The organism is Streptomyces sp. NPDC055099 (genome assembly GCF_053607685.1).
The window spans coordinates 337,084-392,928 of record NZ_JBSGUA010000006.1 but is presented as its reverse complement, the minus strand read 5'-3'; the positions used below and the strand labels follow the sequence as shown (position 1 = coordinate 392,928).

Here is a 55,845-nt window from a genome sequence, read left to right as displayed (position 1 = left end):
CCGCCGCGGTCTCGGCCGCGGCCCAGCACAGGGCCGCGTACGCGTCCTCGGTGGCCGCGGGGAAGCGGTGCTCGGGGGCGAGGCGGTAGGCGACGGAGACCACGACGGCGCCGGACTCCGCGCAGAGGGTACGGACCGTGGCGTCGTGGGTGTCCAGGTCGCAGAGGGTGTAGCCACCGCCGTGGAAGAAGACGACGGTGGGCCGCGGGTGGGCCCGCCCCGGCGGGCGGTAGACGCGTACGGGCAGGTCAGGAGCTCCCGCCGGGCCGGGGATGCTCCGGTCCCCGAGGGCACCCACCCTCGGCGCGGCCTTCCCGGCGGAAGGCGTCGCGGCAAGGACGCGGCGGGCCTCGGTCGCGTCGGTGACGGCGCCGCCGAGGTCGGGGAAGGCGGCGCTCAGCGCGTCGACGAGGGGCCGTGCGGCCGGGGCGAGGCGATCACCGTCCGTGCTCGCGGGGTATGGACGCGCGGAGTGCGGACGCGCGGGGACCGGACGCGAGCCGGGTGCGAGGGGGTCGCCGTCCGTGCTCGCCGCCATCACCCGGCCTCCTGGGCACGGAAGTAGGGGATGACCTTCTCGCCCCACTGCCGCAGGGTCTCCATGCAGGCCTCCTGCGGGACGGTGCCCATCTGGATGAGGCACATGATCTCGTCGGCGCCCGCGTCACGGAGCCGCTCCACGTACGCGATGGCGTCGTCGGCGGTTCCATAGGCGTGGTCGGCGTTGAAGGTGGCCGTGGAGGTGGGCCGTACCGGGATGTCGTGCTCGTGCAGCCGCGCGACGACCTGCTCGGCGGCCTCCCGCATCGCCGCCGCCTCGTCGGCCCCCTCGACCACGGCTTCGTCGGGGATGCCGGCGCCGCCGTACCAGTGCCCGATGGACTGCGCGAAGAACCGCTGACCGCGGATGCCGACTCGCCGGGCGGTCTCGCGGTCGTCGAGCACGATGGTCGGACAGAGCACGGAGAAGTGGTCGTTGACGACGCGGGACACGAAACGCGCGTCGCCGCGGTTCGCGATCGCCGTGTCGTACGCCGCCCGCATCTCGGCGATCGACTCGGGTCCGGCGAAGCCCATCACCAGTGCGCCGATGCCGAGTTCGGCGGCCTGCGTCAAGGTCTCGGTCCTGCTGCAGGCGAGGAAGAGCGGAGGGTGCGGGGTCTGTCGCGGCCGGGGCAGGATGGGGTGCGGATCGATGTCGAGCAGCGCGCCGTGGTGCTCGAGCTCCTCGCTCTCCCAGGCCTTGCCGATGATCTGCAGCGCCTCCTCGACCTCCTGGGTCGTGCGTTCCTTGTCGACGCCGCACAGCGAGGTCTCCTGGAGCGTTCCGCCGCGCCCCGCCCCGAGGTCGAGCCGCCCGCCGGACAGCAGGTCGAGCATGGCGGCGCGTTCGGCCACCCGCGCCGGGTGGTTGAAGGCGAACGGCATGCAGACCACGCCGTGGCCGATGCGGATGGTGCTGGTGCGCGCGGCGACCCAGGTCAGGAAGATCTCCGGGGCGCTCATGTGGGCGTACCACTTGAGGGAGTGGTGCTCGACGGCCCAGACGCGGTCGAACCCCATCTCCTCCGCCAGGACGGCCTGTTCGACGCTGTCGTGAAGGAGTTGATTCTCTCGCTCGACGGTGGGGTCGGCGAGCTGCGCTTCGAAGATGACGGAGAACTTCACGTGCCCTCCAAGGAGTTGAGCCGCTCCATGCCGCTGTGAGCCGCCATGAGCCGCCACGTGTGGACACCCTTGCTTCAAGTAGTCATATGACTAGTCGTCAGGTGTCGAACTTGCAAGAGAGCGGCGGCACTACTTGGCCCCCCGGTCGGCGGCGGTCGGCGGCAGCGCACAGAAATCCCCGGGAGAGCCGTGACGGCTCTCCCGGGGATGCGTGATCCTCAGGCGCGGGAGATCAGGGGAGTCAGTTCGTGTTGAGCGTCAGGCCGTAGTACCGCAGCGTGTCGTCCAGCGGCTGGAAGTACGAGGAACCCTGGTCGTTCACCCCGCCGCACGACTGGTTCGTCGGGCCGCCCGAGGTCATGCCCTGGGCCTGGTTGCCCGCGATGTACGCGCCGCCGCTGTCGCCGCCCTCCACGCACACCGTGGACCGGCCGAGCCCGCTGACCACGGTGTCCGGACCGCCGTTGCGATCGGTGTAGGTGACGCTCACGTTGTACGCACCGACCCGCCCGCACGTCCAGCCCGTCGTCGAGCCCGACTTGCACAGGGACGCGCCGACCGCCGCGCGCTGGCTGCCGCGCACCGGGACCGAGGCGCCGTTGCCCCAGGTGCCGACCGCCGTGGTGATCGAGGAGCCCGACTGGATCGTCGCCAGGCCCATGTCGACGCTGTTCTGGCCGAGCGCGAAGCGCGTCGTGGAGCCGGTCGCGAACTTCGAGCCGTTGAAGTAGAGCCCCGGGTTGCCGACCACACAGTGGCCCGCCGTGACGAGGTACTGCCGGCCCGCGGCGTTGCGCGCGCCGAAGCCGACCGAACACCACGAACCGGGCTGGTTGTTGATGTTCATCCGGCTGCCCGGGGCGACGGCCGCCTTCGGCTCCAGCTCCTGCCCGCCCTTGACCACCCGGACGGCGTCCCCGAACTCGCGGGCCTCCTTGAGGAAGGCGCGCGCCGCCGGGGTGGAGGAGTCGGCCACGGTGACCTTGACCGTGTCGGAGGCCAGGTCCGCCTCCCAGGAGGTGATGCCGCTCGGGACCCGCTCGGCCGCCGCGTCGTCGAGGGCGGAGGTGACGCGTCTCAGCTCCGCCTCCCCCCGGCTCGGTATGCGGGCGGTCAGGCCGGTGGCCTTCACCTGCGCGGCCGCGCGGGACGCGCCGACGTTCACGGTCAGTTCGCCCTTCGCGTCGAAGAACGCGCCGTCCGTCCGGACGCCGTCCCGGTGCAGCCGGTCCAGTCTGCGCTGCTGGTCCGCCTGTTCGTCGAGGCGTCGTACGGCGGCGGCCTCGCTGACACCGAGCGTGTCCGCCAGGGCCTCGATCATCTGCGGCTCGTAGCGCGGCGTCGGGGTGGGGGTCGCGTCGGCGTGCGCGCCGGTGGCACCGGTCGTGACCACCAGGGCCCCGGCTGCCGCGGCAGCGAGGAGGTAATGCCGGACATGCGCCATGGGAATGCCTTCCAAGGGTAAGTGGGGGGTGGCAAATGGACGTTCGGCGCACCGGGGTGGGGTCAATTGGTGCACCGAACATCCATCGGCGCCGTTCGCGGGATTTCCCGGTCAGCGCCGTTGGGCGAAACCATCCCGTCACTTCGGGTGGCCGCACAAGGCATGGCGGGGCACCGGCCCTTAAGGCGAAAGGGGTAAACACTTAATGCGTGCCCGCGGGGGTGGAGCGGGGGAAGAGGAACCCTCTCCGCGGGCGCAGTAGGGCGCCGGGAGGCGGGAGTTGACCGCGTCTGAGCTGCCGATCGCCCCGAGGTCGATACGTGACGACGCCGATACGTGACGTCGAATCGGCGTGACGGATATTGACGTACGCGGTCCGGCGGGGTTTGGTAGGCGAGGCGTCAGGCCGGGAATTCTTTTGTCCGTCGCCGCCCGTGTCCGGTCATGCCCAGGGGTGACGCACAACGGCATTCATCGGGCAGGTGCATCTGCTCCGGGGGTGCGGCTCGTCATCTTTCATGCCGGGAGGCGAAATTCGTGACGGTCTCATCCGGGCTGACGTCGGACGACTCGGAATCCGGTACGGGGGCGGCCTTTTCGACGGATTCCCCCGCTCCGTTCGCCGTGGCCCTGCGCGAGGCGGTGCGCCGCCGCGGACTCCCCCTGGACCGGATCTGCGAGCGGCTCACCGCCCGCGGCATCCGGCTCACGCCCGCGACCCTCAGCTACTGGCAGCGCGACCGCACCCGCCCCGAGCGCTCGGACTCACTGCGCGCCGTGGTCGCGCTGGAGAGCATCCTCGACCTGGCGCCCGGAGAACTCTCCGGTCTGCTGCGATCCCAGCGTCCGCGCGGGCGCCGTCCGGCCGTACGCGTCGACGAGCACGCGACGCGCCGTCTCTACGGTCGCGCGTCCCGGCAGGAACAGGCACTCGGTGACGCCTTCCCCCGCTTCAACCAGGGGGTCGCCATACTCTTCACCCGCGAGGTCCTGCACCTGGACCGGCGGGGCTGCGTCAGCCGACTGACCATCAACCACCTGGTCCGCGCCGTCTGCGACGGTCCCGACCGGCTGATCAATCTGCACTTTCTGGACGATCCCGATGCCGGGCCGCCGGAAGCGACCGTCCACTGCGGGCAGTTGGAATCGATGCGGCAGGACACGGTCTCGGGCGGAGTGATGCTCCAGATCGGCTTCGGCCGTCCGCTGTCGTTCGGCGAGACCACGACCGTCGACTACGAGATCCGCACCGCGCCGCAGGGCCACCCGACGACACATCACGAGCGGGGCATACGCGGAAACCAGGACGCTTACCTTCTCCAGGTGCACTTCCCGCACGAGCGGCTGCCGGCGATCTGCCACTCCTACTACCGGGAGAACGCCTCCGCCCAGCAGCGCAAGGTACGCCCGCTGACCGTGGACTCCTCCGGCGCGGCTCATCTGTACGCGGCGCAGTGCCGGCAAGGCATCTACGGCATGAGCTGGCAGTGGCCGGACGAGGACTCCTAGGGCCTCTCGCAGGGCGCGCGGGGTCCGCACCGCGGGTGGGTGCGGACCCCGGATCACGTCACGACCGGGCGTGCGCTCTGGCGTATGCCCTGGCGTGTGCCCCGCGGATCAGAGACCGAACTCCTGCGGGGAGAGGCCGAGGGCCGCGCACGCCTCGCGCAGGACCTGCTCCTCGGCCGGGGCGATGTACCCGTCGGCGCCCGCGACGACGAAGCCGGTCTGTACGACCGCCTTGGCCTCCGTCGGCTTCTTCGCCGCCTTGGCGATCTCCTGCATGACCTCCGTCTTGCCCTGCTGGAAGTTGAACGACAGCTGGTCGACGTGCTTGTTGAACCGCTGCTGGAGCTGCTCCGGCGGGAAGTTCTTCAAGACGTCGTTCTGCAGGATCAGCGACTCCACGTGCCGGCGCTCGGCCGGGTCGACCGAGCCGTCAGCGGCGGCGACCAGGGCGCACATGGCCATGCTCGCGTCGCGGTAGGAACCGCTCTTGAGCTCCGTCTTGAGGGAGGCCAGCTGGGACTTGAGCACGCCCACGAGCTGCGCCTTGGACCCGCCCGACCCCGACCCCGAACCCGGTCGTCCGTGACCGCCGGAGCTGCTGCGTCCCCCCTGCGACTGCTGCTGCAGACCCTTGGCCTGGTCCTTGATCCGGTCCCACATCGCCATCCGTGCCACCTCGGCTACCTGTTAGCTCGTCCGCGCGCATTCCACGCGTCACCCTGCCAACGCCTCCTCAGCCCACGAAGTTCCGTTACGCCTGGACTCCGAGTTCGAAGCCGCGTCCGGCGACTTCAAGCCGGCGCTGTACCGGCGCCGCGCCCTGGCCAAGGACCTCGGCGTCGACCCGGACGGGTTCACCTGGGAAGCCGCGGCGCGCCACGCATGACAAAGGCAAGGAGTGTCCGAACTCCTTGCCATGCTCAACATATAGCGCATGGGGGGCCTTGCGGCAAGGCCCCGGTGGTGGCGCAGAATCATCGGCCTCAGCCGGAAACCCAGCGAAATGAGAACGATGATTGACGTGATCGTGGTCGGCGGCGGACCGACCGGTTTGATGCTGGCGAGCGAGCTTCGGCTGCACGGTGTGCACACCGTCGTCCTGGAGAAGACGGCGGAGCCCACCCAGCAGTCCCGCGGGCAGGGCCTGCACGCGCGCAGTGTCGAGGTCATGGACCAGCGTGGCCTCCTTGACCGGTTCCTCGCGGTCAACGAGAAGTTCCAGGTCGGTGGATTGTTCGGCGGCATCATCAAGCCGTGGCCGGAGAAGCTGGACACGGCGCACCCGTACGGGGTGGCCACCCCGCAGCCCGTCACCGAGCGGCTGCTCCATGAGCGCGCGGTGGAACTCGGCACGGACATCCGGCGCGGCTGTGAGGTCGTAGGGCTCACTCAGGACGAGGACGGGGTGAGTGCCGAACTCGCGGACGGCACCCGCCTGCGCTCGCGCTACCTCGTCGGGTGCGACGGCGGCCGAAGCGCCGTGCGCAAGCTGCTCGGCGTCGATTTCCCCGGCGTGCCCGCGTCGGTCGAGACCCTCCTCGGCGAGATGGAGGTGACCGCGGATCAGGCGACCATCGACGCCGCCGTCGCCGAAGTCCACAAGACCCAGCTGCGGTTCGGTCTCAGCCCCGGCGAGAACGGCGTGTACCGCGTCGTCGTCCCGGCCGACGGGGTGACCGAGGACCGCTCGGCCGAGCCGACCCTCGACGACTTCAAGCAGCAGCTGCGGGCCCACGCGGGCACCGACTTCGGTGTGCACTCGCCGCGTTGGCTCTCCCGGTTCGGCGACGCCACCCGGCAGGCCGAGCGCTACCGCGTCGGCCGGGTGCTGCTGGCGGGCGACGCGGCACACATCCACCCGCCGACCGGCGGGCAAGGGCTCAACCTCGGCGTGCAGGACGCGTTCAACCTCGGCTGGAAGCTGGCCGCGGCGGTCGACGGCTGGGCGCCGGAGGGACTCCTCGACACCTACCACGAGGAACGGCACCCGGTGGGCGCACGCGTCCTGGACAACACCCGCGCGCAGATCGCGATGCTCGGGTCCGACCCGGGTGCGACGGCGCTGCGGGAGCTGTTCGCCAAGCTGATGGACTTCGAGGAGGTGAACCGGTACGTGACCGGGATGATCACCGCGGTCGACGTCAGCTACGACTTCGGGGAGGGCCATGAACTCCTCGGACGGCGCCTGCGTGACGTGGAGTTGAAGCAGGGGCATCTCTACGGGCTGATGCACGAAGGCCGGGGGCTGCTGCTCGACCAGACCGGCCGGCTCTCGGTCGCCGGGTGGGCCGACCGGGTCGACCACGTCGTCGACGTCACCGAGGAACTGGACGTGCCCGCCGTGCTGTTGCGGCCCGACGGCCATGTGGCGTGGGTCGGTGAGGACCAGCAGGAACTGCTCGACCTGCTCCCCAAGTGGTTTGGCGCCCCGAGCGAGGACGCCTCGGCCACCGGCACGAGGGCGCCCGCCACGTCGGCGTAGCAGACCGTGGCGTGCGTGCGGTCCCGGCTCGTGCGCTGACGTGCCGGGACCGGTTCGACCGCTGACGCGGTGAACCGGTCCGGCCCTCAGCCGACCTGCGTGTGGAACTGCACGAGGCGTTGCTGGACGAGGTTCACCGTGCCGCGCTGACGGCCCGGCACGCGGCGCCGCAACGCGACCAGGGCCGGGCCGAGTTCGCGGACGGTTTCCGGGTCGCGGATCTGCTCCCACTGGTGGTGGGCCAGGTCCGCGGCGGCCTCGACATCGGGGGCGTCGGGGGCCTGGCCCGCGGTGAGCCGGGCGGTGACCACGGCGAGCCAGATCTCGCAGCTGCGGCCCGGGTCCTTGGCGAAGATCGCCAGATGTCCGCGGACCTCCATCCAGTGCACCACCTCGGGCGAGGAGGGCCCGTACGTACGCAGGGCCTCCTGCTCCCAGGCGGCGGCCATGGCCGCCGCCTCGCCGTGCCGTCCCGCCTCCACGGCCTTGGTGATCGCCGCGTGCGGGTCCGCACCGGGCGCCCGCGGCGCGTCAGAGGTCTCGGAGGTGGGCGCCTGCTGCTGGGCGGGCACCGGCGCACGGTCGCGCATGCCGACGGGGCCACCGGCGGGGAAGGCCACGAGGGCGGGGTCGGCACTGAGCAGCATGACGTCGGCCGGGCCCTCCTCCGCCGTCTGGGCCGCGACGTGCTGATGCAGGTCCGGCAGCGGCGGCCGGTGCCCACTGCGCAGGACCGTCGCCAGCGCCTTCATGTACGAGGGCACCGCGACGGCACGCCGGCCCGGCGGCGGGGCGACGCGCCCGTACAGCGCCACGCCAGGACCCACCTCCAGGGGGCGCTGCGCCAATTGCTGCCAACTGTCGGCGTCGGCATGCAGATCGGCGACCACAGTCGTGCTGCCGGGCGGGCGCAGCCGCAGCTCCTGGGCGATCCAGTGCCAGGGGAACCCGGTGTAGCGCACCGTCGCCGCCGTGGTCCGCGCCAGGGCGACATGCTGCTGTCGCTGCCGGCGATCGAGATGCAGTTGCCCGACCAGGTACACCGTCAAAGGCCCCGGCGCCATCGCGGCCGCACGCAGCCGAGTCAGCACGGTCTGCGGATCAAGCGGGTCCGCCAGCTCCACCACGCTCGCGGTCGCGGTACCGGCGAGCACCGCCGGAGACACCGCGGCGAGCACGGGCAGCACGGAAGCCGCGTCCACCATACGGGCCTTGCCGACCGGCGCCGCCGCAATCAGCAGCGCGGTCCCGGGCACCGTCCCCTCCCCATCAGTCACCAGAGCACCGTATCCGCTGCTCATCTCGGGGGCGGCAGCGGTGTTCACCATTTCACCCCGCCCACTCCCCCAAAACGGGCGCGCACTTGTCCCCGCGATGTGCGGCCGTGGGGGTGTCGGCCCATGTGAGGCGGGTATGGAGCGTGTGCTCCGGGCAGCGGGTGGTGCTGCCGGAGCCTGCGGCCGCCGCCGGTTTCGGCGGCGGCGGCCGCGGCGCTCCTGGGGGCAGGCTCCCCCTGGTACCCCAGGAGCGGGTGTCCGCACCGACCGGCGCCCGGGGACCGCGGGAGTGGCCCCCTGACGCGACAGCCGGCGGGACGAGCCGGTGTCCATGCGTCCGCTGCAAGGAAGTACGGACCCGGCAGCCTGAGTTGCCGACGTGCCTGCCGCTCGGCGGCAGAGCCTGAGCCGAGCGGTCGGGCCGGTCCGGGGGCTGGGGGCTGGCCTCGGCGACAGGGTAGAACGAGCAGGCAGAGGCGGACAACGCCTTTCCGCCCTCCGGAATGACCTTGCCCTGCCCTTGCCCTGGGCGCGGACTCGGACGCGTGGGAGGCCCGTCGGCCCGGGTTCCGGAGGGCGACCGATTACTTTTCGCGAGCGCCGCGGTCAGTACCCCCGTAACCGCGATGATGAAGCGGCGACCACGACCGGACTTCCAGGAGAACCTCAGATGCGTACGTTGATCAGCACCGCTTTCGTCTCGCTCGACGGCGTCGTGGAGGCGCCGGGCGGGGAGCCCGGATACCGGAACTCCGGGTGGACCTTCAAGGACGTGGAGTTCCTCCCCGAGGCGTACGAGATCAAGGGCCGGGAGCAGCAGGAGGCCACGGCGATGCTGTTCGGCCGGGTCAGCTATGAGGCGTTCAGCCCCGTGTGGCCGGGCATGGAGGAGTTCGCCGACTACAAGGAGATGCCGAAGTACGTCGTCTCCACCAGCCTCGCCGAGAGTGACCTGGTGTCGGGCTGGGGCGAGACCACGATCCTGCGCTCGCTGGACGAGGTGGCCGCCCTGAAGAAGACCGAGGGTGGCCCGATCATCATGCACGGCAGCGCCACCCTGAACCGGAACCTCTCCGACGCCGGTCTGATCGACCGCTACCACCTGCTCGTCTTCCCGCTGCTGCTCGGCGCGGGCAAGCGCCTGTTCAGCGACTCGGACAAGGACACCCAGAAGCTGCGGCTCGTGGAGCACGAGGCCTACGCCAACGGGCTGCAGAAGAACGTCTTCGACGTCGTCCGCTGAGGCCGCGACCACGCCTCACTTGGACACGACGCGGCCGATCGGCTCGGGGTCGGCCGCCAGCGCCTCGCTGGCCTTCTGCCAGGCGGAGTCTCCGGGGCGGAGCTCGCTGCGGAGATAGGCGCAGGTGAGGCGTTGGACCGCGGTCACGCGTGCGGGGTTCTCGTCCGTCGTCTCGGCGACGTCGTATCCGGAGATCCCGCCGAATCCGTGCTCCGCCCCGAACAGGGTGAGCAGGGCCTTGGGTCCCGGCGCGAGGGTGTAGGGATCGGCGTGCCAGTCCGCGCCCGCGACCGTCAGGTGGGCGGACTCGTCCTTGTCACCCGCGACCACGAGCGTCGGCGTCGCCATGCGGGAGAAGTCCGTGGTCGAGAAGAAGGGGTAGCTCTTGGCCACCTCGTCGGTGAGGGCGTCACCACCCCTGCCGGGCGCGCCGAGCAGGACGCCGGCCTTGATGCGCGGGTCTGCCAGGTCCACCTCCGACCCGTCCTCCGGGTCGGTGAGCCGGGCGCCGAGGAGCAGGCTCGCGGTGTGCCCGCCCATCGAGTGCCCGGCCACGGCGACCTTGTCGCGGTTGATGCGGCCTTGGAGCTGCGGGACGGCGGACTCGATGACGTCGAGCTGGTCGAGTACGCGCTTCATGTCCTCGGCACGCGAGCGCCAGAACAGGGGCGCACCCGGGGTGTCGGGGTCCAGGTTCAGCGTCCGCGAGCTCAGATGGGTGGGCTGGATGACGACGAAGCCGTGCGCCGCCCAGAAGTTGGCGAGCGGGGCGTAGCCGTTCAGCGAGGAGAGGTGGTTCGAGAAGCCCTGGCCGTGCGAGATGAGGACGACCGGCAGGTCGCTCCCGGTCACCGGAGCGGACACCCGGACCTCCAGGTCCACGGCCCGGTCGGGGGCCGGAAGGACCACGGGGCTGACGGACAGGACGGGGCTGGGCGAGCCGAGGATGTCGGCGGTGCCATCAGTAGCGGCTGTGGCGGTGGTGGCGGTGGTGGAATTCGATGCACTCATGGTGCGGGTTTCCCTTCGGTGGCCTCCGTGGCGGCCCATACGGGTCGGCGGTCAGGGAGGCGGGCAGGCGGGGAGGCAGACGGCCAGAAGCGCCCGCCGTCGGATATGCTGCAATCGGAACGCCGTTCCGCTTACAGCTCGAACGATACGGAACAGCGTTCCGCTTTGTCAACGATCCCCGGACCACGGGAAGGAGAGTGTGATGCCCGCCGCAAGCAACTCCGGTGAGGTGCCGGCCCGGAGCGCGCCCCGGAGCAAGCGGGCCGACGCGCAGCGCAACGAACAGACGCTGCTCGCCGCTGCGGCGGCCGTCTTCGTGACCTCCGGCGTCGACGCGCCGATCCGCGAGATCGCGGCCAGGGCGGGCGTCGGGGTGGGGACGATCTACCGCCACTTCCCGGCCCGGTCCGATCTCGTCGTCGCCGTCTACCGCCACCAGGTCGAGGCGTGCGCCGAGGCGGGCCCGGCCCTCCTTGCGGATGCCGATTCCCCGCTGGCCGCTCTCCACCAATGGGTGGACCTCTTCGTCGACTTCCTGGTCACCAAGCACGGGCTCGCCAACGCGCTGCAGTCGGACAGCAGCGGCTTCGAGGCGCTGCACACGTACTTCCTCGACCGCCTGGTGCCCGTCTGCGAGCAACTGCTCCAGGCCGCGGCCGACGCCGACGAGATCGAGCCGGGCACCCGCGCCTACGAACTCATGCGCGGCATCGGCAACCTCTGCATCGGGCACGACAGCGACCCCGACCGCTACGACCCCCGGCGCATGATCGCGCTGCTCCTGCAGGGACTTCGGCAACCGCGGCCGTCCTGACTCCCGCGCCCCACGGGTGGTGCTGGCACCACCCCGCGACCGGTGGCTGTCCGGCTGCTCGCCGCGTTCCCAAATCCATACGCTCGTCTACATGTTGAAGCGAACAGCACACGCAGCGATCACCGGCACTCTCGCCATCGGCGCCGTGGCCGCCCTGACCTGCACGGCGACCGCCGACTCCGGCAACAGCACAGAGCATTCGGTGGTGCGGACCGACAAGGGCGCCGTACGCGGCATCGTCACCGCCGAGGCGCGCACCTTCCAGGGCATCCCCTACGCCGCCCCGCCCACCGGTGAGCGACGCTGGGCGCCCACCGCGCCCGCGAGGAAGTGGCAGGGCGTCAAGGACGCGACCGAGCCGGGCTCCGGCTGCCCGCAGACCGGCCTCGTCCCGCCGGCGGGGCCCAAGTCCGACAACGAGGACTGCCTCTTCCTCAACGTCACCACCCCGCGCGCCGAACCGATCCGCCCCCGCCCGGTGATGGTCTATCTGCACGGCGGTGACCACACGGACGGCGAGGGTGCCATGCACGGGGCCGAACGGCTGGCCGCGCAGGGGGACGTGATCGTCGTGACCGTCAACTACCGCCTCGGGGCGCTGGGTTACCTGGCCCATCCCGGTCTGGAGAAGGGCCCCCGGCGCGGCGAGTCCGGCAACTACGGCTTCCTCGACCAGCAGGCGGCCCTGCGCTGGGTGCGGCACAACGCCTCCGCCTTCGGCGGCGATCCCGGCAACGTCACCCTCTTCGGGGAGTCCGCCGGGTCGCACAGCACCTGCGCCCATCTGGTCGCCCCCTCCTCGGCCGGCCTCTTCGACCGGGTCGTCTCACAGAGCGGCCCCTGCACGGGCCCCGACGGCAAGACCGACCGCGAGGACGCGTTGCGGCAGGGCGAGAAGACAACCGCCGCCATCGAGAAGAAGCCCGGCGTGAAGGACTGGCGCAAGGCGCCCGTCGAGCACCTGATCCACCCCTTCGGCCAAGGCCCGCGCTACTCCCCCGTCTACGGGGGCGAGTTGCTGCCGCTGACGCCCAAGGAGGCGTTCGCCACAGGCCGGTTCAACAAGGTCCCGGTCCTCCAGGGCACCAACCGCGACGAGATGCGATCGATGGTCTACGGCATGGAGCTCGCCAAGAAGCAGGCCACCGGCGACCCGGACGCGACGATCGACGCGGCCGACTACCGGGCGCGCCTGGAGGAGGAGTTCGGCGAGGAGAAGGCCGCGACCGTCGCCGAGCGCTACCCCGCCCACGCCTACGACGACTCCCCCGCCCTGGCGCTCGCCGCCGCCCTCACCGACGCCCTCTACGCCAAGCCCGCCGTCGAGACCGGTCGTGCGCTCGCCCGCCATGTCCCCACGTACTCCTACGAGTTCGCGGAGAAGGAGACCCCCTGGTACGCGGACCCGATGTATCCCAAGCCCGGCTTCCCGGCCGGTGCCGGGCATCTCTTCGAGCTGCCCTACCTCTTCGAGCTGGACGACTACGAAGAGCTCGATGCGGCCCAGCACGGCCTGTCCGACGCGATGATCCGTATCTGGACGGACTTCGCCCGCACCGGCGAGGCCCCCTGGAAACCCACCACTCCCACCGCTGCGAACACACAGTCCCTGGCCTCGGGCCCCGGCGGCATCCACCCGGTGGACTTCGCCAAGGACCATCAGTACGACTTCTGGAAGTCGCTTGGCTGAGCGTCAGACGTTCCGGCCGTGCTCGCCCACCGCGACCCTGGCCAGCTTCGTCAGCATCATGCCGTTGCGGATGCCGATCACGTAGTCCACGGGGAGCCCGTGCATCCGGGTGCCCGGGCCCCGGAGAGGGTGCCAGTCGAGGATCATGAGGGTGTGTTCGCCCCAGGGGACCAGGTTCATGGCGATGCGGGCCGCGCCGAAGGGGCCCGCCTTCGCCTCCAGCTGCAGGCGGCTCTCCGGTTCGCTGATGCGGACGACGCAGGTGTCGTCGAGGACCAGCGGGCCGACGCCGACCCGGACCTTCAGGCGGGCGCCCACCGCGGGCCAGTGCGGGTCCACGGCGAGCACCTCCTGGGTTCCGGTCACCCATTCCCCGTACCGGCGGCCGTCGGACAGCAGACTCCAGACCTCGGCCGGTGAGGCCAGGATCAGGCGGCGGTTCCGGGACACGCTGACCACACTCCTATCGGGGGTATAGGCAGATTTTTGCACTATGCACTCTGCCGCACCTTCCGGAGCGACCGCTGCCAGGCGCCGCGCCCTGTGCGAGGGTGACCGAAAGGGTGATCCCGTCCCTCGAATGCGTCGGTCGCTTCGATCACCTCGACCGCTTCGAACGCAAGGAGCCGCATGCCCACCGCAGCCGCCGCAGCGAGTCTGGCCCTGGACCTCACCTCAGGGCTGAAGGCGCCGGATCTGGAGAAGCTGTACCAGGACCTGCATCGCCATCCCGAGCTCTCCTTCCAGGAGCACCGCACGGCCGGGATCCTCGCCGGACGACTGGCCGCCGCCGGGTACGCGGTGACCACCGGGGTCGGCGGCACCGGCGTCGTGGGCGTCCTGGAGAACGGCGACGGCCCCGTGGTGTGGCTGCGCGGCGACATGGACGCGCTGCCGGTCACCGAGACCACGGGACTCGCGTACGCCTCCACCGTCGACGGAGTGATGCACGCCTGCGGCCACGACATGCACGTCACCTGGCTGACGTTCGCCGCCGAAGCACTCGCGGCCGCACGGGACACCTGGTCGGGCACCCTCGTGGTGATCGGGCAGCCCGCCGAGGAGGCGGGCGGCGGAGCGCGGGCCATGGTCGCCGACGGACTCCAGGAACGCTTCCCCCGCCCCGACGCCGTCTTCGGCCAGCATGTCGCCCCCGGGCCCGCTGGGTTCGTCTCGCACACACCCGGGCTGATCATGTCGGCCGCCGACGACCTGCACATCGTGGTGCCGGGGGTCGGCGGCCACGGCTCGCGGCCCGAGGCGAGCGTCGATCCGGTGGTGACGGCCGCGTACATCGTCACCCGGCTGCAGACCGTCGTGTCCCGTGAGGTCTCGGCGGCGGACTCGGTGGTGCTGACCACGGGGCAGTTCCACGCGGGACAGCGGCCCAACATCATCCCCGCGGAGGCCCGGCTCGGCCTGAACCTCCGTACGCAGGACGTGAAGGTCCGCGAGCGGGTGCTCGCCGCCGTCCGCCGCATCGTCGAAGGGGAATGCCAGGCCGCGGGGTGCCCGACGCCGCCCGAGGTGAACCTGGGCGCCGGTTTCCCGGCCACCGTCAATGACGCGGCACTGGACGCGGAGATCACGGCCGTGCACCGCGAACTGCTCGGCGCGCAGAGCGTGTTCGACTTCGGGCCCGCGATGGGCAGCGAGGACTTCTCGCTCCTCGTGCCCACCGGGGTGCCCTACGACTTCTGGTTCGTGTCCTCGACACCGCGGGCCGCCTGGCACGCCGCCCCGGGCGACGAACTCGGCGAGAAGATCACCGCGGTGCCGGGCAACCACAGTCCCCTGTTCGCCCCGGACCTCTCGGTGCTGCTGCCGGGCGTACAGACGCTGGTGGGCGCCGCGCTGCACAAGCTCAACGGCTGAGGCGGTCGATCTCCGCCTCGTCGTACCCGAGTTCGGCGAGCACTTCTCTGGTGTGCGCGCCGAGCGTGGGCGGTGCGGTGCGTACGGCGGGACGCTCGCCGCGGAAGCTGACCGGGAAGGCGACCTGCTGGAGCGGGCCCACGTCGGGATGGTCGACCTTCTGGACCATGCCGAGCGCCTCGGTCTGCGGGCAGTCGTAGACCTCGTCGAGGGTGCGGATGGGGGCCACGGGAACGCCGCGCTGCTTGAGCAGGCCGCACCAGTGGGACACCGTGTCGTCGACGAGGACGGCCTCCAGCTTGGCGTTGAGCGCCGTGCGGTGGGTGACGCGGGCGCGGTTGGTGGCGAAGCGCGGGTCGTCGGCCCACTCCGGGTGGCCGAGTGTCTCGCTCAGGCGGCGGAAGAGTCCGTCGCTGCCGACGGCGATCACGAAGTAGCCGTCGGAGGCGGCGTAGGCCTGGTACGGGACGAGGCTCGGGTGGCCCGAGCCCAGGCGGGTGGGCCGTTCCCCGGTGGCGAAGTAGCCGGTGGCCCAGTTGATGTGCAGGGCGAGCTGCGACTCGTACAGGGACGTCGTGACGTACTGGCCGCGTCCCGTGCGCTCGCGCTCGACGAGGGCCGAGGTGACGCCGATGAGGCCGAAGAGCGCGGCGCCGAGATCGCCCATCGCGTACCCGGCCTTGACGGGCGGGCCTTCGGGCTCCCCGGTGAGTGACATCAGTCCGGCGCTCGCCTGGGCGACCATGTCGTAGCCGGGCTCGTCGCGCAGCGGTCCGGTGTCGCCGAACGCCGAGATGTGGAGCACCACCAGGCGGGGGTAGCGCTCGCTGAGCGCGCGGTGGTCGAAGACGTCGGCCAGGGAGCTGCCGGGGCGGAAGTTCTCCACCATCACGTCCGCGTCGGCGAGCATCCGGTGCACGGCCTCCTGTCCCTCGGGAGACTTGAGGTCCAGGGTCACCGAGCGCTTGTTGCGGTTGGCCGCCAGGTAGTAGGTGGCGTCGGGGCCGTTGAAGGGCGGGCCCCAGGCGCGGGTCGGGTCGCCGCCCCGGGGGTGCTCGACCTTGATGACGTCCGCGCCCAGGTCGGCGAGGGACATGGTGACGTACGGGCCGGCGAGGATCTTGGACAGGTCCACGACCCTCGTTCCGGCCAGGGGGGAAGCGGGGGGCTCGTCGGGCATGTGCGGGGGCCTCCTTGGCCGTGGCGGGCGGGACCTGACCACCCTCGGTCAGTTCGGCCCGGCGGTCCAGGGCGGTCCGGTGCGGGGTGCCGGTGACCTTACGGTGCCGGTCAGCGGCTCGAGACCGCGCCGCCACCGGCAATTCGTCTGATCGTCTTCCGTTGGCCGCGCCAGTATGGGAGAACGCTCTGATGTGCGATGACGAACTGATGCCGCCCCGCGCGGACTTGACCGAGCAGCAGTGGCTGCGGGACGACGCGCCGCTCGCCCGGAACCTCACCGACAAGTGGGGTCCAGGGGCCCTCACCCTGCACCGGCGCGCCCTGCTCGGCGGGGCCGCCGCCGGGGCCGCCCTCGCCGTGCTGCCCTTCGGCGCGGGGCAGGCCGCTGCGACGCCGGGCGCGGCCACCCGGGGCGCGGCGAAATTCCCTCTCCCCGAAGCGCCGAACCACAAGGGCGAGTTCGCCGTCCTGGTGACCGGGGACGCGGGAACCGGTGGCGAGGAGCAGCTCGCCGTGACGGAGGCCGCCCGGCGGGTGTGCCGCGAGGAGGAGGTCTCCCTCGCCGTGGGCCTGGGCGACAACATCTACGAGAACGGGCCCGAGTCCGACCACGACTCCGAGTTCCGGGACAAGTTCGAGACGCCCAACACGGGCATCGACGTCCCCTGGCTCATGGTCCTCGGCAACCACGACTGCTCGGGCCTGATCCCCGGCAGCGGCGGTGACCCCTCGCGCGGGGACCGCGAGGTCTCCTACGCGGCCACTTCCCCGCGCTGGTACATGCCGAGCCGCTACTACAACGTCGCCCTGCCGTCGTCCGAGGCTCCGGGGGACGGCGACCCGGTGGTGGAGTTCTTCGCCCTCGACACCAACCCCGTCGCCTCGACCGTCGCCCAGACCTCGCGCCACTACCAGTGGGACGGCCCCTACATGCGCGCCCAGCGCCAGTGGCTGGACTCCGCCCTCGCCGCGTCCCGGGCCCGCTGGAAGGTGGTGCTCGGCCACCACCCCTACCTGAACAACGGCAAGCACGGCAGCGCCGGTTCGTACGACGGCTTCCTCATCGGCCACTACACGCGGGGCATCCACCTCAAGGAGCTGTACGAGCAGGTGGTGTGCGGCCGCGCCGACCTGATCCTGTCCGGGCACGACCACACCCTGCAGATCCTGGAGCCCACGACCCGCACGGCGGGCACCCGGCAGATCGTCTGCGGCGCCGCGGCCAAGTCCGGTGACGGCCGCGCCCACTTCGACCACCCCGCCGCCTGGCAGAACTTCTCCGACGTGGGATTCATGGTCCTGAAGGTCTCCGGCCGGGCGATGACCGTGGACACCTACACGGTCGACGTCCCCACCCGGACCGCGCGCCTGGCCCACACCACGACGACCTCGACCGCGGTCGCGGGCCGCTCCAGCGTGGGCTAGGCGAGCGTGGGCAGGCGTGCGGCCTCACAGCAGCCGGGCGCCCCGCCGCGCGAGATATTTGACCGGATTGACGTCCGTTCCGTAGCCGCGCCTGGCCCGGATCTCCAGGTGGAGGTGCGGGCCGGTGGCCCGGCCCGTGGACCCGCTGCTGCCGATGCGGTCGCCGGTGCCGATGCGGGACCCCTGGCGCACGGAGATGCGCGACAGGTGCGCGTACACGGCGTAGTGCCCGTCCCGCAGCCGCACGGTGACCGCTTTGCCGTACGCGCCCGACCAGCGGGCCAGGACCACCGTGCCGCCGCCGACGGCGTGCACCGGGGTTCCCGTGGGGACCGCGAGGTCGATGCCGGTGTGGTGTCCGGCGAGCCAGTTGCCGCGCACCCCGTAGCGGGCGGAGACGCGGAAGCGCCGGCGGATCGGCAGAACGAACCTGCGCCTTGGTTTCTCCGCGGCGAGCGCCCGGTTCTCGGGGACCGCCTCGTCCGCCTCGGCGAGGGCTTCCTCGAACTCCTCGTCGTAGCCGAGGCCGCAGCCGCCGTCCGTTTCCGTTTCCGCGGCGGCGTGCGGCGCGGGTCCCGCCACCGTGAGGGCGCCGCCGGCCACAAGGACCGCGGCGACGCCGAGTACGTCGCGTCGTGTGCTGCCCGCTTCACGCGGGCTGTCTATGTCGTAGCCCATGAAGGCCAGCACACTGGCGACGGGAGCGGCTCGCACGCCGAGTGCTCCGCTTGGCGTAACGCCGTGCGGGACCCTCCCGCGGTCAGTCGAGGGTCGGCCGGTACACGGTGAGCGCTTCGGGGAGCTTGTCCAGGAGCAGCGCGGCGGGCGCGGGGGCGAGTTCGCCGTCGTACGCCATCTGTGTGCCCTCGGGCAGACCCGAGATGACCAGGCGCTGGGCCTTGGCCGAGGCGTACAGGCGGGTCTTGGTCAGCTGGCCGACGATCGCCGCCGCCAGCAGGCGGCTGCGCGCGAAGCGGCCGCCGTGCGCGATGCGGACGTCGAGCAGGCCATCGGCGAGGTCGTGCCTGCGGACCGGGGCGATGCCGGTGCTGCGGTAGGCGCCATTGCCCGCGAAGAGCAGCCACATCGAGCGCGCCTTGCCGTTCACCACCGCGCGCAGCGGCCGGCCCGTGTGCAGGATCTGGGCGACGCCGAGCAGGGCCGCGGGCGGGCCGCCGACCTTCGGGGACCATTCCTCCCTGATGCGGACGAGCTCGGGGTAGGAGCCGAGGCTGAACGTGTTCAGGAAGTACACCGGCTCGGAGTACGTCCGGCCGTCGGGACCGATCCCGGCCAGGGGCTTGACCCGGCCGACGTCGGCCTTGACGGCGCTGCCCTCGGCGAGGGCGATGCAGGCGTCCGCGACGGTGTCGACGCCCAGGTCGGCGGCGAAGTGGTTGAACGTTCCGCCGGGCAGCACCATCAGCGGCACGTCGAAGCGCAGGGCCGGGGTCACGGCGGCGTTGACCGTGCCGTCCCCGCCGCACACGCCGAAGACCCCGCCGCGCCGGGCGGCGTCCCTGGCGGCCTCCTCCAGGACCTTGGGCAGCGGCCCCGCTTCCTCCTCGTAGAGGATCACCTCCGCGCGGGGCAGGGCCATCTTCAACTGCCGCACGGGGTCCATGAGTTGAGGCTGGGCGCCGGACGAGGGGTTCACCACCACGACGAGGCCCTCGCCCTCCGGCAGCGCGGGCGCGTCCGTCCGGGGGCGTGCGGGCGGCGGCAGCTGTGACCTGGAGGGCACCATGCCGCGCACGGCGTAGGCGGCGCCCGCGCCGAGGGCCGCGCCGACCAGGACGTCACTGGGGTAGTGCACGCCCGTGTAGACGCGGGAGAAGGCCACCGACGCCGCGACCGGGGCGACGGCCGCGCCGAGGCCCCGTGACTCCAGGGCCACGCCCGTGGCGAAGGCGGCAGCCGACGCGGAGTGCCCGGAGGGGAAGGAACTGGTGATCGGCTGGTGCGACAGGTGCCTTATCACCGGCACCGTGTCCAGGACCGGCCGGGAGCGGCGCACCGCGCTCTTGCCGAGCGTGTTGACCGTGGCCGACGCGAGGGCCAGTGAAGAGACGCCACGCACCGCGGCCCGCCTGCCGCGTGCGCCGCCGAACACCCACATCCCCGCCGCGATGCCGAACCACAGCAGACCGTGGTCGGCCGCGCGGCTCAGCCGGGGCAGGACGGGCTGCGCCGCCGGCCAGGAGCGGGCGGCCACCCGGTGGAACGCCAGGCGATCGGTGGCGCCCAGCAGCCGGCGGATGTGCGACGTCGGGAGATCACTCATGAACCCCCTATACCCGCGCATGTCCTTCGCACCGCACACATCTTGCGCCGGGACTGTGACGTTCACTTCAATCAGTCATATGGCAGTCCCCCGCTCCGCTTCCCCCCAGGGTCCCCCTTCCCCGCGTCGGCCCGCCGAGCTGCCGCCGACCGCGTGGGCCGTGCTCGGCCTGCTCTCCTTCCCCGGGGAGCGCACGGGGTACGAACTGAAGAAGTGGGCGGACGCCTCGCTGCGCCACTTCTACTGGTCTCCCGCCATCAGCCAGATCTACGCCGAGCTGCGCCGCCTGGAAACTCTCGGGTACGCGACGTCGCGGCGCTCGGGGCCCGAGGAGCCGCGCGCGAAGCGGTCGTACGCCATCACCGCCGAGGGGCGTGCCGCGCTGATCGGCTGGGCGGGGGGTGCCGGGGACGCGGGCCCCGCCGTGCTGAAGCATCCGCTGCTCCTGCGGGTCTGGCTCGGGCACCTCGCGGCGCCGGAGCATCTGCGGGCCCTGGTGACCGAGCACATCGCGCACACGCGGGGCGAGCTCAAGGAGGTGCACGACGCGCTCGCCCGGGCGGACGGCGAGGCGGCCTGGACGCACCCGCAGATCGCCCTGCGCTGGAGCGGTCGGCGCCTGGAGGCGGAGATCGAGCTGGCGGAGGCGATGCTCGTCGATCTCGCGGAAATGGGCGTCTCCACTCCCTCCGGTCAACCCCCAGAGGACTCGCCCACCCACGGGTGACGTGGCTCGCGGCGCGCGGGCCCAGGACGGTAGGACGGGCGGGGTCAGCCGACCCCGCCGTATGGAGCAGTGCACCTGTGACCACCCGTGCCGTCCTTGTCGCCGCCGTCATCACCGGCCTTCTGCTCGGGATCGTGGGAAGCAGAGCGGACGACTCCGATTCCTCCGGGCACTCCCGTACGGGCGGTTCCTTCACGGAGGCGGGCCGTTAGGCTGCGACCTTGCCGCGTGGCACCTCCCCGCGGCCATCGAGCCGCCGTCGACGGAAGCGAGTGAACCTTGAACTTCCTCACCATCGGTCACCGCGGGGTCATGGGTGTCGAACCCGAGAACACCCTCCGGTCCTTCATCGCCGCGCAAGCCGCGGGCCTCGATCTCATCGAGCTCGATCTGCATCTGAGCAAGGACGGCGCCCTCGTCGTCATGCACGACGCGGACGTGGCCCGCACGACCGACGGCAAGGGACCGATCGCCGAGAAGACCCTGGCCGAGCTGCGGGAGCTAGACGCGGGGCGCGGGGAGCGCATCCCCGTCTTCGAAGAGGTCCTGGACGCGGTGAAGGCGCCGCTGCAGGCCGAGATCAAGGATGTGGCCGCCGCCCGCGCCCTCGCCGAGGTGATGCACCGGCGCGACCTGGTCGGCCGCGTCGAGGTGATCTCCTTCCACGACGAGGCGATCGCCGAGATCGCCCGCCTCGTGCCCGGCGTACGCACCGCACTGGTCGCGAGCCGCTACGGCACCGACGTCGTGGAGCGCGCGACGGCGGTCGGTGCCACCACCCTCGTCCTGAACATCAGGCGGCTGACGCTGGAGATCGTCGAGCGTGCCAGGAAGGCCGACCTGCGCGTCATCGGCTGGGTCGTGAACACGCAGGACGATCTGCGGCTCGTACGCGCGCTGCAGCTCGACGGAGCGACCACCGACTACCCGGAGATCAAGCGGACGGGCCGCTTCACGGCGTGACCCGGACCTGGCTCAGACCAGCGGCTTGACGAGCAGCTCGAACTGCAGGTCGTCCCGCTGCGGAACGCCGAAGCGTTCGTCGCCGTACGGGAAGGGGGTCATCTTTCCCGTACGGCGGTAGCCGCGCCGCTCGTACCAGGCGATGAGGTCGTCTCGTACGGAGATCACGGTCATGTGCATCTCCCGCACACCCCACGCCTCGCGGACCCGCCGCTCGGCCTCCGCCATGATCACCTTGCCGAGGCCCGCGCCCTGGAGCGCCGGGCTCACCGCGAACATCCCGAAGTAGGCGTGGTCCCCGCGGTGTTCGAGCTGGCAGCAGGCGACGATCCCGCCGTCCCTTTCGACCGTGAGCAGCTTGCTCGCCGGGGACTTGATCACATCGACGACGCCCTGCGGGTCGGTCCGCTGGCCCTTCAGGATGTCCGCCTCCGTGGTCCAGCCGGCCCGGCTCGCGTCACCGCGGTACGCCGACTGGACCAGCGAGACGAGTGCGTCGACGTCCGCGTCGGTGGCGTCCCGGAAGGTGAGGTCGCTCGCGGTGGCGGTGACGTCGCTCGTGGCGGGGCGCGGGGCGGTGTCCATGGGGCGGGTTCTCCGATCTCTCTGGCCCGCCGCTGTCGGACGCGGCGTGGGCGAGGCACGGTCGAGCGTATCCCCCCACTAAGGTGCGGCTGCATGGTGCATGTACTGAGCAGCAGGACCCTTCTCCGGCCCACCGACCCCGAGCGCTCGCGCGCGTTCTACGGCGAGGCGCTCGGCCTCGCCGTCTACCGCGAGTTCGGAACGGGCCCCGAGCGCGGCACCGTCTACTTCCTGGGCGGCGGGCACCTGGAGGTCTCCGGCCGCTCGGAGACGCCGCCCGCGCCCGGCCTGCAGTTGTGGCTGCAGGTGGCGGACGCGCGGGCGGCGCACCAGGAACTCGTGGCGCGCGGGGTGGAGGTGGTGCGGGAGCCGTTGAAGGAGCCCTGGGGGCTCGTCGAGATGTGGATCGCGGACCCCGACGGCGTCAAGATCGTCATCGTCGAGGTGCCGGAGGACCATCCGATCCGGTACCGGCCCGGGATCTGAAGCGAGGCCACTTATGCCGTCTTGTTCTCTCTAGACCGGTCGGTCTAGAGTCTCTCGTGTGACCAAGACACGCGGAGAGACCCGCGCCCGCATCCTGCGCACGGCCGCCGATCTGTTCCAACGGCAGGGCTATGGCGCCACAGGGCTCAACCAGGTGCTCGCGGAGAGCGGCGCCCCCAAGGGGTCGCTGTACTTCCACTTCCCGCAGGGCAAGGAACAGTTGGCCGCCGAGGCGGTGGCGCTCGCCGGAGGCGAGATGGGCGCGCGCATGGCCTCCGTCGTGGGCTCCGCGGGCGGGGCGCAGGACGCCGTTCTCGGGCTCGGGGAGTTGCTCGCACAGGGACTGCGCGAGTCAGGATTCCGGGACGGCTGCCCCGTCGCCACCGTCGCGCTGGAACAGGCCGGTGGCGAGGGGCCCCTAGGCGACGTCTGCCAGGTCACCTACGACTCCTGGCTCTCGGGGCTCGCGGAGGCGTTTCGCGGTTGGGGCGCCGCCGATGACGAGGCGGCCGAACTCGCCGACCTCGTGATGTCGTCCTTGCAGGGGGCTCTGCTCCTGGCGCAGGTACGGCGTGACAGCGAGGTCGTCTCGTCGGTGTCCCGGCGCGTCGCCTCCGTGGTCGCGCGCAGCCTGGAGAACCCGAAGGGGACGGTGAGGGGCGCGTGAAGGTCCATCACCTCAACTGCGGGTCCATGCTGAAGATCGAGCCCACCTACGACGGGCCGCCGCCCCTGCACGCCGTGTGCCACTGCCTGTTGGTGGAGACCGACGCGGACGGGCTCGTGCTCGTCGAGAGCGGGCTCGGCCGGGACGACGTACGCAGACCGCTCGCATCCCTCGATCCCGAGTGGACCGAACTCGCCGCGCCGGAGCTGGACTTCGCCGAGACGGCCCTCTCGCAGGTGGAACGGCTGGGGTACGCGGCCTCCGACGTACGGCACATCGCGCTCACGCATCTGGACGTCGATCACAGCGGTGGCCTTCCCGACTTCCCCGAGGCGCGGGTACACCTCATGGCCGCCGAGCTGAGCGCGGCCCTCACCGAGGCGCCGAGCCGTCGCTACCGGCCCGCGCACTGGGCGCACGGCCCGCGCTGGCAGACGTACGAGGAGAATGCGGGCGAGGAGTGGGCCGGGTTCACCGGGGTCCGGCAACTGGCCGGACTCGGCGAGGAGTTCCTCATCGTGCCGCTCGGCGGGCACAGCGCCGGGCACGCCGCCGTCGCCGTGCGCGACCGCGGGCGGTGGCTGGTGCACGCCGGGGACGCGTACTTCTACCACCGCGAGATCGCCCCCGAGGCCCCGCACTCGCATCCCCTGATGGACATCATCCAGCTCGACGCCCAGGTGGACGCCGAGCTGCGGGTCGCCAATCAGGGGCGGCTGCGCGAGGTGGCCACCCGGACGGAGGAGTTCACCGTCCTGAACGCGCACGATCCGTGGGACTATCTGCGGCTCGCCGGGGCAGGTGGCTGATTCGACGGTCCGGGGGTATTCGTCCGGCGTCGCGGGGTACCCGGGTTCCTCGCCCGGCGCACCCGACGTGCGCCGGGACGCCCCTCGTCGGAGGATTGACCGGACCCCTCGCCCAACCCTGGAGCGATCTCGTATGCAACGTCCCCGGATTCTGATCATCGGCGGTGGCTTCGCCGGTATGGAGTGCGCGCACAAGCTGGAGCGGACGCTCAAGGCGCAGGACGCCGAACTGCGGCTCATCAGCCCGCAGGACCACCAGCTCTATCTGCCCCTGCTCCCCCATGTCGCGTCGGGCGTGCTGACCCCGCAGTCGGTCGCCGTACCGCTGCGCCGCATGCTGCGCCGTACGGCGATCGTGCCGGGCGGGGCCATCGGTGTGGACCCGAGCGCGAAGGCCGTGATCGTACGCAAGATCAACGGCGAGGAGGTCGTGGAGCGCTACGACTACCTCGTCCTGACCCCGGGCAGCGTGACCCGGCAGTTCGACATCCCCGGAGTCGACCAGCACGCCGTGGGCGTGAAGACGCTGGCCGAGGCCGCCTGGATCCGTGACCACGTGATCTCGCAGCTCGACCTGGCGTCGGCGAGTTCGGACCGGGCCGAGCGCGAGTCGCGGCTGCAGTTCGTGGTCGTCGGCGGCGGATACGCCGGGACGGAGACGGCCGCGTATCTGCACCGCCTGACGAGCGCCGCGGCCGAGCGGTACCCGGGGCTCGACCCCGCGGAGATCAAGTGGCATCTGGTCGACGTGGCACCGAAGTTGATGCCTGAGCTGGGCGACCGGCTCGGGGAGAAGGCGCTCGCCATCATGCGGCGGCGTGGCGTCCAGGTGTCCCTCGGGGTGACCGTGGACAAGGCCACCGAGGACACCGTCACCCTCACCGACGGGCGCGCGCTGCCCTGCCGGACGCTGATCTGGACCGCCGGTGTGGCGCCGAGCCCGCTCATCGCCACGCTGGGCGCACAGACCAACCGCGGGCGCCTCGTCGTCGACCCGGAGCTGACGGTTCCGGGCATGGACGGTGTGTTCGCGCTCGGCGACGCGGCGGCCGTACCGGACCTCGCCAAGGGCGGCGACGCGATCTGCCCGCCGACCGCGCAGCACGCGATGCGCCAGGGGTGGGCGGCGGCGAAGAACGTCACCGCGGCCCTGCGGGGCACGCCCCTGACCCCCTACCGGCACAAGGACATGGGCCTGGTCGTGGACCTCGGCGGCATCCAGGCCGTGTCGAAGCCGCTGGGCGTGCAGCTGAGCGGGCTGCCCGCTCAGATCGTCGCGCGCGGCTACCACCTGGGGGCGCTGCGGACCGTCACCGCACGCTTCCGTACGGCCGCGAACTGGGGCCTCAACGCGCTCGCGGGCGACGACTACGTGCGCACCGGGTTCCAGTCCCAGCGGCCCGCCACCCTGGCGGACTTCGAGAAGACGGACGTCTATCTCTCGCCGGAGGAGATCCACGCGCGGATGACCTCGGAGGTGGCGGCGCGGTCCATGGCCCCGGAGAAGCCGCTGTTCCCGTAGGGCCATAGACAGCCATAGACAGGATTCACACGAAGGCCGGTGCTCGCGAACGTCGAGCGCCGGCCTTCGCGCGGGAGCACGGCAGGGTGCCGCACGCACGCCGGAGCAGCGGATTCCTCCCTGGTCGTGCGGGCGGGCGGCGACTACCAGTGGTGGGGTAGGCGCCGCTTACGCGTGCCGAGGCCCCGGGCAGGACGGCGAGAAGCCGATGAGCCGGGGCTCCGGAACGGCGCGGCCGCCGTCTGAACGTCGATGCAGCCACCGGGTGGCCGGGAGACGCCCCGGAGCCCGCCGTCTCGCCGTCTCGCCGTCCGGTTGATCACGGCACGCGTCACGTCCGTACTACGCATCACCCGCCTGTCGCCACACGAAGGACTCCACCACCATGCGTATCGGCATCGATGTCGGTGGGACCAACACCGACGCCGCCCTCCTCGGGTACGACGACCGCGTGCTCGCGGCCGCCAAGTCCCCGACCACGCCCGACATCACCTCCGGTGTCACCGCTGCGATCCGGAGCCTCGCACCACCCGCCGAATCCGTCACCTCGGTGATGATCGGCACCACGCACTTCGTCAACGCGCTCGTCGAGGGCGCCCGGCTCACCCCCGTGGCCGCCGTACGCCTCGGCCTTCCCGCCACCGCCGCCCTGCCGCCCATGGCCGACTGGCCGGAGCGGCAGCGGGCCGCCGTCGGCGGGCACGGCTACCTCTGCCATGGCGGAAGGGAGTTCGACGGACGGCCCCTTTCGCCGCTCGATCCGGACGAGCTGCGCCGGACGGCCGCCGACATCGCCGCACGCGGTCTCACCTCGGTCGCCGTGTCGTCCGTTTTCTCGCCGGTCGCGGAGGCGGACGAGAGGCGCGCCGCCGAGATCCTGCGCGAAGAGCTGGGCGAGGGCGTGCACTTCTCGCTCTCGCACGATCTCGGCCGGGTCGGGCTGCTCGCGCGCGAGAACGCCACGATCATCAACGCGTCGCTGCGGGATCTGGCCACCGTCATCGTCGAGTCGTTCGGCAAGGCGCTGGCCGAGATGTCGATCACGGCGCCGTACTTTCTGTCGCAGAACGACGGGACGCTGATGGACGTCGACTTCGCGCGCGCCTACCCCGTCGCGACGTTCGCGTCCGGGCCGACCAACTCGATGCGGGGCGCGGCGCTCCTCTCCGGGATCGGGGACTGCGCGGTCGTCGACGTGGGCGGCACGACCGCCGACATCGGCGTCCTGAACGGGGGCTATCCGCGGGAGGCCGGCGGCGAGAGCGAGGCCGCGGGCATCCGCACCAACTTCCGTATCCCCGACGTCCTCTCGCTCGGCATCGGCGGCGGGTCCCTGGTGTCGCGCGACGGCGAGACGGGGCCCCGGTCGGTGGGCCACCTGCTCACGCGGGAAGCGCTCGTCTTCGGCGGAAGGCGCCTGACGGCGACGGATCTCGCGGTGGCCGCGGGCCGCGCGGACATCGGGCACAGCCGTCATGTCGCCCACCTGGCACGGGAGTTCACCGCACGCGCCCTGGACCGCGTCGACGAGCGGCTGGCCGAAGGCGTGGACCGGATGCGGACCTCGGCCGCGATGCTGCCCGTGGTCGTCGTGGGAGGCGGTTCCATCCTCGTGCCCGAGGCGCTGCCCGGGTTCACCGATGTGCGCAGGCCGGACCACTTCGACGTGGCCAACGCGGTGGGCGCGGCGATCGCGCAGGTCGGCGGCGAGGTCGACCGCGTCTTCCGCGTTCCCGACGGCCACCGGGACACGGTGCTCGCCGGGGCCCGCGACGAGGCCGTGGGGCGTGCGCTGGACGCCGGGGCCCGCGCCGGGAGCGTACGCGTCGTCGACATCGAGGAAGTGCCGCTCGCCTATCTGCCCGGCGGCGCCACCCGCATCCGGGTCAGGGCCGTGGGCGATCTGGACCTGGGGCGTCTGGGCGCGGCCACCGCGCCCGGCGGCGGGGTGGTCACCCATGCGTGAGATCACCCTCGGCAACCTCGACGACATCGCGCGGGGCGCGGGCATCCTCGGCACGGGTGGGGGCGGCGATCCGTACATCGGCAAGCTGCTCGCCCGGGAGGCGATCCGCGCGCACGGTCCGGTGCGGGTCGTCGGCATCGACGAGGTCGAGGCCGACGCGACCGTGGTCCCCATCTCCGGCATGGGCGCGCCCACCGTCCTGCTGGAGCGGGTGCCCAACGGGCAGGAGCACCTGGACGCGTTGCGCGCCCTGGAGAGACACCTCGGGCGCCGGGCCACGCACCTGACGCCGCTGGAGGTCGGCGGGGTCAACTCGATGCTGCCGATCGCGTGCGCCGCGCGGGCCGGGCTCCCTCTGGTGGACGGGGACGCGATGGGGCGGGCGTTCCCGGAGGCGCAGATGGTGTTGCCCGGCCTCGCCGGGATCTCCAACTCGCCGATGGCGCTCGCCGACGACAAGGGCAACACCATCGTCGTCGAGGCCGTCGACAACCACGCCGCCGAGCGGATCGCCCGCGCGGTGTGCGTGGAGCTCGGCTGCCAGATCAGTTGCGCGGACACGGTGCTGCGGGGCGATCAGCTCGCCGACGGCCTGGTCCCGGCGACGCTGACGCTCGCCGGACGGCTTGGTGCCGTGGTGCGCGAGGCGCGCGCCGCGCACGGTGATCCGGTGGCCGCCGCGCGGTCGCTCCTGAACGGCATCACCCTCCTGACGGGCAGGGTGGCCGACGTGGCCCGCCGCACGGAGGGCGGCTTCGCGCGCGGTCACGCGCGCGTCGAGGGAACACGCGGTGACGCGGGCCGGGCCCTCGAACTCGGCTTCCAGAACGAGCACTTGATGGCCACGCGCGACGGGGTGACCGTGGCGACCACGCCCGACCTGATCTGCGTGCTCGACAGCGAGAGCGGCGACCCGGTGACGACGGAGGGCCTGCGTTACGGCCAGCGCGTCAGCGTCATCGCCGCCCGTTGCGATCCTCGCTGGATCACTCCGGGCGGCCTCGCGCTGACCGGCCCACGCTGTTTCGGCTACGAGGTGGACTATCTGCCCTTCGGGTCGGCGGCCCCCTGACCGTCCGCGGCGGACGGTCGCAGGGTGATCGTCCGCCTCGTGTGCCTCTCCACCGCCTCCCGCGAGTAGAGGAGCGGGAAGGAGCCGTCGGCGGCCCAGCTCGCGAACAGGTCGTCGTAGTGCGGGCTGCCCGGGACGCCGGACTGCCCCGGCGAGTTCATCGCCACGGAGTCGTCCCAGGAGCCGACGTCGACCACGATCCGGAAGGAGGCTCCCGCGGTCTGCCGGAATCCGGGCCCGTAGGCGGCGGCTCCCACGGTGTCCCCGCTGCCGCCACGTGGGGCCGGCCCCACGGCGGCCCACTCCGGGGCGGTCTCGGCGAGCAGCGCGGCGATGGGGTGATGGGGGTGGGCGTGGTGGAGGGCGCCCCAGGACCAGTCGGCGGGGTCGTCCCCCAACAGCCCGGCGAGCTCGTCCACGGCCGCGGACAGCGTGCCGAGCAGCAGCCTGGGGTCCGGGTCACCGTCCAGAAGATCCAGATCGACACGGGCGTCCGCCGCCGCGTCCTCGCCGGGCAGGACCCGCGCCAGGGCCCGATCACGCTGCTCCTCGCCCACGATCCCTCCGAGGGCCCGCGCCAGAAGGGCGGGCCGCAGATGCCGCCGGTACCAGACCTCGAAGAGCGCGGCGGCAGCCGAGTCGGCGGTGAGACGTGCGTCCCAGCCGCGAAGGAGGGCAAGGGCGGCGGCGAGGCGGCGGCCACCGGGAGCGGAGACGACATCGGGCCCAGCGCCCGTCGCCGCGTGGATTGCAGTCGCGTTCACCGCGGTGTCGGCGTCTGTCGTCGGCGCCGCGTGGGGGCCAGGCGCGTTCGCCGCGATGGCGGTGTCGGCGTCTGCCGCCGGCGCCGCGTGGTCGGACACGCCCCCATCGCCCTCGATCACGCCGCCGTCAGGCACGACACGGCGTCCGGGGCCAGGCGCGTTCGCCGCGGTGGCGGTGCTGGCGTCTGCCGCCGGTGCCGCGTGGGGGCCAGACGCCTGCGCGGTGGCGGGGTCGGCGTCAGTTGCTGGCGCCGCGTGCGCGGAGGCGCTGGGCGCCGAGTCGGCGGGGGGCGCGGTGGCCATGTTCGGCAGTCCCGCGAGCAGGTCCTGGATCCGGCGTGCCGGCGGGCTCACGTAGTCCGCCTGCAGGCGTACGCAGTCCTCGGCCGTCCAGGAGCCGCGTGCGCCGAGTTCCTCTGCGATGCGGTCGTGGCGGGTCGGTGCGTACCAGTCGTACGTCACCGTCTTCTCCGCGTTCGGGTACGTCGGCGGCAGGTTCAGTTGGTTGGCCGTGGCGAACCAGCCCTGGGCCGGGTCGCGCACGGAGGGGAGTTCCTCGACGTCCAGGAAGCCGTCCCATTCGTAGCGCCCGTCGCCCGGCACCGGGAGCGTGCCGTCCCAGTTGGGGCGGACGGGGACACGACCGGCGGGCCGCCAGCCGATCGTGCCGTCGGGCGCCGCGTAGACCTGGTTCTCGCCGGGGGCGCCCCAGCGCCGCATCGCCGCCACGAACGCGTCGGGGCTCGCCGCCCGCATGTAGTCCATGCTGCCCAGGTAGGGGGCCATGCCGGGGCCGAGCCATGCGGCGCGTACCGCGAACGCGGCGTTCCGCTCCGGGAGTTCACGGATGACCGGGCCGTGGCGGGTGAACCACAGGTCGGCCGGGACCGCGTCGCCGTCACGCACCGGGATCGATTCCGTGATCCGCGTCATCGGCTCCCAGCGGTCCTGGTACCAGTACTCGTGCGGGTTCTCGGGGTTCGTGCGGTAGACGTACAGATCCTCCTGGTCGATCGGGAAGATCGTCAGGCCGAAGGCGACGTGGCCGTTGTGGCCGATGGAGATGCCGGGCAGGGCCGGTTCGCCCGCTCCGACGGCGTCGATGCCCGGCGCCGAGAGGTGCGCGAGGTAGCGCAGCGCGGGCAGGGTGATCCTGCGGTGCGGGTCGTTGGCGAGGAGGGGGCGGCCGGTGGCGGTGCGGGACGGGGCGATGACCCAGTTGTTGGAGCCGTCCAGGCCCTGGCGGGGCGCCGCGTCCGCCGCCCACGGGGGCGTGGTGGCCATGTCGTACACGCGCAGGACGTCGGCCGGGATGACGGAGAGGTCGAGGCCCTCAGGGACGCGCAGCCGGTGCGGGGCGGGCTCGCGACGGCGGCGCAAGTCCTCCGCCTCGGGGCCGTGATCGCGCAGGGTGAGCGCTCGGGCGACCTCGTCGCGGAGGTTGTACTGCAGGCCGTGGCTGCGGATACGGGCCACGTCGGAGGGCTGCCAGTACGCCGGTTCGTACTTCAACAGGGTGTACTCGGGCGGAAGTTGCCCCGCATCGGCGCGGCACAGCGAAACGAACGCGTTGATGCCGTCGACGAAAGCCGTCGTCACCCGCTCCGTGTCGTCGCCGTACGCACGCCATTCCTCGGCCATGTCGCCGCGGTAGAGGAACAGCCGCGCCGCACGGTCGTGTTCGGCGTACCGCTCCCCCAACACCTCGGCGAGCAGGCCGAGTCCGCGCCGCCGCCACAGGTCGAGCTGGAAGAGGCGGTCGCGGGCCGCGTTGAACCCCTGGGCCAGGAAGAGGTCGTCCTGGGACGCGGCGTACAGATGCGGGACACCCCACCGGTCGATCCGGGTCTCCACGGGCTCCCGGAGACCCGGCACCTCGAAGTCGTCCCTGTCCGTCATACATGCCTCACTCACTCGACACTCACTCGACGGGTCAAGTCTGTCGTCCGACACGAGGATGGCACCCCCCTCGACGCCCCCTGGGGGCAGCACGGTGACCCCCTCCGCGGCAGGGCTCACCGAACGTGGCAACGCGCGAGGAGACAACGGGGAGAGTTAGGGTTCGCGCGTGAGCAGCGAACATCCGCCAGAGCCGAACGCCGCACGCCACGCCACCGTCGTGGTGGCTTCCTCCGCAGGGGGCATCGAGGGCCTGCAGGCGCTGCTGGGCGGCCTCGGCACCGATTTCCCGGCGCCGGTGCTGGTGGCCCATCACCTCCGACGCGCCCGTGAGACGCACATCGTCGCCATCCTCTCCCGCCGCACCACGCTGACCGTCAAGCTGGCCGAGGACGGCGAGCTGCCGGAGCCGGGAACGGTGTACGTCGCCCCGCCCGATCACCATCTGTGCGTACATGCGGACGGCAGGCTGTCGCTGTCGCAGGAAGCCCCGGTCAACATGTCCCGCCCCGCCGCCGACCCCCTCTTCGAGTCGGCGGCCAAGAAATTCGGGCCCGCGCTCATCGCCTGTGTCCTCACCGGGGCCGACAGCGACGGCGCACGCGGGGTGGAAGCGGTGAAGTCGGGCGGCGGCACCGTCATCGTGGAGGACCCCGCCACGGCCAAGTTCCACGGGATGCCCAAGTCCGCGATCGAGACCGGCCGGGTGGACTTCGTGCTGGACGCCGAGCACATCCCTTCCTGTCTCCATCTGCTCGTACGGCAGCACCAGGGCTGAACAGCCGGTCACCGGGCCCCCGCCCGTGTCGCGCTCTCGTCCGGCACGGCGGGGTCGGTGGCGGAGACCCCGGCGGGCCCGGGGCCCGGCGCGAGCCAGATCACCGCGAGCAGCACGACGAGGTTGGCGGCGAGCGCGATGATGCCGCCGTTCACGCCGTGGTACGGGTCGTTGTCGGTGGCCCACAGCGCGGTCATCACCGCGAGCCCGGTGAGCATGCCCGCCACCGCGGCCCGTGCGGTCAGCCGCCGCCAGAACAGGGCGAGGAGCACGACCGGCACGAGCTGCGCCAGACCCTCGTACGACAGGACGGAGAGCTCGACGAGGGTGTTCGGGTAGAAGAGACTGCCCGCGAGGGCGATCAACCCCGCCACCACGCAGACCAGTTGGGAGAGCCGCTTGGCCCGCATGTCGTTCGCGTCGCCGGCCTTTCCGGCCGCCCGGCGGCGCGCCCGCGGGTCGGCGCCGTTGCCGCCGCCGAGGACGGTGCGGCCCCACAAGGTGCCGATGGACAGCATGAAGACACTCATCGGCACGATCGCCGAGAGCGCGCCCGCGACGCCGATGAGCGCGACGACGGGCGAGGGCAGTGAATCGGTGACGAGGCTGAAGAGCGCCAGGTCTGGATTGCCCAGGGTCGGCATCACGAACAGGGCCGTCGCGCCGACCACCATCGGGACGAACAGGAGCAGTTGGTACCAGGGCAGGAGCAGCGCGTTGCGGCGCAGCGCGTTCGGGCTCTTCGCGCTGAGGTAACCGGCGACGGTGGTCGGGAAGATGGTGATCGTCACGGCGTTGAGCACCACGGTGCTCAGGAACCACATGGCGTTGCGTCCGCCGGACTCGTGCCCGGGGAAGGTCAGCCACTCGGGTTTCTCGGTCACCATGCGCTGCATGAAGTCGCCGAACCCGCCGAGGTAGTGCATGGGGATGTAGACGGCGAGGAACACGACGGCGACGATCACCAGCATGTCCTTGAGCGCGCTCACCCACGCCGAGCCGCGAAGACCGGACACGAGGATGAAGATCTCGGCCACGACGAAGGAGATGACGGCAGCGACTTTCAGGTCGACGCTGCCGTACGTCATCGCGTTCACGACGACGCCCATGCCCTGAATCTGCACCTGGATGTAGGGGACGATGAAGACCGTCGCGACGACGGCGACGAGAATCCCCACCGGCCGTGAGCGGAAGCGGAATTCGGCGATGTCCGCGATGGAGATGAGGCCGTGCCGGCTCGCGTACGTCCACAGGGCGGGGCCCACGACGTACGCGACGGCGAAACCGACGGTCAGATAGGCGACCAGGTAGAGGATCGGCGCGCCGAACGAGTACGACCAGCCCGCGGTGCCGAGGAACGAGAAGCTCGTGTATGTCTCGCCGGCCATGAGCAGCCAGATGAACAGGACGCCGAGCCCGCGGCTGGAGACCGACCACTCGGCGAGGCCCTTGGACCGGCCGCGGGCGCTCCACACGCCGATCAGGATCGTGGCGACCATGGCGAGCCCGAAGATGGTGGTGGCGACGGCTGCGGAGCCGTTCATCGGCGGTCTCCTTCGGTGGCGGTGCGGGTGTCGGTGTCCGCGAGGTCGTCGGCCGGGAGGGGCTCGACGGCGTTCATGCGGTACGCCGGGTCGAGCCGGGCGGCGAGCCAGATGACCAGGGGGCTGATCACGGTGGCGGCGATGACCCAGGCCAGGAGGAAGGGGACGCCCAGGACGCGTGGCTCGATGCGGTTGGCGACGAAGGGGGCCGAGCCGTAGAGGAGGACGGGGACGAGGAGCAGCCAGAGGGAGGGGCGGGCCACGCCGCGGAGGGTGGGGAGACCGTCCAGGGGGCTGGCCGGGGCGCTGTCCTGCGCGTCTTCGGGCGCGCCGTCATCAGCTGTGGGGGGCATGGGGGGAACTCCTGGTGGGGCGGCATACGGACGACAGCACGGGTCACACGGACGGGTCGTAACGGCCGTCGACCGCGGTCCAGCCACCGTCGACGCTCAGCACCGTGCCGGTGACGAAGGTGGACGCGTCCGACACGAGATAGGCGACGGCTCCGGCGAGTTCGTCGGCGCGGGCCCACCGCTTGAGCGCGGAGGCCTGGGCGTAGGCATCGAACCATGCGGGGTCGGCGGCGATCTGGTCGGTGAGCGGTGTACGGACGACGCCGGGCGCGACAGCGTTGAACCGCACGCCCCGCGGCCCCCATTCCGAGGCCGCCGTCCGCAGCAATTGGATCAGCCCCGCCTTGGACGCGGCGTACGGCCCCTGCCCCGGCTCCACCTGGAAGGCCCGCATCGAGGCGAACCCGACCACGCTCCCCCGGCCGCGCTCGGCCATGCCGGGGGCGACCGCTTGGATGAGCGTGAGGTAGGAGCGCAGGTTCAGCGCGATGACGCGGTCGAACTCGTCGAGGCCGTAGTCCGTGAGGCGCTTGCGCACGTTGGCCCCGACGGTGACGACGAGCCCGTCGAGCGGCCCCCACGCGGCGGCGGCGCTGCGGACGGCGTCGGGGTCGAGGACGTCCAAGGGGTGCGTGACGGCCGTACCGAGGCGCGTGTCCGCCGCATCACCCGGGCGCGTCGCGAGCGCCGCCGTGCGTTCCGCGCCGTCCGTGTCCCGGTCGGCGACGATGACGTCCGCGCCTTGGGCGACCAGCGCGCGGGCGGCCTCGCGGCCGATGCCGCTCGCGCCGCCCACGACCGCGACGCGACGGCCGTCGAGCCGGAACAGGTTGCCGTAGTCCATGGTGCTGCTACCTCTCTGGCCGGGCTGGCGGCCGGGGGCGGGGGCGGGTTCAGGGGCCGTTGTGAACTCGGGGGCGGTTGTGCTGGTCGTCTGCTGAGGGGAGGGCGTGAGTTGGGGGCAGGGCGCATCTCTTGATGGGGCGGGGTGGGGGGGGTGTACGGGGCCTGGCGGCCGGACGGCGGAGCTGGGCCGGGCTCGACGGTCGGACGGAGCTGAGCCCGGCCCAACGGCCGAGGCCGCACCCGGCCAACCGATCGGACGGGGCTGCACCCGGCCCGACGACCGGACACAGCCGCACCCGACCCGCCGACCGAACGCGACCGCACCCGGCCCGACGACCGGACACAGCCGCACCCGACCCGCCGACCGAACGCGACCGCACCCAACCCGACGACCGGACACAGCCGCACCCGACCCGCCGACCGAACGCGACCGCACCCAACCCGACGACCGGACGCGGCCACACCCGACCCGACGACCGGACACGGCCACACCCGACCTGACCCGACGACCGGACACAGCCGCACCTGACCCGGTGGCCCGACGCTGCACAGCCACCAGACTCGGCAGCCGGGCGCGACAACCGTGCGGCCTGACCCGGCCGGCGGGAGACGCGGTCTCCGCCGGCCAAGGCGGGTAACGCCGTCCCGCCGCGGGCTTCGGGGCGGTGACTGCACCCTCCCGGCCCCGGAACCGGAGGACGGGGGGTGGCCCCTCCGGGCCCAGCCGCTCACGCTCGCGGCAGTTGGCCCACCCCAGGCCCAACGACGCACCACAGGTCGCCCGGCCCCGCTCAAGGCCTGATGACCGCCATCCGGGTCACCGTCATCTCCTCGATCGCGAACCGGGGGCCCTCGCGGCCGATGCCCGAGTCCTTGACGCCGCCGTAGGGGGCGATGTCGCTGCGGTAGCCGGGGACTTCGTTCACCACCACGCCGCCTACCTCCAGACGGTCCACGGCCTCCAGCGCGGCTCGCAGGCCGCGGGTGTAGACAGCCGCGTGCAGGCCGTACCGGCTCGCGTTGACGACGTCGTACGCGGTGTCCAGATCCGGCACCGCGCGCAGGCAGACGACCGGACCGAAGATCTCCTCGTCCCAGGCGGGTTCGCCGTCGGGGACGTCGGCGAGCAGCGTCGGGGCGATGCACCGGCCACCCGCGGCGCGGGCACCCCCGACGACCAGCCGCGCACCCGCCGCCCGCGCGCGTTCGACCCAGTCGAGGACCCGCTCCGTGGCCGTCTCGTCGATGAGCGCCGACACCCGGGTCCCGGCATCCCGGGGGTCGCCGACCACCACGTCCGGCAGCCGCTCGGCGAGCCGCTTCTCGAACTCCTCCGCGACCGCGGCCACCACGACGACCCGCTGTACGGAGATGCAGGCCTGCCCCGAGGCGTAGAACCCGCCCCGCACGACCGCGTCGGCCGCCGCGTCGAGATCGGCGTCCGCGGCCACGACGAGCGCCGCGTTGGAGCCGAGTTCGAGGACCACCTTGCGGGGCGCCGCGTCCCGCGCGATGCGGTGACCGACCGCCGCCGACCCGGTGAAGGAGACCGCGGCGACCTCCGGATGCGTGGTGAGCGTACGGCCCACCTCCGCGTCCCCCGTGACGAGTTGCACCGATCCGGCGGGCGCGCCCGCCGCCACCAGCTGCTCCCGTACGAGATGGACGAGCCGCAGGGTGGCGAGCGGTGTCGCCGGGGCGGGCTTGACGATCACCGGGCAGCCCGCGGCGAGCGCCGGGGCGATCTTGTGGGAGGCGAGAAGCACCGGGTAGTTGAAGCCCGCGATGCCGACCACCACGCCGACGGGCCGCCGCCTCCAGTAGCCGAAAAGGCCCTCGCCGGACGGCTGGAGGTCCAGCGGCACGGTTTCGCCGTGCAGATGGGCCACCTCGTCGGCGGCGGACTGCCACGTGGCCACCGCCCGCAGCATCTCGACCTGACAGTCGACCCGCGGCTTCCCGGTCTCCAGGACGAGGAGGTCCACCAGTTCCGGCACCGCTTCGGCCAGCGCTTCGGCCACCCCGGCGAGCACCTGCCGCCGTACACCCGCGGGCAGCCCCGCGACCCTCACGCGTACCGCGGCGGCGTGTTCGACGGCCCGTGCCGCGAGGTCCGCGTCGCCGATCGGCGCCGTGCCGATCTCACCGCCGTCGTACGGGAAGCGGACGGGGCCGCTGCCGGGCGCGGTCACCCAGCCGTCGCCGACGGGCAGTCCTTCGGGGCAGGTCATCGCGCACCTCCGGTCGCGCCGTTCAGGAAGGAGCGCGCCGCCGCGGCGTACACCCGCGTGTACTCGACGATCTCGCGCACCTCGACGAACTCGTCCTTCTGGTGCGCGATCCACTTCCCGCCGGGCCCGTAGACGACGGTCGGCAGGCCTGCGTCGCGGGTGAGGATGGTTCCGTCCGTGGTGCCGGGCACCGCCCCGAACGGCGGTGCGGCGCCGTGCACGTGGCGGTGTCCCTCGACGAGCGCGGTGACCACGGGGTGGTCGTCGGGAATCTCGACGGCCGGCCGGTCGTCGACGACGGTCAGCCCGACGCCCACCCCGACCGTCCCGGCTGCCTCGACCGCGGACTCCCGTACCCGCTCGATGAGTTCGGTGTGGTCAGTGCCGGGAATCGTGCGTACGTCGACGCCCACGAGCCCATGCGCGGGGATGACGTTGAGCTGGTCCGGGTCTCCGCCGTGCAGGACGGTCGGCGTGACGGTCACGCTCCCGGCGTGCGGGTGGGTGCCGTACCGCTTCTGGGCCCAGTCCTGCACGTGGGCGAGCGCCTCGACGACGCGCGCCCCGGCGACGATCGGGCTCTTGGCCTCCTGCGGCATGGCGCCGTGGGCCATGACCCCGTCGAGATCCAGCCGGAGCCGGATGCCGCCACGGGCGGACGTGCACACCTCGTACCCCTCGGGCTCGCAGACGATGACCCCGTCCACCTCGCGGGCGAGCGGGGTGGCGGCGAACGCCTTCGCGCCGAGCATCAGCCCTTCCTCGTCGCACAGCACGCCGATGACGATGCGGCCCGGGAAGGGTCCGGCCAACTGCAGGGCCCGCACCGCGTAGATCATCGCCGCGACGCCGGACTTCATGTCGGCGGAGCCGCGCCCCCACAGTCTGCCGTCGCGGATCTCCGCCCCGTAGGGGTCGACGCTCCAGTCCCCTGGGTCCCCTTCCGTGACGACGTCGATGTGCCCCTCGAACATCAGGGTCGGCCCGTCGCCTCCTCCGCCCTCGATGACGGCGACGGTGTTGGGGCGTGCCGGCGCTACCTCCACCACGTCGTACGTCCAGCCGAACGCGGTGAAGAGCCCGGCGACGAGTTCGGCGGCGGGTTGCTCCACCACGGTGGCTCCTGCCGCGTTGACGGTACGCAGGCGGACCAGGTCCTGGGTGAAGGCGATGACGGCGTCGGAGTCGACGGGCGGGTCCGCGACGGGCGCTCCGGGGCTTGAGCTGGGGTGACGTGCGCTGGTGTGCATGCAACCTCCAAGTCAGCTGGCCACGAGGCCAGTCGACTGGTCAGACCAGTTGAGTTCCCGTACTCTGCCTGCACGTTCACGGCCGGGTCAACCATCAGATCTTGGTTTTCCTGTGCCGGCATCGCGTGTCAGTTACGTACCGTGGAGGGGGCGGGCCGATGGCCGCCGACGACACCGAGCTGTTCCGGCCGGTCACACCGGTCCGCGCCTATCAGCGGGTGGCCGAGCAGATCGAGGAGCGCATCCTCAGCGGTGATCTGCCGCCCGGGTCCCGGCTGCCCGCCGAGCGCGAGCTGGTCAACCGCTTCGGCGTGGGCCGCTCCACGGTGCGCGAGGCGCTGCGTGTCCTGCAGTCGGCGGGCCTGGTCCGCTCCCGCCCCGGCGACCCGCTGGGCGCCGAGGTGCTCGGCGTCTCCCCCGACAACCTCAGCCAGGCCCTGGGCCGACTGACCCGCTCCAGCGTGGCGACGCTCGGTGAACTGGTGCAGTTCCGCATGGTGTTGGACGCGGAGAGCAATCGTCTGGCCGCCCGCCTGCACGGGGAGGAGGATCTCGCCCGGATGCGCGAACAGATCACCCGCATGGAAGCGCTCAGCCGTGGCGGCCCTGCCTCCCCGCACGCGTTCAGCGAGGCGGACGCGCTCTTCCACCGGGCGATCGCCGAGGCGAGCGGCAACTCCCTCCTGGGCCTGTGCGCACGCGCCGTGCACGAGGCGGTGGTGGAGGTCATCGAGAAGAAGATCGCGGGGGTCGCGGACACGACGGCCTGGATGGAGCGCTCCATAGCCCACCACCGCGAGGTCCTGGCGGCGATCGCCGCGGGGGACGGCCCGCTCGCCGCACGCCTGGGCCGTACGGCCCTGCACGAGTACTACGCGGAGCATGTGGAGCCGGAGGCACGGGAGTTGCTGGCGGCCTCGGTAGAGGACCACTGAGACGACGGCTTCAGCGCCGCCTGGTCAGCCGCCACCCGATCAGCCGCCCGTCACCCCCGGAACCCCGAAGCCGGCCCGATCCGCCCCTCAAGCTGTCCGAGCAACTCCCCGAGCAGGGAGCTGAGTTGCGCCTGACCATCCTGGTCGATCCCGGCGAGGACAACGGTCTCGTAGGCGAGCTGATCGGGCAGGATCGAGTCGACCAGGTCGCGGCCCGCGTCGGTCAGGCCGACGTGCGAGACACGGCGGTCACGGGTGTCGGCACGCCGGTCGACCAGGTCACGCTCCTGGAGCTGCTTGAGGCGCTTGGTGACGGCGGCCCCCGAGGAGAAGGTTTCGCGGGCCAGTTCGCCCGGGGTCAGCTCGTGTCCGGTCCGGCGCAACGCGCCGAGAAGGTCGAACTCCGGCCGGGTCAGCCCCACACGCCGCAACGGCGCGTCCTCGGCCTGCTGCAGCAGAGCGGCACACCGGTTGATGCGCCCGATGACCTCCATCGGCCCGGTATCGACATCAGGCCGCACGGCCCGCCACTGCCGCACGACGGCGGCCACGGTGTCGCGGGGGGCGTCGGGGGTGCGGCTCGTCGCGGAGACGGGATCGCCAGGGTCAGCGCCGCTCGTCCCGGGCGCGGAACCGCCGGAGGCATCGACTCCGTCCCCTCTGCCCGCAGATGGCCCCGTCTCCCCCACCGCGTCCCCTTTGCTGCCGTTCCTCATGTGCCCCGTCCTCGGCCTTTCGTCTTGCCCGGCGCTCTACGCCCGCAGGTGTGCGGGCTGCTCCGTCACGTGTGCGGCCTGCTCCGCGCCGCGTACCGTCGCCGCGAGCGTACGGTGTCCGGCCTGCTCGGCGATCATTACCCGCTGGTCCGGCAGGGCGCGCTGCCACCACTCGCCCGCTGCCGCGTCGTGCGCGGTGCGCAGGTCCACCAGTGCGGCGGTCAGGGCGCGGCGCGCCGGGCGCAGGGTCGCCGGGGTGGGGGCCGCCAAGGCCTGTTCGGCGCGGGTGCGGGCCCGGTCCGTGGCTTCGATGGCCAGTTCTATGTGGTCGGCGGCGCGCCGGTTGGTGACGAGCATCGCCGCGACGATGCCGAGCAGCGCGCCGACGAACGTGTCCACGACCCGGTCGAGGATCAGCTCGCCGGGCTGCTGGAACCGGGCGAACTCGGTGACCAGCAGCGCCATCGGCGTGACGCACACGCTGCCGAGCCAGTAGTTGCGGCCGATCAGCGCCTCCGCCCCGAAGGCGAGCGCCAGGCAGCTAAGGATCAGCGTGGTGTGGCTGAGGTGGGCCAGTGGGACGATCGCGGCGAACGCGAGCACTCCGACGAGGTTGCCCACCACGCGCTGCACTCCCCTGTTCCAGGTGAGCGTGACGTTGGCCTGGTAGAGGGACGCCGCCGTGACCAGCGCCCAGTAGGGGCGGCCGACGCCCAGCGCCAGCGACGCGTACCCCGCGAGCGCGCAGCCGACCGCCGTGCGCAGCGCGATGGGCAGCAGCGGCGATCCGGGGCCCAGCCGCCGCCACAGGGAGGACTTGGCCGCCTCTGCCGCCAACTCCGCCTCCACACCCAGGAGTTCGTCGTTCTCGTCGGTGCGTACGCCGCCGGGGCGCGGCACGGCGCCCGTGCCGCGCAGCCCTGTCGCCCAGGAGCGCAGCTCGGCGGGGTCCGCCGTCGAGGGCGCCGCCAGGGCGTCCTCGGCGCGGATGACCAGGCGCTCCAGGGCGCGCCGCGCCGCCGTGCGGGCTCCGCCGGCGAGCAGTGACTGCCAGGCCGCGTGGACGGCCGCCGCCGCTGCGGGGCGGGCGCGCTCGCGGCCGGGACCCGAGGCCTCGGCGTACGCGGCGGCCGCCCGCAGGGCCCGCGCGGTGGCCCGGCGCTCGGGGCCGTGCGGCCGCACCAGGGCGGGGGCCATGCCGACCAGCCAGGCCACGGCGCCCGCGCCGAGCGTCAGGGCGAGGTGACCGGGGACCTGTCCGATGGCCTGCGGCGCGAACAGTGTGGCGGAGCTGATGAAGGTGAAGATGAGGTGCCCGGGCGGACCGATGCGGGTCGCGTCGCACAGTGTCTTCTGTGCGGCGGCGAGCAGTGATCCGACGGCCACGAGCACCACGGCCGACGTGGTGAGCGAGGCGGCGACCATCGCGATGCCGACACTGGCCAGCATGCCGACGACGACTCCGGCCAGGGCGCGGGCCCTCGCGGCGTACGGGAGGTTATGGGTGTAGAGCGCGCAGAACGACCCGGCCATCGTGTACATGACGAGATCGAGGCGGCCGATCGCGAGGAGCGTCAGATTCGGTATCGCGGTGGCGACGACCACGCTCGACGCGGGCTTGAACCAGATGTCGGACGGCTTGCCCGGACGCAGCACACCGGCGAGCGGGAGTCGCCGGACGCGGGAGGGGCGGGAGAGGCCGGAGGGGCGGGACGAAGGGGGTGACGCACTGCTCATGGCCAGAACATTAGCAAGTGTTTTACTCGAAAACGATTTATCTCGGAAGTCTCTTCCGTCACGCCGCGTCCGCCCCCTCCGCGCTCCCCGCGTACACCCATGCGCTCGCGTACGACTCGCCGCGTGAGGGCATCGACCCCAGGGACACCGTCGATCGGGGGAGGTGCGCGGTGCACGGACCGGCGCAGGCCGGCTGGCTGCTCGTCGCGCTGTGCGCGGCGACCGGGTCCTACTGCCTGCTGCGGATGCGCAGCAGGATCGAGGCACAGCGCCGTACGGCCGGCGGCGAGGCGCTGATGGGCTTCGGCATGGCGTTGATGGCCGTGCCCGCGGCCGTCCTGACCCCGCCGCGCTGGGCCTGGCTGGGGTACGCGGCCGTGTTCGGGGCGGCGGCACTGAGCGCCCTGTGGGGGGCCCGGCGCAATCGGCACCACCTGCATCACCTGGTCGGCGCCTGCGCCATGGTCTACATGGCGGTGGCCATGGCCGCGACGCCCACCGCGCACGCGGGCCACGGCGGCGGGGGCACCCCGGCACTCACCGGGGCGCTGCTGCTCTACTTCGCCGGGTACGTGTTGTGGTCGGGCGCCCGCCTGCTGCCCGTACCCACGCTCGCGACAGCGGAAGGCAGTGGCGGTGGCGCGGTCATGGGGTGGGGTGACCGCACCGAGCTGGCGATGGTGTGCCGTCTGTCCATGGGGATCGCCATGATCGCGATGCTCCTGACGCTGTAGGCCACCGCAGGACCCCGGCCGGGTGGAGAACCCGGCAGCAGTAAGGGGTGATACCCCCGCGAACGGCCGTGGCGTGCGTCACTTGAGGCGATAGGCCATACCCTCCGACGGCGCCGCCCTCATAGTCTTGACACATGTTGCTCCCCGTTGCGCTGTTGCTGCTGGGCGCCCTCGCCGCCGTCGTCGCCCCGCGCCTCATCGCACGCGCCGACTGGCCGGAGCGCGAACCGGTGGTCGCGCTGTGGGCGTGGCAGTGCGTCGTGGCGGGTGTGCTCATGTGCTGCGCCCTGTCGATGGTCCTGAGCGCCGCCGCCGCGTGGCAGGCCGTGCGCGGCCACGTCTTCGCCCCCGCGCCGCACGACGTGATCGAGGCGTACGCGCTCGGTGCGGGCGGCTCCTGGGCGCCCGCGACGGCCGTCGCGCTGGCCCTCGGCGGCCTGTGGACCGCCGCGATGCTGACCCGCGAGATCGTCCGGGCCCGGTCGAGGCGCCGCAAGGGCCGCACCGAACTCCGCCTGCGCGCGCCGCTGTTGCCCGGCGAGGAGCCCGGCGCCGACCGTCTGGTCGTCCTTGAGGGTGAGCGCCCCGATGCCTGGTGGCTGCCGGGGTCCGCTCCCCAACTGGTCATCACCACCGCCGCGTTGCGCCGCCTGAAGGGCCGTCAGCTGGATGCCGTGCTCGCCCATGAGCAGGGCCACGCGCAGGCACGGCACGACTGGCTCCTGCACTGCTCGGGCGCGCTGGCCACGGGGTTCCCGCAGGTGCCGGTCTTCGCCGCGTTCCGGGACGAGATGCACCGCCTCGTGGAACTGGCCGCCGACGACGTGGCCTCGCGGCGCTTCGGGCGTCTGACGATCGCCCTCGCGCTGGTCGAGCTCAACGAGGACCGGGGCGTGTTCGGCCCCTGCCCGACCCCGCAGGCCCACGTACCGCAGCGGGTGCACCGGCTGCTGTCCGCGCGGCCACGGCTCACCGCCGGGCGGCGGCTGCGGCTGACGGCTGCCGCGGCGCTCGTGCCGGTGGTCCCGCTCCTGGTGACGTTCGTGCCGGGGCTGCGCGCGCTGGGGTAATGGCCTGCCGCCGGAGGCCGAGGAAGCCGGGGCGCACCCCACGGGACGCCACCCCGGGATGGCCTCCGGCACCGCCCGTCGGCGAGGATCTCTCCATGCACCCCACTGCACCCCTCGACTCGCCGCCCGGTCCGCCCCGTCCCCGCAGGCCCCGCGCCCCGCTCGTCGCCGCGCTCCTGGGCGCCCTCTCGCTCCTGCTGATCCTCCTGGTCGAGCTGGAGTGGGGCCCGCTCGGCACCCTCGACGGCGACATCGCGCGCACCATGCACCGCTGGGCGGTCGCGCACGACGGCGTCACCCAGGCCAGCCGCATCCTGACCGACTGGGTGTGGGACCCGTGGACGATGCGCCTGCTGATCACCGTGGTCGTGCTGTGGCTCATTTTCCGCCGGGAGCACCGCCCGGCCGTGTGGCTCGCGGTCACCTGCGCGGTGGGCACCCTGGTGCAGCAGGGGCTCAAGGCCGCGGTCGACAAGCCGCGCCCGAGGTGGCCCGACCCGGTGGACTCCGCGCACTTCGCGGCGTTCCCCTCGGGTCACGCCATGACGGCGACGGTCGTCTGCGGGCTGCTCCTGTGGCTGCTGCGCAGGTACGGCGTCGGAGCCGCCGTGTGGCGCACGGCCGTCGCGATCGCCGCGGTCTCCGTGATCGGGGTCGGCGTGACCCGTGTCTGGAACGGCGTGCACTGGCCGTCGGACGTCGTCGGCGGCTGGCTGCTCGGCACCTTGATGGTGACCCTCGCGATCGCCACGTACACCCACCGCCCGGCCACCCGCACCCCCGAGACCACCTAGCCTCCCCGACGCACCCCCAACGCCCACGCCGCAAAGCGCACTTGACCTCCCCTTCGCCCGTCCCGGAGGATCCCTGGCATGACGATCAAGGGTGCGCTCTTCGATTTCTCCGGGACGCTGTTCCGCATCGAGTCCACCGGGTCCTGGCTGCGGGCGGTGCTCCGGGAGGCCGGACTCGCGCTCCCGGCGGCCGAGTTCGAGCGGCTGGCGGAGGGACTCGAGCGGGCCGGCGCGCTGCCGGGCGGGGCGAGCCCCGACCGCGTTCCCGAACGGCTGGCCGAGCTGTGGGCGCAGCGCGACCGCAGCGCCGCCCAGCACCGGGCCGCGTACACCGGCCTCTCGCGCGAGGTCCCGTTGCCCGACCCGCTCCTGTACGACGCCCTGTACGACCGCCACATGCGGCCGGAGGCCTGGCGCGCCTACGCGGACGCGGCCGAGGTGCTCACCGGGCTCCGCGAGCGGGGCATTCGCGTCGCGGTGGTCAGCAACATCGGGTGGGACCTGCGCCCCGTCTTCCGCGCCCACGGCCTCGACCCGTACGTCGACGCGTACACCCTGTCGTACGAGCACGAGATCCAGAAGCCTGATCCGCGCCTCTTCGCGCGCGCCTGCGAGGCGCTCGGCGTCGATCCCGCGGACACGCTGATGGTCGGCGACGACCGGCACGCGGACGCCGGCGCGACCGCAATCGGCTGCGCCGTCCACTTCGTGGACCATCTGCCCGTGGATCATCGGCCGGACGGGCTGCGCCCCGTCCTCGGTCTCGTCGACGGGGGCTGAGATGGCGCGGGCCTCGAACGTCTCGCCGCGGTGGCCGTCAGGGTGCGGGGCGCCTCATGACCGGTAGCCCTCGACCTGGGCCGCCGGGCGGGCCCGCGCCTCGTCCGGGTTCTCGCCGAACTCGGCCTTCGCGCGGCGCTGGCGCAGCAAATCCCAGCACTGGTCGAGTTCACGCTCCAACGCGCCGAGCCTCGCGCGCTCCGTCGCCTCGTCGATCGCGCCCGCCGCAAGGGATTCCCGCAGCGTCCGCTCGTCGTCGACCATCGACGAGATCCGGGACAGAATCTGCTCTTGATCCATCTCAGTACGCCTCCTCGGCCCCCCGGCCCACTGTAAGGAGGGTTCGGCCGATCGGCACCTGTGAGCAGGCAACACTCCCCCGCGGTGTTGCCTGCTCCAGGTCGCGCCGGACCATGAGGCGACCACTGAGGGTCTTGGTCCGCGACACGCTGAGTATACTGGCTCTCAGCCAGTCAACGCAGGAGTTACAGGATGTCCCCGCGTAGCGCATCGGTCAATGAAGAGTTGCGAAGGCGTTCCAGGGAACGGCTCCTGCAGGCCACGGTCGACCTGGTGAGCGAGCGCGGGTACGAGGCGACGACACTCGGCGACATCGCGGACCGCGCGGGCTCGGCCCGCGGCCTGGTGTCGTACTACTTCCCGGGAAAGCGCCAGCTCCTGCAGTCGGCGGTGCACCGGCTGATGCACCGCACGCTCCAGGCCGCCCTCGAACGGGAGCCGCGGTCCACGGACGGCGACGAGCTCCTGGCCCGCGCCATCGACGCGATCCTGGGCCTGGCCCGCGACCAGCCCCTCCTGATGCGCACGCACATGGCGGGAATCCTCCAGGCGGACGGGTTCGTGCGCTGCCCCGAGCAGCAGCACCTCGCCGAACTGCTCCGCGACACCGTCGTACGCCATGGCTCGCCCGACGTGGACACCGACTATCCGCTGCTGCGCGCCCTGCTGATGGGCGCGGTCTTCGCGGTGCTGCTTCCGGGGGCGCCGATGCCGCCCTCAGCGCTGCGGGCCGAGCTCTTCCAGCGGTACGGGCTCGCCTGGGAGCTCGGGGTCCCGCCGGGCGACGAACCGCCCGGCGGGACACATGCGCGAGTCGCCGATCAGGCCGCACAGGAGACACGGTCCCCGAGGCGGTCCACACAGCGCTACACGCGACAGTCCGGTCAGTCGAAGTAGTCCGGCTGGGTCTGGACGTTGAGCTCACCGATACGGACCCGCTCGGCGGGGTCCGTCCGCTTGTCGTCGATCTTCAGGACGTCGAAGCCCTTGGCGATGTCGTTCGAGTAGATGTAGCCGTTGTAGTAGTACGCCGACCAGGAGCCGCCGGTCTGGATCGTGTCCGTGCTGAGCGGACCGCGCTCGAAGTAGCCGATCTCCTTCGGCTTCGAGGAGTTGGTGAAGTCCCAGACGGAGACGCCGCCCTGGTACCACGCCTGGACCATCAGGTCCTTGCCCTTGACCGGGATCAGCGAGCCGTTGTGGGCCACGCAGTTCTCGGTCGCGGCCTGGTGGCGCGGGATCTTGTAGTAGCTCTTGAAGACGAGCTTGCGGTGGTCGCCCTTGCCCCTGACCTCGTAGATGCCGTTGGCGCCGCGCTCGGGTCCGGTGGCCTCGTCGCAGGTCGCGCCGCCTCCGCCGCCCAGCTCGTCGGTGAAGACGACCTTGTTCGCCTTCTGGTTGAAGGTCGCCGAGTGCCAGAACGCGAAGTTCTTGTTGTCCTGGACCTGGTCGATGACCTTGGGCTTCTCCGGGTTCTTGATGGACAGGAGGATTCCGTCGCCCATGCAGGCGCCGGCGGCCAGGTCCTTGGAGGGCAGCACGGTGATGTCGTGGCAGCCGGTGGTCTTGGAGACGCCGGGGTTGGTGGGACCGCCCGGGTTGCCGCCGCCGTCGGGGCCCTCACCCGGGAAGAGCACGGGGAAGTCGACGACCGCCGCCTTCTGCGGGGCCTTGCGCGGCACCTTGATGACGGAGATGCCGTCGTGCGGGGGCTGGCAGTCCGGGAACGTCGCGCTCGGGGAGTACGAGGAGACGTAGACGTAGACGTTCCGCTTCTCCGGCACCAGCGTGTGCGTGTGCGAGCCGCAGGCGGTCTCGACGGCGGAGACGTACCTCGGGTTGGCCTTGTCGCTGATGTCGAAGACCTTCATGCCCTCCCACGAGGCCTTCTCCGTCGCGGGCTGCGTGGTGCTGCTGCAGGAGTTGTCGCTGCGCGAGGAGTCGGTGGAGAGGAAGAGCAGGTTCCCGGAGACGGAGATGTCGTTCTGCGAACCGGGGCACAGGACCTGAGAGACGGTCCGCGGCTTCTTCGGGTTGCTGATGTCGTAGATGCGGAAGCCGTCGTAGTTGCCCGCGAAGGCGTACTTCCCCTGGAAGGCGAGGTCGGTGTTGAACCCCGGCAGCGCGTCCTTGGGGATGTTGGCGAGATGCTTGATGTTGGCCGAGTGCACGATCTCGTCGGGCGCGGGTATCTCGCCGCTCTTGACGGCTTCCCTCGCCTCGGCGGCGTCGCTCTTCGACACGCTCTTGGGCGCGGCGGGAGAGTCGCCCGGGTCGGGCGTCGCTCCGGCGGGCGCCGCGCTGAACAGCGCGGCAATCAGACCGAGCGCGGCCGCGCCGACGCCGAAGCGTCTGCGCCGTGTTCGGGGGTTGTTCAACAGGGTCACTGCGTCCTCCCTAGTCGCCGTTCGTAGTTGAACGGTTCACGGACACCCCGCAGTATCGTGCTCAGCATGCACAGATCAACAGATGGCAACGCATCTGTAATGAAAGTTTTTGATCAACCACGCACGTAAGCGTGCTAGGACGGTCCCCAACTCCCCCGCGCGCCACAGGAGGCAGCCGTGCACCACCGTCGTACGCCCGCCGTCGCCGTGTTCCTCACGGCCGCCGTTCTCGCGCTCGGCGCCTGCGATTCGGGAGGTTCCGACTCCGGTTCACAGCCCGAGAAGAAGGCGGCCCCCGGGCCCTCCGTCATCGCTCCCGGCAAACCGGGCGAGACGGCGGCGACGATGTCCGCAAAGGACGCGGCCAAGAAGAGAACCGACGACGACTCCCCCAACTCGGCGGACTTCACCTACACCCAGATGATGATCACGCACCACGGCCAGGCCCTGAAGATGACCGAACTCGCCCCGAAACGTGCCGAATCCACCAAGGTCAAGCGCCTCGCCGACCGCATCTCGGCGGCCCAGCGCCCCGAGATCGGCGCCATGAAGGGCTGGTTGAAGAAACACGGCGGCGCGAAGAAGCACGCCGGTCACGACCACTCCACGATGCCGGGCATGGCCACCGAGGGGCAGCTGAAGCAGTTGCGCGCGGCGAAGGGCAAGACGTTCGACGAGCTCTTCCTGAAACTGATGATCACGCACCACAACGGCGCGGTCACGATGGCCACCGAGGTGCTCTCCGACGGCAACAACATCCAGGTCGAGGAGATGGCCAACGACGTGATCGCGCAGCAGACGACGGAGATCACCAGGATGCGGAAGATGTGAGGCGCGGGTCGCGCCGCGGCAGCAGCAGTGGCGTGGCGAGGATGAGGACCCCGGCGATCCCGACCGCGGTACGCGGCCCCGTGACGCCGGCCAGCAGACCCCACAGGCCCGTCATGGCAGCGATGGAGAGCTTGCTGGTGACCGACCACGCGGACAGGGTGCGGGCGACGCGGTCCGCCGGGGTGTGGTCCAGGCGGTAGGTGGCGAACACCGGGTTGAACACGCCCGAGCACAGGATCAGGCCGAACTCGACGACGATGACCAGTACGAGCCCGGCGACGCCGGGGCCGATGAAGGCGAGGCCGATGAGCCAGCACGCCCGCAGCGTCCCCGCCGTGCGCAGGACCCGGTGCCGCCCGAACCGCTCGACGAGCCGCCCCGCGAGCCGCGAGCCGATCAGGCCGCCGACGCAGGGCGCGGCGAAGGCCAGGCCGTACTGCCAGGGCGCGAAGCCGAGTTCGCCGACCATCAGGACGATCAGGAGGGGTGACGTCGCCATGATCAGGCCGTTGTTCAGCACCGTGTTGAAGAACAGCGGACGCAGCACGGGGCCCGCCAGGATGTGCCGCCACCCGTCGAGCAGGTCGCCCGCCCGGAAGCCCGTCGCCCGCCCGGTGCGCTCGGGGGGCGGCTCCTTGCCGCCGATCGCGCGGACCCCGAGGGCCGAGAGCAGATAGCTGACCGCGTCGGCCACGACCGTCATCACCGGGCCGAAGAGGCCGATCGCGGCGCCGCCGAGCGGCGGTCCGAGCATCAGGGCGGTCCAACTCGTGGACTCCAGGCGGCCGTTCGCCACGAGCAGCTGATCCGGCCGTACGAGCGCCTTGAGGCAGGCGCCGCTCGCCGCGCCGAAGGCGATGTCGGCCGCGCCGACGACGACCGCCACGAGCAGGAGCTGGCCGAAGCCCAGCAGGCCGAGCGCGTACGCGGCGGGGACGCTGAGCAGCGCCGCGCACCGGACCAGGTCCATCGCGATCATCACCGCCCGCTTGCGGCGGAACTCCACCCACGGCCCGAGCGGCACCGCCACCACCGCACCCACGGCGAACCCGGCCGCCGCGAGGACCGACACCTCCGTCGGCCCCGCGTCCAGGGCCAGGATCGCGATCAGCGGGAAGGCGTCGAACGCCAGCCGCGTCCCGAACGTGCTGACCGTGTACGCCGCCCACAGCCATCCGAACTGCCGCCCGAGGGATCGCCTGGCCTCCATGCCCGGTGACCCCCCTCACCTCACGCCCGTACCCGCCCGCCTCGACCTGCGGCATCCAATACGGCGACGGGGCCGCGGGTCAAACCACCCCCGGGGGCCGCTCAGCGGCGGTGGTGGCGGGCGGGCAGCGCGCCCGCGTCCCGGGCGGACGCGATGAGCTTAAGGGACCTGCGGCGGCTGCGGCCGGTCGCCCGCATCACCGCGAGGACGGGATCACGCCCCTCGGCCTGCGCCGCGCGGTACTCCTGGGCCGCCTTCAGCCGCCCCTCGCGTCCGCGCGGCCAGGCCGGGCGAGCACGTCGTACGGCGGGCGGCGGGTCCTGAGGGAAGGCGCCGCCCGATGGCCCCGGCTGGGCCCGCAGGCCCTCCAGGGTGATCCGCCCCTCCGACACCACGGCCCGCGCGTCGATGGCGGCTCCATCACCGAAGGTCAGCCGTACGTGGAAGGAGGGGGAGGAAGGGGAGGAGGGGGAGGAGAGCGAGGAGTCTGCCGCATTCGGTTGATAGTGATCAGAAACGCCAAGAAAGGGGCTCTCAAGCACAATCAAAAGGTAGCCGTGCGATCGCATTAGGTCACGAACGGCACGCAGGGCCCACGCGGCGACCGGCTTCCGCGCGGGATGCCGGATCGACGCCCGGATCGGTGCGCGGATCGATGCGCGGATCGATGGCGGATCGACACCCGGATCAACGCGCCCCTCACGGCGTCTCCCCCTTCACGCACAGGGGTGCGATGCTGAATTCATCCCCCGAGGCCGCCTCGCGGAAGGAGCACCGCCGTGCTGCAGGTCGCCGTCGTCGGATCGGGCCCGAGCGGGGTCTACACCGCGCAGTCCCTCGTCCAGCAGGATCTCGTGCCGGGGGTGCGCGTCGATGTCATCGACCGGCTCCCCTGCCCGTACGGCCTCGTCCGTTACGGTGTCGCGCCCGACCACGAGAAGATCAAGTCCCTGCAGAACAACCTGCGTACCGTCCTCGAACACGACCGCGTCCGCTTTCTCGGCGGCGTCGAGGTCGGCCCCGGCGGCTTCCCCACGGCACGGCTGCTCGACCTGTACCACGCGGTGGTCTACTGCGTGGGCGCCGCGGCGGACCGCAGGCTGGGCGTGCCGGGCGAGGACCTGCCGGGCAGTCACTCGGCCACCGAGTTCGTGTCCTGGTACAGCGCGCACCCGGACGCGACGGCCGACGGTTTCATCGCGGGCGTCGAGTCCGCCGTGGTCATCGGCGTCGGGAACGTCGCGGTGGACGTGGCGCGGATGCTGGCGCGCGGCGTGTCCGAGCTGCGGCCCACCGACATGCCGCAGGCGGCGCTCGGCGTGCTGGCCGGGAGCCGGGTGCGCGAGGTCCACATGGTCGGGCGGCGCGGCCCCTCCCAGGCACGCTTCACCACCAAGGAACTGCGGGAGCTCGGCTCGCTCCCCGACACCGAAGTCATCGTGGATCCGGCGGAGTTGGCGCTCGATCCCGCGTACGCCGACCCGTCCGGCCTGCCCGCGGTGGGCCGCCGCAACGTCGAGGTGATGCGCGGCTGGGCCGAGCGCCCGGCGCGACACCTGCCGCGCAGCATCCGGCTCCGTTTCTTCCTGCGTCCGGTGGCCGTGACGGAGGCGGCGGGGCGCGTCGGCGGGGTGCGGTTCGAGCGGACGCTGCCGGACGGCCGCGGCGGGGTGACGGGCTGCGGGGAGTACGAGGACATCCCGGGGCAGCTGGTCCTGCGCTCGGTCGGCTATCGCGGGGTGCCCATCGAGGGGCTGCCGTTCGACCCCGGGCTCGGCACGGTGCCGCACGCGGCGGGGCGGGTGCTGCGGGAGGGCGCCGCGTCCCCCGGCGAGTATGTGGCGGGCTGGATCAAGCGGGGGCCGACGGGCGTGATCGGGACCAACCGCCCGTGCGCCAAGGAGACGGTGCTCTCGCTGCTCGCGGACGCCCCGGCCCTCGTACGCGAAGGGGTGCCCGAGGATGCGCTGCCCGCTCTGCGCGAGGCCGGCCTGCACCCCGTCGAGTGGCAGGGCTGGCTGGGGATCGAGCGGGCGGAGGCGGAGCTGGGCGCTGCGCTTGGGCGTGGGCCGGTGAAGATCCCGGACTGGGCGGGGCTGCTCGGTGCTGCGCGTGGCGGTGAGGGGTGAGGCGTGAGCGGCGTGTGGGGAGCCGGCCGATTCTTTGACCGCGAGCCGGTGGGGGCTGATCGCGCAGTTCCCCGCGCCCCTTACGGGCCGCCTACGGAGTCCCCGTGCGCTGCGCCTGGCTGGTGGCTGCGGCGAGGATGGAGTCGAGCAGGCCCGGGAACAGCGCGTCCAAGTCCTCGCGGCGCAGGCCGTTCAGCTTGGCCGTGCCGCGATAGATCTGCTGGATCACGCCGCTCTCGCGCAGCACCCTGAAGTGGTGGGTGCTCGTGGACTTGGTGACGGGCAGGTCGATCTGTGAGCACGAGAGCCCGTCGAGGCCCGGCTCGCACCCGGCGAGCTGCCGCACGACGCGCAGGCGCATCGGGTCCGACAGCGCGTGGAGCACACCCTCGAGCCGGATGTCCGCGCGCGTCGGATGGTCGAGCGCACGGCTGCTGATGGGTGCGGCGGTCGTCATGACGGCTCCACTTCGTCGGGGCTTCACGTCAGCGTTTCACGTCTGGGCTGCAGATCTGGGTTTCAGGTCTGGGCTTCACGTCTTCTCGAAGGCCTCCATAGTACGAGAGTCATCGTAGTTTGACATCTGCCGTACTACGAGGTCTATCGTACGAGCCGTACCCCAGTCCATGACGAATGGAGTCCGCCGTGAGCGCGCTGTTCGAGCCCTACACCCTGCGATCGCTGACCGTCCCCAACCGTGTGTGGATGGCGCCGATGTGCCAGTACTCGGCCGAGGTATTCGGGCCGAACGCGGGTGTGGCCACCGACTGGCACTTCGCCCACTACGGGGCACGCGCCACCGGCGGCACCGGCCTGATCCTCGTCGAGGCGACCGCCGTGAGCCCCGAGGGCCGCATCAGCCCCGCGGACCTCGGCATATGGAACGACACGCAGGTCGAGGCGCTGCGCCGCATCACCGGCTTCCTGAAGACGCAGGGCACCGTCCCGGGCATCCAGCTCGCCCACGCGGGCCGCAAGGCGTCCACCGACCGCCCCTGGAAGGGCGGCGGACCCGTCGGCCAGGACGAGCACGGCTGGCAGCCGGTGGCGCCCAGCCCGCTCCCCTTCGACGAGGGCCACCACCTGCCGCACGAACTCACCACCGAGGAGATCCGCGACGTCGTCGGCCAGTTCGCCGACGCGGCCCGGCGCGCGCTGGACGCCGGTTTCCAGGTGGTCGAGGTCCACGGCGCCCACGGCTACCTCATCGGCGAGTTCCTCTCGCCGTTCTCCAACCACCGCACGGACGAGTACGGCGGCTCCTTCGAGAACCGCTCCCGGCTCGCCCTGGAGGTCGTCGACGCCGTCCGCGCCGTATGGCCCGAGGAGCTGCCCCTCTTCTTCCGGATCTCCGCGACCGACTGGCTGACGGAGAACCCCGAGGACGAGCGGGAGGGCTGGACGGCCGACGACACCGTCCGGCTCGCCAAGGAACTGCACGCCCACGGCGTGGACCTCCTGGACGTCTCCACCGGCGGCAACGCCCCGAGGGCGCGCATCCAGGCCGGCCCCGGCTACCAGGTCCCGTTCGCGGCGCGGGTGAAGGCCGAGACCCCGCTCCCCGTGGCGGCCGTCGGCATGATCACCGACCCCGAGCAGGCCGAGAAGATCCTCGCCAACGGTGAGGCGGACGCCGTGCTCCTGGGCCGCGAACTCCTGCGCAACCCCTCCTGGGCCCGCCACGCGGCGAACGAGCTCGGCGGCGAGGTCGCCACGCCCCAGCAGTACCACCGCATGGTGTGAGCCCCGCCGCACGCCGCCGCGTCCCGCCCCGGCACCCTTGGCCAAGGGTGGGGACTGGGGTCATCCCTAGGTGACACCCCGACGCGGCGGCGGGTCCGGGGTTCGTACCGTGGCGCTGTCGCGATGTGTCACGGTTCGGGGCCTGTACCGGCCCTCGGGAGGACGTTGTGCGCTACGTCATCGAGGTGTTCCGCTCCCCCGGGGGCGTGCACGGCAATGTGGTGGGCGAGAGCTGCGAGGAAGGGGAGACGGGCCACCGCACGCAGTTCCACGGCTGGCTCGAACTGCTCTCGCTGCTCGAACCGCCCGGGGACGCCGCGTCCACGGAGACCGGAGCCACGGAGTCCGGATGTGCGGAGTCCGGGTTCACGGAGTCCGGAGAACGCGCTTGCGCGGCGGGGGACGACTCCTGTGACACCTGAGGCCGGCCCGGGTGAACCGGCTCCTCGGGAGTGGCGAATCAGCTTGTCCCGAGGGCGGTTCCGGCATCATCGTGGACGTTCAGGGCCACGCGCCCGGCACGGTTCGCCGGCACATTCCAGGCGTCCGTACCGGGTGCCGACATGTGGGGGCGGTGATGACGTCCGGCGACACACTGAACGGCCATGTCCACGCACCGGCGCCCCATGAGGCGTTCTCCGGCCGTACGCGCGAACTCGCCGCGCTCCAGAAGGAGTTCCGCCAGGCACGCGAGGGCTCACCGCGGCTCGTCCTGATCGACGGACCCGGCGGCATCGGCAAGTCCGCGCTGGTGCGCAGGTTCCTGGACACGGCGGGCGACGCCTGTGTGCTCCAGGCCAGCGGCGAGGAGAACGAGAGCGCGCTGCCCTGCGGGGTGCTCGCCCAGTTCGTCGGGCAGAGCCCCAACCCGCTGCCGGACAGCCTGGGTTCACTGATCCGCACGCCCCGCTCGGCGCCCGGCACCCTGCCGCCGCTCGCCGCGGGATTCGGCTTGCTCGACCTGCTGAGCGAACTGCAGGACAAGGGCCCCGTCATCCTGGTGCTCGACGACGCCCACTGGGCCGACTCGGCGTCGCTGAACGCGCTGACGTTCGCGCTGCGGCGGCTGCGCGTCGACAAGGTCCTCGCGATCGTGACGGCGCGGGACCCGCAAGCCCCTCAACTGCCTGACGGGATACGCCGGTTGCTGGCCGACGTGCGCACGCGGCGCATCCCGCTGCACGGACTCAGCCCGGACGAACTGGGCTCCCTCAGCGCGCAGATGGGCAGCAACCGGTTGCCGCACTCCGCGTCCGTACGCCTGCGGGACCACACGCACGGCAATCCGCTGCACGCCCGCGCGCTCCTGGACCAGGTGCCCGCGCACGTCCTGCGGGACGTCACCACACCGCTGCCCGCGCCGCGTTCGTACGCCATGCTGGTACTCGCCAACCTCGCGGAGTGCGGGTCCCAGGCGCTGCGGCTCGTCCAGGCCGTCAGCGTCCTCGGCCTCTCCTGCCCGCTGAGCGTGGCCGCCGCACTCGCCCGTGTCCCCGCGCCGCTGCCCGCCCTCGAACGGGCCGTGAAGGCAGGGTTGTTGAAGGAGACGCACCCGGGAGCCGCACCCGAGATCGCCTTCCCGCACCCCCTCGTCCATGCCGCGGTCTACCAGGACATCGGCCCCGCCCACCGCGCCGATCTGCACACGCGGGCCGCCGCCCTGGTCGACGACGAGTACGCGAGCCTGCGCCACCGGGTGCTCGCCGCCACCGGCCCGGACGAGCATCTGGCCGCCGCCCTCGCCGCCTGCGCGCGGCGCGAGGCGGCCACCGGCCAGTGGGCGGTGGCCGGCACCCACCTGCGGCACGCCTCCCGGGTGGCGACGACCGACCTGGAGCGCGACCGGCTCGCCGTCGAGGCGGTCGAGGCGCTGCTGCTCGACGGCCGGGTGCACGAGTCCGCGGAACTCGCGGCGGGACTGCCGCCCGGCGCCGACCCGGCGCTGCGCGGCTACGTGCGCGGATATGTGGCCCGCGTCCAGGGCCGCATGGAGCAGGCCCAGACCCTGCTCGTGGACGCCTGGAACCAGTGCGACCACGAGAGCGACCCCTCGCTGGCGGCGCGCGCGGCGGAGCAGTTGAGCTACGCCGCCGTGATGCGCGGGCGTTCCTCC

52 protein-coding genes and 1 pseudogene (2 of these 53 cut by a window edge) are annotated in these 55,845 nt (G+C 72.2%); 29 read left to right on the top strand and 24 right to left on the bottom strand.

The features are described from left to right. The 3 genes from ACWFRU_RS18775 to ACWFRU_RS18765 form a co-directional block, all read right to left on the bottom strand. On the bottom strand, positions 1-538 hold the start of the coding sequence (locus ACWFRU_RS18775; RefSeq protein WP_453688273.1) for an alpha/beta hydrolase fold domain-containing protein. The gene continues 545 nt to the left of window position 1, outside the view; only the first 538 of its 1,083 coding nucleotides appear in the window; its start codon is at positions 536-538; the stop codon falls past the left edge of the window. After that, positions 538-1,668 (bottom strand): LLM class flavin-dependent oxidoreductase, encoded by a 1,131-nt coding sequence (locus ACWFRU_RS18770; RefSeq protein ID WP_453688271.1) that lies wholly within the window; start codon positions 1,666-1,668, stop codon positions 538-540. Before ACWFRU_RS18770 ends, ACWFRU_RS18775 begins: the two co-directional genes overlap by 1 nt. A gap of 241 nt (positions 1,669-1,909) precedes the next feature. Next, the gene (locus tag ACWFRU_RS18765; protein ID WP_453688269.1) at positions 1,910-3,112 is read right to left on the bottom strand and encodes a S1 family peptidase; all 1,203 of its coding nucleotides are present in this window, start codon (positions 3,110-3,112) and stop codon (positions 1,910-1,912) included. 537 nt (positions 3,113-3,649) lie between these two features. Here ACWFRU_RS18765 and ACWFRU_RS18760 point away from each other — a divergent pair. Next, positions 3,650-4,621, top strand: coding sequence for an XRE family transcriptional regulator (locus ACWFRU_RS18760; protein WP_453688267.1), 972 nt, complete (start codon positions 3,650-3,652; stop codon positions 4,619-4,621). A gap of 108 nt (positions 4,622-4,729) precedes the next feature. Here ACWFRU_RS18760 and ACWFRU_RS18755 read toward each other — a convergent pair whose 3' ends face one another. Further along, entirely contained in the window at positions 4,730-5,287 is a 558-nt protein-coding gene (locus ACWFRU_RS18755; protein ID WP_365821897.1) for a tellurite resistance TerB family protein, read from the bottom strand. A gap of 115 nt (positions 5,288-5,402) precedes the next feature. Here ACWFRU_RS18755 and ACWFRU_RS18750 point away from each other — a divergent pair. Both ACWFRU_RS18750 and rox read left to right on the top strand, forming a co-directional pair. After that, positions 5,403-5,507, top strand: a pseudogene (locus ACWFRU_RS18750) (glyoxalase); the annotation flags it as partial. A 126-nt stretch (positions 5,508-5,633) separates the two neighbouring features. Continuing rightward, complete coding sequence (gene rox, locus ACWFRU_RS18745; RefSeq protein WP_453688265.1) at positions 5,634-7,103, top strand: rifampin monooxygenase; 1,470 nt, start codon at positions 5,634-5,636, stop codon at positions 7,101-7,103. Between the two features lie 86 nt (positions 7,104-7,189). Here rox and ACWFRU_RS18740 read toward each other — a convergent pair whose 3' ends face one another. Then, positions 7,190-8,359 (bottom strand): hypothetical protein, encoded by a 1,170-nt coding sequence (locus ACWFRU_RS18740; protein WP_453688309.1) that lies wholly within the window; start codon positions 8,357-8,359, stop codon positions 7,190-7,192. 691 nt (positions 8,360-9,050) lie between these two features. Here ACWFRU_RS18740 and ACWFRU_RS18735 point away from each other — a divergent pair. Continuing rightward, a complete protein-coding gene (locus ACWFRU_RS18735; protein WP_453688263.1) occupies positions 9,051-9,623 on the top strand; it encodes a dihydrofolate reductase family protein in 573 nt (190 codons plus the stop codon). A gap of 15 nt (positions 9,624-9,638) precedes the next feature. On the opposite strand, the gene ACWFRU_RS18730 is transcribed toward ACWFRU_RS18735, so the two are convergent. Next, on the bottom strand, positions 9,639-10,634 hold the full coding sequence (locus tag ACWFRU_RS18730) for an alpha/beta hydrolase family protein (RefSeq protein WP_453688261.1): 996 nt from the start codon (positions 10,632-10,634) through the stop codon (positions 9,639-9,641). A 202-nt stretch (positions 10,635-10,836) separates the two neighbouring features. Between ACWFRU_RS18730 and ACWFRU_RS18725 the strand changes: the two genes are divergently transcribed. Together ACWFRU_RS18725 and ACWFRU_RS18720 are read left to right on the top strand one after the other, a co-directional pair. After that, entirely contained in the window at positions 10,837-11,448 is a 612-nt protein-coding gene (locus ACWFRU_RS18725) for a TetR/AcrR family transcriptional regulator (protein ID WP_453688259.1), read from the top strand. 91 nt (positions 11,449-11,539) lie between these two features. Continuing rightward, positions 11,540-13,138: a carboxylesterase/lipase family protein gene (locus ACWFRU_RS18720; RefSeq protein WP_453688257.1), complete on the top strand. Its 1,599-nt coding sequence runs from the start codon at positions 11,540-11,542 to the stop codon at positions 13,136-13,138. Positions 13,139-13,141: 3 nt separating this feature from the next. Here ACWFRU_RS18720 and ACWFRU_RS18715 read toward each other — a convergent pair whose 3' ends face one another. Further along, complete coding sequence (locus ACWFRU_RS18715; protein WP_453688255.1) at positions 13,142-13,588, bottom strand: SRPBCC family protein; 447 nt, start codon at positions 13,586-13,588, stop codon at positions 13,142-13,144. 180 nt (positions 13,589-13,768) lie between these two features. On the opposite strand from ACWFRU_RS18715, the gene ACWFRU_RS18710 reads away from it, so the two are divergent. Next, positions 13,769-15,013 (top strand): amidohydrolase, encoded by a 1,245-nt coding sequence (locus tag ACWFRU_RS18710; protein ID WP_453688253.1) that lies wholly within the window; start codon positions 13,769-13,771, stop codon positions 15,011-15,013. On the opposite strand, the gene ACWFRU_RS18705 is transcribed toward ACWFRU_RS18710, so the two are convergent. Next, positions 15,003-16,193: a CaiB/BaiF CoA transferase family protein gene (locus ACWFRU_RS18705; protein WP_453688251.1), complete on the bottom strand. Its 1,191-nt coding sequence runs from the start codon at positions 16,191-16,193 to the stop codon at positions 15,003-15,005. The two genes, ACWFRU_RS18710 and ACWFRU_RS18705, sit on opposite strands and share 11 nt — an antisense overlap. A gap of 191 nt (positions 16,194-16,384) precedes the next feature. Between ACWFRU_RS18705 and ACWFRU_RS18700 the strand changes: the two genes are divergently transcribed. Next, positions 16,385-17,620 carry a metallophosphoesterase gene (locus ACWFRU_RS18700; protein WP_453688249.1) on the top strand — a complete coding sequence of 412 codons (1,236 nt, stop codon included), beginning with the start codon at positions 16,385-16,387 and terminating at the stop codon, positions 17,618-17,620. Positions 17,621-17,644: 24 nt separating this feature from the next. Here ACWFRU_RS18700 and ACWFRU_RS18695 read toward each other — a convergent pair whose 3' ends face one another. Continuing rightward, positions 17,645-18,334: a M23 family metallopeptidase gene (locus ACWFRU_RS18695; protein ID WP_453688247.1), complete on the bottom strand. Its 690-nt coding sequence runs from the start codon at positions 18,332-18,334 to the stop codon at positions 17,645-17,647. A gap of 46 nt (positions 18,335-18,380) precedes the next feature. Next, on the bottom strand, positions 18,381-19,904 hold the full coding sequence (locus tag ACWFRU_RS18690; RefSeq protein ID WP_453688245.1) for a phosphatase PAP2 family protein: 1,524 nt from the start codon (positions 19,902-19,904) through the stop codon (positions 18,381-18,383). 79 nt (positions 19,905-19,983) lie between these two features. Between ACWFRU_RS18690 and ACWFRU_RS18685 the strand changes: the two genes are divergently transcribed. The 3 genes from ACWFRU_RS18685 to ACWFRU_RS18675 all read left to right on the top strand — a co-directional run bounded on the left by ACWFRU_RS18685 (position 19,984) and on the right by ACWFRU_RS18675 (position 21,594). Then, the gene (locus ACWFRU_RS18685; protein WP_453688243.1) at positions 19,984-20,631 is read left to right on the top strand and encodes a helix-turn-helix transcriptional regulator; all 648 of its coding nucleotides are present in this window, start codon (positions 19,984-19,986) and stop codon (positions 20,629-20,631) included. A 77-nt stretch (positions 20,632-20,708) separates the two neighbouring features. Further along, complete coding sequence (locus ACWFRU_RS18680) at positions 20,709-20,843, top strand: hypothetical protein (protein WP_453688241.1); 135 nt, start codon at positions 20,709-20,711, stop codon at positions 20,841-20,843. A gap of 67 nt (positions 20,844-20,910) precedes the next feature. Beyond that, complete coding sequence (locus ACWFRU_RS18675) at positions 20,911-21,594, top strand: glycerophosphodiester phosphodiesterase (protein ID WP_453688239.1); 684 nt, start codon at positions 20,911-20,913, stop codon at positions 21,592-21,594. 12 nt (positions 21,595-21,606) lie between these two features. Here the strand turns inward: ACWFRU_RS18675 and ACWFRU_RS18670 are convergent, their stop codons facing one another. Next, on the bottom strand, positions 21,607-22,179 hold the full coding sequence (locus tag ACWFRU_RS18670; RefSeq protein ID WP_453688237.1) for a GNAT family N-acetyltransferase: 573 nt from the start codon (positions 22,177-22,179) through the stop codon (positions 21,607-21,609). Between the two features lie 93 nt (positions 22,180-22,272). Here ACWFRU_RS18670 and ACWFRU_RS18665 point away from each other — a divergent pair, with 93 nt between their 5' ends. The 6 genes from ACWFRU_RS18665 (at position 22,273) to ACWFRU_RS18640 (ending at position 28,701) form a co-directional block, all read left to right on the top strand. Further along, positions 22,273-22,665 carry a VOC family protein gene (locus tag ACWFRU_RS18665; protein WP_453688235.1) on the top strand — a complete coding sequence of 131 codons (393 nt, stop codon included), beginning with the start codon at positions 22,273-22,275 and terminating at the stop codon, positions 22,663-22,665. Between the two features lie 58 nt (positions 22,666-22,723). Continuing rightward, a complete protein-coding gene (locus ACWFRU_RS18660) occupies positions 22,724-23,332 on the top strand; it encodes a TetR/AcrR family transcriptional regulator (RefSeq protein WP_453688233.1) in 609 nt (202 codons plus the stop codon). After that, the gene (locus ACWFRU_RS18655) at positions 23,329-24,141 is read left to right on the top strand and encodes an MBL fold metallo-hydrolase (protein WP_453688231.1); all 813 of its coding nucleotides are present in this window, start codon (positions 23,329-23,331) and stop codon (positions 24,139-24,141) included. Before ACWFRU_RS18660 ends, ACWFRU_RS18655 begins: the two co-directional genes overlap by 4 nt. Positions 24,142-24,274: 133 nt before the next feature. Then, positions 24,275-25,663, top strand: a complete 1,389-nt coding sequence (locus ACWFRU_RS18650) for an NAD(P)/FAD-dependent oxidoreductase (protein WP_453688229.1) — start codon at positions 24,275-24,277, stop codon at positions 25,661-25,663. A gap of 385 nt (positions 25,664-26,048) precedes the next feature. After that, on the top strand, positions 26,049-27,629 hold the full coding sequence (locus tag ACWFRU_RS18645) for a hydantoinase/oxoprolinase N-terminal domain-containing protein (protein ID WP_453688227.1): 1,581 nt from the start codon (positions 26,049-26,051) through the stop codon (positions 27,627-27,629). Further along, positions 27,622-28,701 carry a DUF917 domain-containing protein gene (locus tag ACWFRU_RS18640; RefSeq protein WP_453688225.1) on the top strand — a complete coding sequence of 360 codons (1,080 nt, stop codon included), beginning with the start codon at positions 27,622-27,624 and terminating at the stop codon, positions 28,699-28,701. Before ACWFRU_RS18645 ends, ACWFRU_RS18640 begins: the two co-directional genes overlap by 8 nt. Here the strand turns inward: ACWFRU_RS18640 and ACWFRU_RS18635 are convergent. Continuing rightward, entirely contained in the window at positions 28,671-31,364 is a 2,694-nt protein-coding gene (locus ACWFRU_RS18635) for a penicillin acylase family protein (RefSeq protein ID WP_453688223.1), read from the bottom strand. The two genes, ACWFRU_RS18640 and ACWFRU_RS18635, sit on opposite strands and share 31 nt — an antisense overlap. A gap of 169 nt (positions 31,365-31,533) precedes the next feature. Between ACWFRU_RS18635 and ACWFRU_RS18630 the strand changes: the two genes are divergently transcribed. Then, positions 31,534-32,142: a chemotaxis protein CheB gene (locus ACWFRU_RS18630; RefSeq protein WP_453688221.1), complete on the top strand. Its 609-nt coding sequence runs from the start codon at positions 31,534-31,536 to the stop codon at positions 32,140-32,142. A gap of 8 nt (positions 32,143-32,150) precedes the next feature. Here ACWFRU_RS18630 and ACWFRU_RS18625 read toward each other — a convergent pair whose 3' ends face one another. From ACWFRU_RS18625 to ACWFRU_RS18605, 5 genes are all read right to left on the bottom strand, one after another. Beyond that, positions 32,151-33,686, bottom strand: coding sequence for a sodium:solute symporter family protein (locus ACWFRU_RS18625; RefSeq protein WP_453688219.1), 1,536 nt, complete (start codon positions 33,684-33,686; stop codon positions 32,151-32,153). Further along, a complete protein-coding gene (locus ACWFRU_RS18620) occupies positions 33,683-34,039 on the bottom strand; it encodes a DUF3311 domain-containing protein (protein ID WP_453688217.1) in 357 nt (118 codons plus the stop codon). The genes ACWFRU_RS18625 and ACWFRU_RS18620 overlap by 4 nt, the downstream gene beginning before the upstream one ends. A 43-nt stretch (positions 34,040-34,082) precedes the next feature. Further along, positions 34,083-34,883, bottom strand: coding sequence for an SDR family NAD(P)-dependent oxidoreductase (locus tag ACWFRU_RS18615; RefSeq protein WP_453688216.1), 801 nt, complete (start codon positions 34,881-34,883; stop codon positions 34,083-34,085). 793 nt (positions 34,884-35,676) lie between these two features. Then, positions 35,677-37,116, bottom strand: a complete 1,440-nt coding sequence (locus ACWFRU_RS18610) for an aldehyde dehydrogenase family protein (RefSeq protein WP_453688214.1) — start codon at positions 37,114-37,116, stop codon at positions 35,677-35,679. After that, positions 37,113-38,366, bottom strand: a complete 1,254-nt coding sequence (locus ACWFRU_RS18605; RefSeq protein WP_453688212.1) for a M20 family metallopeptidase — start codon at positions 38,364-38,366, stop codon at positions 37,113-37,115. The genes ACWFRU_RS18610 and ACWFRU_RS18605 overlap by 4 nt, the downstream gene beginning before the upstream one ends. Before the next feature lie 158 nt (positions 38,367-38,524). Here ACWFRU_RS18605 and ACWFRU_RS18600 point away from each other — a divergent pair, with 158 nt between their 5' ends. Continuing rightward, on the top strand, positions 38,525-39,301 hold the full coding sequence (locus ACWFRU_RS18600) for a FadR/GntR family transcriptional regulator (protein ID WP_453688210.1): 777 nt from the start codon (positions 38,525-38,527) through the stop codon (positions 39,299-39,301). 50 nt (positions 39,302-39,351) lie between these two features. On the opposite strand, the gene ACWFRU_RS18595 is transcribed toward ACWFRU_RS18600, so the two are convergent. Both ACWFRU_RS18595 and ACWFRU_RS18590 read right to left on the bottom strand, forming a co-directional pair. Then, the gene (locus ACWFRU_RS18595) at positions 39,352-40,017 is read right to left on the bottom strand and encodes a MarR family winged helix-turn-helix transcriptional regulator (RefSeq protein WP_453688209.1); all 666 of its coding nucleotides are present in this window, start codon (positions 40,015-40,017) and stop codon (positions 39,352-39,354) included. Between the two features lie 36 nt (positions 40,018-40,053). Further along, entirely contained in the window at positions 40,054-41,754 is a 1,701-nt protein-coding gene (locus tag ACWFRU_RS18590) for an FUSC family protein (RefSeq protein WP_453688207.1), read from the bottom strand. A 170-nt stretch (positions 41,755-41,924) separates the two neighbouring features. Here ACWFRU_RS18590 and ACWFRU_RS18585 point away from each other — a divergent pair, with 170 nt between their 5' ends. From ACWFRU_RS18585 to ACWFRU_RS18570, 4 genes are all read left to right on the top strand, one after another. Continuing rightward, on the top strand, positions 41,925-42,488 hold the full coding sequence (locus tag ACWFRU_RS18585) for a DUF5134 domain-containing protein (protein ID WP_453688308.1): 564 nt from the start codon (positions 41,925-41,927) through the stop codon (positions 42,486-42,488). A gap of 134 nt (positions 42,489-42,622) precedes the next feature. Then, on the top strand, positions 42,623-43,558 hold the full coding sequence (locus tag ACWFRU_RS18580) for a M56 family metallopeptidase (protein WP_453688205.1): 936 nt from the start codon (positions 42,623-42,625) through the stop codon (positions 43,556-43,558). A gap of 95 nt (positions 43,559-43,653) precedes the next feature. Next, positions 43,654-44,352 (top strand): phosphatase PAP2 family protein, encoded by a 699-nt coding sequence (locus ACWFRU_RS18575; RefSeq protein WP_453688203.1) that lies wholly within the window; start codon positions 43,654-43,656, stop codon positions 44,350-44,352. A gap of 78 nt (positions 44,353-44,430) precedes the next feature. After that, complete coding sequence (locus tag ACWFRU_RS18570; RefSeq protein ID WP_453688201.1) at positions 44,431-45,132, top strand: HAD family hydrolase; 702 nt, start codon at positions 44,431-44,433, stop codon at positions 45,130-45,132. Positions 45,133-45,186: 54 nt separating this feature from the next. Here ACWFRU_RS18570 and ACWFRU_RS18565 read toward each other — a convergent pair whose 3' ends face one another. Next, positions 45,187-45,432, bottom strand: a complete 246-nt coding sequence (locus ACWFRU_RS18565; protein ID WP_451218643.1) for a DUF2630 family protein — start codon at positions 45,430-45,432, stop codon at positions 45,187-45,189. A gap of 192 nt (positions 45,433-45,624) precedes the next feature. Between ACWFRU_RS18565 and ACWFRU_RS18560 the strand changes: the two genes are divergently transcribed. Continuing rightward, the gene (locus ACWFRU_RS18560) at positions 45,625-46,329 is read left to right on the top strand and encodes a TetR/AcrR family transcriptional regulator (protein WP_453688198.1); all 705 of its coding nucleotides are present in this window, start codon (positions 45,625-45,627) and stop codon (positions 46,327-46,329) included. Here the strand turns inward: ACWFRU_RS18560 and ACWFRU_RS18555 are convergent. Further along, positions 46,317-47,819 carry an LVIVD repeat-containing protein gene (locus ACWFRU_RS18555; protein ID WP_453688196.1) on the bottom strand — a complete coding sequence of 501 codons (1,503 nt, stop codon included), beginning with the start codon at positions 47,817-47,819 and terminating at the stop codon, positions 46,317-46,319. The genes ACWFRU_RS18560 and ACWFRU_RS18555 overlap by 13 nt on opposite strands. Positions 47,820-47,996: 177 nt before the next feature. On the opposite strand from ACWFRU_RS18555, the gene ACWFRU_RS18550 reads away from it, so the two are divergent. Beyond that, complete coding sequence (locus ACWFRU_RS18550; RefSeq protein ID WP_453688195.1) at positions 47,997-48,650, top strand: DUF305 domain-containing protein; 654 nt, start codon at positions 47,997-47,999, stop codon at positions 48,648-48,650. On the opposite strand, the gene ACWFRU_RS18545 is transcribed toward ACWFRU_RS18550, so the two are convergent. Next, a complete protein-coding gene (locus ACWFRU_RS18545; protein WP_453688193.1) occupies positions 48,628-49,860 on the bottom strand; it encodes an MFS transporter in 1,233 nt (410 codons plus the stop codon). The two genes, ACWFRU_RS18550 and ACWFRU_RS18545, sit on opposite strands and share 23 nt — an antisense overlap. 101 nt (positions 49,861-49,961) lie before the next feature. Further along, on the bottom strand, positions 49,962-50,402 hold the full coding sequence (locus tag ACWFRU_RS18540) for a DUF6214 family protein (RefSeq protein ID WP_453688191.1): 441 nt from the start codon (positions 50,400-50,402) through the stop codon (positions 49,962-49,964). Between the two features lie 237 nt (positions 50,403-50,639). Between ACWFRU_RS18540 and ACWFRU_RS18535 the strand changes: the two genes are divergently transcribed. Further along, on the top strand, positions 50,640-51,989 hold the full coding sequence (locus ACWFRU_RS18535) for an FAD-dependent oxidoreductase (RefSeq protein ID WP_453688189.1): 1,350 nt from the start codon (positions 50,640-50,642) through the stop codon (positions 51,987-51,989). A 91-nt stretch (positions 51,990-52,080) separates the two neighbouring features. On the opposite strand, the gene ACWFRU_RS18530 is transcribed toward ACWFRU_RS18535, so the two are convergent. Beyond that, complete coding sequence (locus tag ACWFRU_RS18530; RefSeq protein WP_453688187.1) at positions 52,081-52,446, bottom strand: ArsR/SmtB family transcription factor; 366 nt, start codon at positions 52,444-52,446, stop codon at positions 52,081-52,083. Positions 52,447-52,634: 188 nt separating this feature from the next. Between ACWFRU_RS18530 and ACWFRU_RS18525 the strand changes: the two genes are divergently transcribed. The 3 genes from ACWFRU_RS18525 to ACWFRU_RS18515 form a co-directional block, all read left to right on the top strand. After that, entirely contained in the window at positions 52,635-53,732 is a 1,098-nt protein-coding gene (locus ACWFRU_RS18525) for an NADH:flavin oxidoreductase/NADH oxidase (RefSeq protein WP_453688185.1), read from the top strand. 167 nt (positions 53,733-53,899) lie between these two features. Beyond that, positions 53,900-54,154 carry a hypothetical protein gene (locus ACWFRU_RS18520; RefSeq protein WP_453688183.1) on the top strand — a complete coding sequence of 85 codons (255 nt, stop codon included), beginning with the start codon at positions 53,900-53,902 and terminating at the stop codon, positions 54,152-54,154. 155 nt (positions 54,155-54,309) lie between these two features. Beyond that, positions 54,310-55,845 carry the 5' portion of a helix-turn-helix transcriptional regulator gene (locus ACWFRU_RS18515; protein WP_453688181.1) on the top strand. It continues 1,296 nt past the right edge of the window, so only the first 1,536 of its 2,832 coding nucleotides appear in the window; it begins with the start codon at positions 54,310-54,312; the stop codon falls past the right edge of the window.

Coding starts and splice junctions, on each gene's coding strand:
- ACWFRU_RS18765 (WP_453688269.1), bottom strand. CDS start 3,112: ATGGCGCATGTCCGGCATTACCTCCTCGCTGCCGCGGCAGCCGGGGCC.
- ACWFRU_RS18755 (WP_365821897.1), bottom strand. CDS start 5,287: ATGGCGATGTGGGACCGGATCAAGGACCAGGCCAAGGGTCTGCAGCAG.
- rox (WP_453688265.1), top strand. CDS start 5,634: ATGATTGACGTGATCGTGGTCGGCGGCGGACCGACCGGTTTGATGCTG.
- ACWFRU_RS18735 (WP_453688263.1), top strand. CDS start 9,051: ATGCGTACGTTGATCAGCACCGCTTTCGTCTCGCTCGACGGCGTCGTG.
- ACWFRU_RS18730 (WP_453688261.1), bottom strand. CDS start 10,634: ATGAGTGCATCGAATTCCACCACCGCCACCACCGCCACAGCCGCTACT.
- ACWFRU_RS18725 (WP_453688259.1), top strand. CDS start 10,837: ATGCCCGCCGCAAGCAACTCCGGTGAGGTGCCGGCCCGGAGCGCGCCC.
- ACWFRU_RS18720 (WP_453688257.1), top strand. CDS start 11,540: ATGTTGAAGCGAACAGCACACGCAGCGATCACCGGCACTCTCGCCATC.
- ACWFRU_RS18710 (WP_453688253.1), top strand. CDS start 13,769: ATGCCCACCGCAGCCGCCGCAGCGAGTCTGGCCCTGGACCTCACCTCA.
- ACWFRU_RS18705 (WP_453688251.1), bottom strand. CDS start 16,193: ATGCCCGACGAGCCCCCCGCTTCCCCCCTGGCCGGAACGAGGGTCGTG.
- ACWFRU_RS18700 (WP_453688249.1), top strand. CDS start 16,385: ATGTGCGATGACGAACTGATGCCGCCCCGCGCGGACTTGACCGAGCAG.
- ACWFRU_RS18690 (WP_453688245.1), bottom strand. CDS start 19,904: ATGAGTGATCTCCCGACGTCGCACATCCGCCGGCTGCTGGGCGCCACC.
- ACWFRU_RS18685 (WP_453688243.1), top strand. CDS start 19,984: ATGGCAGTCCCCCGCTCCGCTTCCCCCCAGGGTCCCCCTTCCCCGCGT.
- ACWFRU_RS18670 (WP_453688237.1), bottom strand. CDS start 22,179: ATGGACACCGCCCCGCGCCCCGCCACGAGCGACGTCACCGCCACCGCG.
- ACWFRU_RS18665 (WP_453688235.1), top strand. CDS start 22,273: ATGGTGCATGTACTGAGCAGCAGGACCCTTCTCCGGCCCACCGACCCC.
- ACWFRU_RS18650 (WP_453688229.1), top strand. CDS start 24,275: ATGCAACGTCCCCGGATTCTGATCATCGGCGGTGGCTTCGCCGGTATG.
- ACWFRU_RS18645 (WP_453688227.1), top strand. CDS start 26,049: ATGCGTATCGGCATCGATGTCGGTGGGACCAACACCGACGCCGCCCTC.
- ACWFRU_RS18640 (WP_453688225.1), top strand. CDS start 27,622: ATGCGTGAGATCACCCTCGGCAACCTCGACGACATCGCGCGGGGCGCG.
- ACWFRU_RS18635 (WP_453688223.1), bottom strand. CDS start 31,364: ATGACGGACAGGGACGACTTCGAGGTGCCGGGTCTCCGGGAGCCCGTG.
- ACWFRU_RS18625 (WP_453688219.1), bottom strand. CDS start 33,686: ATGAACGGCTCCGCAGCCGTCGCCACCACCATCTTCGGGCTCGCCATG.
- ACWFRU_RS18620 (WP_453688217.1), bottom strand. CDS start 34,039: ATGCCCCCCACAGCTGATGACGGCGCGCCCGAAGACGCGCAGGACAGC.
- ACWFRU_RS18615 (WP_453688216.1), bottom strand. CDS start 34,883: ATGGACTACGGCAACCTGTTCCGGCTCGACGGCCGTCGCGTCGCGGTC.
- ACWFRU_RS18610 (WP_453688214.1), bottom strand. CDS start 37,116: ATGACCTGCCCCGAAGGACTGCCCGTCGGCGACGGCTGGGTGACCGCG.
- ACWFRU_RS18605 (WP_453688212.1), bottom strand. CDS start 38,366: ATGCACACCAGCGCACGTCACCCCAGCTCAAGCCCCGGAGCGCCCGTC.
- ACWFRU_RS18600 (WP_453688210.1), top strand. CDS start 38,525: ATGGCCGCCGACGACACCGAGCTGTTCCGGCCGGTCACACCGGTCCGC.
- ACWFRU_RS18595 (WP_453688209.1), bottom strand. CDS start 40,017: ATGAGGAACGGCAGCAAAGGGGACGCGGTGGGGGAGACGGGGCCATCT.
- ACWFRU_RS18590 (WP_453688207.1), bottom strand. CDS start 41,754: ATGAGCAGTGCGTCACCCCCTTCGTCCCGCCCCTCCGGCCTCTCCCGC.
- ACWFRU_RS18580 (WP_453688205.1), top strand. CDS start 42,623: ATGTTGCTCCCCGTTGCGCTGTTGCTGCTGGGCGCCCTCGCCGCCGTC.
- ACWFRU_RS18575 (WP_453688203.1), top strand. CDS start 43,654: ATGCACCCCACTGCACCCCTCGACTCGCCGCCCGGTCCGCCCCGTCCC.
- ACWFRU_RS18570 (WP_453688201.1), top strand. CDS start 44,431: ATGACGATCAAGGGTGCGCTCTTCGATTTCTCCGGGACGCTGTTCCGC.
- ACWFRU_RS18565 (WP_451218643.1), bottom strand. CDS start 45,432: ATGGATCAAGAGCAGATTCTGTCCCGGATCTCGTCGATGGTCGACGAC.
- ACWFRU_RS18560 (WP_453688198.1), top strand. CDS start 45,625: ATGTCCCCGCGTAGCGCATCGGTCAATGAAGAGTTGCGAAGGCGTTCC.
- ACWFRU_RS18545 (WP_453688193.1), bottom strand. CDS start 49,860: ATGGAGGCCAGGCGATCCCTCGGGCGGCAGTTCGGATGGCTGTGGGCG.
- ACWFRU_RS18530 (WP_453688187.1), bottom strand. CDS start 52,446: ATGACGACCGCCGCACCCATCAGCAGCCGTGCGCTCGACCATCCGACG.